Source organism: Paraburkholderia sediminicola (assembly GCF_902859805.1).
In the GTDB taxonomy this organism is placed as follows: Bacteria; Pseudomonadota; Gammaproteobacteria; order Burkholderiales; family Burkholderiaceae; genus Paraburkholderia; species Paraburkholderia sediminicola.
The window spans coordinates 865070-922740 of the sequence record NZ_CADIKC010000001.1; the positions used below are offsets into that span (position 1 = coordinate 865070).

The 57671-nt window shown below is 57.8% G+C and carries 49 protein-coding genes (2 of these 49 running past the window's edge); 31 read left to right on the forward strand and 18 right to left on the reverse strand.

Annotation, left to right across the window (positions count from 1 at the left end):
• Together dmpG and R8871_RS03805 are read left to right on the forward strand one after the other, a co-directional pair.
• Positions 1 to 768: the 3' portion of a 4-hydroxy-2-oxovalerate aldolase gene (gene dmpG / locus R8871_RS03800; protein WP_175049115.1), read on the forward strand. 267 nt of this gene lie to the left of the window's left edge; the window shows 768 of its 1035 coding nt (coding positions 268-1035); the start codon falls outside the window, past its left edge; its stop codon occupies positions 766 to 768.
• Complete coding sequence (locus R8871_RS03805; RefSeq protein ID WP_175049116.1) at positions 755 to 1711, forward strand: pseudouridine-5'-phosphate glycosidase; 957 nt, start codon at positions 755 to 757, stop codon at positions 1709 to 1711. The genes dmpG and R8871_RS03805 overlap by 14 nt, the downstream gene beginning before the upstream one ends.
• Positions 1712 to 1730: 19 nt before the next feature.
• Here the strand turns inward: R8871_RS03805 and R8871_RS03810 are convergent, their stop codons facing one another.
• From R8871_RS03810 to R8871_RS03825, 4 genes are all read right to left on the reverse strand, one after another.
• Positions 1731 to 3053 carry an MFS transporter gene (locus tag R8871_RS03810; RefSeq protein WP_175049117.1) on the reverse strand — a complete coding sequence of 441 codons (1323 nt, stop codon included), beginning with the start codon at positions 3051 to 3053 and terminating at the stop codon, positions 1731 to 1733.
• A 214-nt stretch (positions 3054 to 3267) separates the two neighbouring features.
• On the reverse strand, positions 3268 to 3504 hold the full coding sequence (locus R8871_RS03815; protein WP_175049118.1) for a DUF2783 domain-containing protein: 237 nt from the start codon (positions 3502 to 3504) through the stop codon (positions 3268 to 3270).
• Between the two features lie 63 nt (positions 3505 to 3567).
• Positions 3568 to 5277, reverse strand: coding sequence for an FAD-dependent oxidoreductase (locus R8871_RS03820; RefSeq protein WP_175049119.1), 1710 nt, complete (start codon positions 5275 to 5277; stop codon positions 3568 to 3570).
• Between the two features lie 63 nt (positions 5278 to 5340).
• Positions 5341 to 6300 carry an MBL fold metallo-hydrolase gene (locus R8871_RS03825; RefSeq protein WP_054035596.1) on the reverse strand — a complete coding sequence of 320 codons (960 nt, stop codon included), beginning with the start codon at positions 6298 to 6300 and terminating at the stop codon, positions 5341 to 5343.
• 284 nt (positions 6301 to 6584) lie between these two features.
• Between R8871_RS03825 and R8871_RS03830 the strand changes: the two genes are divergently transcribed.
• The 3 genes from R8871_RS03830 to R8871_RS03840 all read left to right on the forward strand — a co-directional run bounded on the left by R8871_RS03830 (position 6585) and on the right by R8871_RS03840 (position 9405).
• Positions 6585 to 7442, forward strand: coding sequence for an IclR family transcriptional regulator (locus tag R8871_RS03830; RefSeq protein WP_175049120.1), 858 nt, complete (start codon positions 6585 to 6587; stop codon positions 7440 to 7442).
• Positions 7439 to 8269, forward strand: a complete 831-nt coding sequence (locus R8871_RS03835; RefSeq protein ID WP_175049121.1) for an IclR family transcriptional regulator — start codon at positions 7439 to 7441, stop codon at positions 8267 to 8269. Before R8871_RS03830 ends, R8871_RS03835 begins: the two co-directional genes overlap by 4 nt.
• Before the next feature lie 98 nt (positions 8270 to 8367).
• A complete protein-coding gene (locus tag R8871_RS03840; RefSeq protein ID WP_175049122.1) occupies positions 8368 to 9405 on the forward strand; it encodes a MerR family transcriptional regulator in 1038 nt (345 codons plus the stop codon).
• 57 nt (positions 9406 to 9462) lie between these two features.
• Here R8871_RS03840 and R8871_RS03845 read toward each other — a convergent pair whose 3' ends face one another.
• The 3 genes from R8871_RS03845 to R8871_RS03855 form a co-directional block, all read right to left on the reverse strand.
• Positions 9463 to 10326 carry a MurR/RpiR family transcriptional regulator gene (locus tag R8871_RS03845; RefSeq protein WP_054035598.1) on the reverse strand — a complete coding sequence of 288 codons (864 nt, stop codon included), beginning with the start codon at positions 10324 to 10326 and terminating at the stop codon, positions 9463 to 9465.
• A gap of 93 nt (positions 10327 to 10419) precedes the next feature.
• On the reverse strand, positions 10420 to 11502 hold the full coding sequence (locus tag R8871_RS03850) for an ABC transporter ATP-binding protein (protein ID WP_175049123.1): 1083 nt from the start codon (positions 11500 to 11502) through the stop codon (positions 10420 to 10422).
• Positions 11503 to 11608: 106 nt separating this feature from the next.
• Positions 11609 to 12382, reverse strand: a complete 774-nt coding sequence (locus R8871_RS03855; protein ID WP_175049124.1) for an SDR family oxidoreductase — start codon at positions 12380 to 12382, stop codon at positions 11609 to 11611.
• 336 nt (positions 12383 to 12718) lie between these two features.
• Between R8871_RS03855 and R8871_RS03860 the strand changes: the two genes are divergently transcribed.
• The 3 genes from R8871_RS03860 to R8871_RS03870 all read left to right on the forward strand — a co-directional run bounded on the left by R8871_RS03860 (position 12719) and on the right by R8871_RS03870 (position 15854).
• Positions 12719 to 13951: an ABC transporter substrate-binding protein gene (locus R8871_RS03860; RefSeq protein ID WP_175049125.1), complete on the forward strand. Its 1233-nt coding sequence runs from the start codon at positions 12719 to 12721 to the stop codon at positions 13949 to 13951.
• A gap of 164 nt (positions 13952 to 14115) precedes the next feature.
• Positions 14116 to 15006 (forward strand): carbohydrate ABC transporter permease, encoded by an 891-nt coding sequence (locus tag R8871_RS03865; RefSeq protein ID WP_175049126.1) that lies wholly within the window; start codon positions 14116 to 14118, stop codon positions 15004 to 15006.
• Positions 15003 to 15854, forward strand: coding sequence for a carbohydrate ABC transporter permease (locus R8871_RS03870; RefSeq protein ID WP_175049127.1), 852 nt, complete (start codon positions 15003 to 15005; stop codon positions 15852 to 15854). The genes R8871_RS03865 and R8871_RS03870 overlap by 4 nt, the downstream gene beginning before the upstream one ends.
• Before the next feature lie 136 nt (positions 15855 to 15990).
• Here R8871_RS03870 and R8871_RS03875 read toward each other — a convergent pair whose 3' ends face one another.
• From R8871_RS03875 to R8871_RS03885, 3 genes are all read right to left on the reverse strand, one after another.
• Positions 15991 to 17088: a hypothetical protein gene (locus tag R8871_RS03875; protein WP_175049128.1), complete on the reverse strand. Its 1098-nt coding sequence runs from the start codon at positions 17086 to 17088 to the stop codon at positions 15991 to 15993.
• 50 nt (positions 17089 to 17138) lie between these two features.
• Positions 17139 to 21848: a DUF3320 domain-containing protein gene (locus tag R8871_RS03880; RefSeq protein ID WP_217468878.1), complete on the reverse strand. Its 4710-nt coding sequence runs from the start codon at positions 21846 to 21848 to the stop codon at positions 17139 to 17141.
• 439 nt (positions 21849 to 22287) lie between these two features.
• Complete coding sequence (locus tag R8871_RS03885; RefSeq protein WP_175049129.1) at positions 22288 to 24168, reverse strand: ATP-dependent nuclease; 1881 nt, start codon at positions 24166 to 24168, stop codon at positions 22288 to 22290.
• 1743 nt (positions 24169 to 25911) lie between these two features.
• Between R8871_RS03885 and R8871_RS03890 the strand changes: the two genes are divergently transcribed.
• From R8871_RS03890 to R8871_RS03935, 10 genes are all read left to right on the forward strand, one after another.
• Positions 25912 to 26385, forward strand: coding sequence for a hypothetical protein (locus tag R8871_RS03890; RefSeq protein WP_246287355.1), 474 nt, complete (start codon positions 25912 to 25914; stop codon positions 26383 to 26385).
• Between the two features lie 410 nt (positions 26386 to 26795).
• Complete coding sequence (locus tag R8871_RS03895) at positions 26796 to 28535, forward strand: hybrid sensor histidine kinase/response regulator (RefSeq protein ID WP_175049130.1); 1740 nt, start codon at positions 26796 to 26798, stop codon at positions 28533 to 28535.
• Between the two features lie 207 nt (positions 28536 to 28742).
• A complete protein-coding gene (locus R8871_RS03900; protein WP_175049131.1) occupies positions 28743 to 29495 on the forward strand; it encodes a response regulator in 753 nt (250 codons plus the stop codon).
• A gap of 587 nt (positions 29496 to 30082) precedes the next feature.
• Positions 30083 to 30352 carry a hypothetical protein gene (locus R8871_RS03905; RefSeq protein WP_175049132.1) on the forward strand — a complete coding sequence of 90 codons (270 nt, stop codon included), beginning with the start codon at positions 30083 to 30085 and terminating at the stop codon, positions 30350 to 30352.
• Positions 30353 to 30742: 390 nt separating this feature from the next.
• Positions 30743 to 31984, forward strand: a complete 1242-nt coding sequence (locus tag R8871_RS03910; RefSeq protein WP_175049133.1) for a PucR family transcriptional regulator — start codon at positions 30743 to 30745, stop codon at positions 31982 to 31984.
• 225 nt (positions 31985 to 32209) lie between these two features.
• Positions 32210 to 33013, forward strand: a complete 804-nt coding sequence (locus tag R8871_RS03915) for an enoyl-CoA hydratase/isomerase family protein (RefSeq protein ID WP_175049134.1) — start codon at positions 32210 to 32212, stop codon at positions 33011 to 33013.
• A gap of 100 nt (positions 33014 to 33113) precedes the next feature.
• Positions 33114 to 34343, forward strand: coding sequence for a CaiB/BaiF CoA transferase family protein (locus R8871_RS03920; RefSeq protein ID WP_175049135.1), 1230 nt, complete (start codon positions 33114 to 33116; stop codon positions 34341 to 34343).
• A gap of 86 nt (positions 34344 to 34429) precedes the next feature.
• Positions 34430 to 35185, forward strand: coding sequence for an acetoacetate decarboxylase (locus tag R8871_RS03925; protein ID WP_175049136.1), 756 nt, complete (start codon positions 34430 to 34432; stop codon positions 35183 to 35185).
• Positions 35186 to 35208: 23 nt separating this feature from the next.
• Positions 35209 to 36414, forward strand: a complete 1206-nt coding sequence (locus R8871_RS03930; RefSeq protein ID WP_175049137.1) for an acyl-CoA dehydrogenase family protein — start codon at positions 35209 to 35211, stop codon at positions 36412 to 36414.
• 28 nt (positions 36415 to 36442) lie between these two features.
• The gene (locus tag R8871_RS03935) at positions 36443 to 37378 is read left to right on the forward strand and encodes a 3-hydroxyacyl-CoA dehydrogenase NAD-binding domain-containing protein (protein WP_175049138.1); all 936 of its coding nucleotides are present in this window, start codon (positions 36443 to 36445) and stop codon (positions 37376 to 37378) included.
• Between the two features lie 119 nt (positions 37379 to 37497).
• On the opposite strand, the gene R8871_RS03940 is transcribed toward R8871_RS03935, so the two are convergent.
• Positions 37498 to 38985, reverse strand: coding sequence for a heavy metal sensor histidine kinase (locus R8871_RS03940; RefSeq protein ID WP_175049139.1), 1488 nt, complete (start codon positions 38983 to 38985; stop codon positions 37498 to 37500).
• A complete protein-coding gene (locus R8871_RS03945) occupies positions 38982 to 39659 on the reverse strand; it encodes a heavy metal response regulator transcription factor (protein WP_175049140.1) in 678 nt (225 codons plus the stop codon). The genes R8871_RS03940 and R8871_RS03945 overlap by 4 nt, the downstream gene beginning before the upstream one ends.
• Before the next feature lie 482 nt (positions 39660 to 40141).
• On the opposite strand from R8871_RS03945, the gene R8871_RS03950 reads away from it, so the two are divergent.
• Positions 40142 to 41869 (forward strand): alpha-keto acid decarboxylase family protein, encoded by a 1728-nt coding sequence (locus R8871_RS03950; protein ID WP_175049141.1) that lies wholly within the window; start codon positions 40142 to 40144, stop codon positions 41867 to 41869.
• Between the two features lie 57 nt (positions 41870 to 41926).
• Positions 41927 to 42355, forward strand: coding sequence for a VOC family protein (locus tag R8871_RS03955; protein ID WP_175049142.1), 429 nt, complete (start codon positions 41927 to 41929; stop codon positions 42353 to 42355).
• Positions 42356 to 42509: 154 nt separating this feature from the next.
• On the opposite strand, the gene R8871_RS03960 is transcribed toward R8871_RS03955, so the two are convergent.
• Together R8871_RS03960 and R8871_RS03965 are read right to left on the reverse strand one after the other, a co-directional pair.
• Complete coding sequence (locus R8871_RS03960) at positions 42510 to 43238, reverse strand: site-2 protease family protein (RefSeq protein ID WP_175049143.1); 729 nt, start codon at positions 43236 to 43238, stop codon at positions 42510 to 42512.
• A gap of 10 nt (positions 43239 to 43248) precedes the next feature.
• Positions 43249 to 44256, reverse strand: coding sequence for a DUF2167 domain-containing protein (locus R8871_RS03965; RefSeq protein ID WP_175049144.1), 1008 nt, complete (start codon positions 44254 to 44256; stop codon positions 43249 to 43251).
• A 324-nt stretch (positions 44257 to 44580) separates the two neighbouring features.
• Between R8871_RS03965 and R8871_RS03970 the strand changes: the two genes are divergently transcribed.
• The 4 genes from R8871_RS03970 to R8871_RS03985 all read left to right on the forward strand — a co-directional run bounded on the left by R8871_RS03970 (position 44581) and on the right by R8871_RS03985 (position 46857).
• Complete coding sequence (locus tag R8871_RS03970) at positions 44581 to 44955, forward strand: NlpC/P60 family protein (protein ID WP_175049145.1); 375 nt, start codon at positions 44581 to 44583, stop codon at positions 44953 to 44955.
• An 8-nt stretch (positions 44956 to 44963) separates the two neighbouring features.
• Positions 44964 to 45416 (forward strand): DUF3828 domain-containing protein, encoded by a 453-nt coding sequence (locus R8871_RS03975; RefSeq protein ID WP_175049146.1) that lies wholly within the window; start codon positions 44964 to 44966, stop codon positions 45414 to 45416.
• Positions 45417 to 45496: 80 nt separating this feature from the next.
• Positions 45497 to 45841, forward strand: a complete 345-nt coding sequence (locus R8871_RS03980) for a hypothetical protein (RefSeq protein ID WP_246287357.1) — start codon at positions 45497 to 45499, stop codon at positions 45839 to 45841.
• An 83-nt stretch (positions 45842 to 45924) separates the two neighbouring features.
• A complete protein-coding gene (locus R8871_RS03985; RefSeq protein WP_246287359.1) occupies positions 45925 to 46857 on the forward strand; it encodes a hypothetical protein in 933 nt (310 codons plus the stop codon).
• Positions 46858 to 46888: 31 nt separating this feature from the next.
• Here R8871_RS03985 and R8871_RS03990 read toward each other — a convergent pair whose 3' ends face one another.
• A complete protein-coding gene (locus R8871_RS03990) occupies positions 46889 to 47461 on the reverse strand; it encodes an AAA family ATPase (RefSeq protein WP_175049148.1) in 573 nt (190 codons plus the stop codon).
• Positions 47462 to 47933: 472 nt separating this feature from the next.
• On the opposite strand from R8871_RS03990, the gene R8871_RS03995 reads away from it, so the two are divergent.
• Positions 47934 to 48398, forward strand: a complete 465-nt coding sequence (locus R8871_RS03995; RefSeq protein ID WP_175049149.1) for a DUF2846 domain-containing protein — start codon at positions 47934 to 47936, stop codon at positions 48396 to 48398.
• Positions 48399 to 48682: 284 nt separating this feature from the next.
• On the forward strand, positions 48683 to 49195 hold the full coding sequence (locus R8871_RS04000) for a hypothetical protein (protein WP_175049150.1): 513 nt from the start codon (positions 48683 to 48685) through the stop codon (positions 49193 to 49195).
• Between the two features lie 306 nt (positions 49196 to 49501).
• Here the strand turns inward: R8871_RS04000 and R8871_RS04005 are convergent, their stop codons facing one another.
• On the reverse strand, positions 49502 to 49954 hold the full coding sequence (locus tag R8871_RS04005) for a cupin domain-containing protein (RefSeq protein WP_175049151.1): 453 nt from the start codon (positions 49952 to 49954) through the stop codon (positions 49502 to 49504).
• Positions 49955 to 50204: 250 nt separating this feature from the next.
• On the opposite strand from R8871_RS04005, the gene R8871_RS04010 reads away from it, so the two are divergent.
• Positions 50205 to 50711, forward strand: a complete 507-nt coding sequence (locus tag R8871_RS04010) for a GNAT family N-acetyltransferase (protein WP_175049152.1) — start codon at positions 50205 to 50207, stop codon at positions 50709 to 50711.
• Positions 50712 to 51125: 414 nt separating this feature from the next.
• Here the strand turns inward: R8871_RS04010 and R8871_RS04015 are convergent, their stop codons facing one another.
• Positions 51126 to 53612: a P-loop NTPase gene (locus R8871_RS04015; protein WP_175049153.1), complete on the reverse strand. Its 2487-nt coding sequence runs from the start codon at positions 53610 to 53612 to the stop codon at positions 51126 to 51128.
• Positions 53613 to 54109: 497 nt separating this feature from the next.
• Between R8871_RS04015 and R8871_RS04020 the strand changes: the two genes are divergently transcribed.
• Positions 54110 to 54841, forward strand: a complete 732-nt coding sequence (locus R8871_RS04020) for a transporter substrate-binding domain-containing protein (RefSeq protein WP_175049154.1) — start codon at positions 54110 to 54112, stop codon at positions 54839 to 54841.
• A gap of 145 nt (positions 54842 to 54986) precedes the next feature.
• The gene (locus R8871_RS04025) at positions 54987 to 55490 is read left to right on the forward strand and encodes a cupin domain-containing protein (RefSeq protein WP_175049155.1); all 504 of its coding nucleotides are present in this window, start codon (positions 54987 to 54989) and stop codon (positions 55488 to 55490) included.
• Between the two features lie 65 nt (positions 55491 to 55555).
• Here R8871_RS04025 and R8871_RS04030 read toward each other — a convergent pair whose 3' ends face one another.
• Positions 55556 to 56572 carry a patatin-like phospholipase family protein gene (locus tag R8871_RS04030; RefSeq protein ID WP_217468879.1) on the reverse strand — a complete coding sequence of 339 codons (1017 nt, stop codon included), beginning with the start codon at positions 56570 to 56572 and terminating at the stop codon, positions 55556 to 55558.
• A 133-nt stretch (positions 56573 to 56705) separates the two neighbouring features.
• Here R8871_RS04030 and R8871_RS04035 point away from each other — a divergent pair, with 133 nt between their 5' ends.
• Together R8871_RS04035 and R8871_RS04040 are read left to right on the forward strand one after the other, a co-directional pair.
• A complete protein-coding gene (locus R8871_RS04035; RefSeq protein WP_175049156.1) occupies positions 56706 to 57152 on the forward strand; it encodes a lipocalin-like domain-containing protein in 447 nt (148 codons plus the stop codon).
• 418 nt (positions 57153 to 57570) lie between these two features.
• A protein-coding gene (locus tag R8871_RS04040; RefSeq protein ID WP_246287361.1) for an SH3 domain-containing protein crosses the window boundary here: on the forward strand, positions 57571 to 57671 show its 5' end (the start). The gene runs 601 nt beyond the window's last position; only the first 101 of its 702 coding nucleotides appear in the window; it begins with the start codon at positions 57571 to 57573; its stop codon lies beyond the right edge, outside the window.

Sequence of the window (57671 nt, forward strand, 5' to 3'; positions counted from 1 at the left end):
CCGGGCATTGGCACGGTGGATCATCTGAAAATGGCGCATGCGCTTGGTGTGAACACGATCCGCGTGGCCACACACTGCACGGAAGCCGACGTCTCGGAACAGCACATCACGCTCGCGCGCAAGCTCGGCATGGACACCGTCGGCTTTCTGATGATGGCGCACATGAATACACCCGAGGGCCTCGTGAAGCAGGCGAAGCTAATGGAAAGCTATGGTGCGAACTGTGTCTATGTGACCGATTCCGCCGGTTATATGCTGCCCGAGGACGTCAGGGTCCGTCTTGCCGCTGTCCGGGCGGCGCTGAAACCGGAGACCGAACTCGGCTTTCACGGTCACCATAACCTCGCCATGGGGGTAGCGAACTCCATCGCTGCCATCGAGGTTGGTGCCACCCGAATCGATGCAGCCGCCGCGGGTTTGGGCGCAGGCGCCGGTAACACGCCCATGGAAGTGCTCGTCGCGGTATGCGATCGCATGGGCATTCAGACGGGCGTCGACGTCTGGAAGATTCAGGACGTGGCTGAGGACCTGGTCGTGCCTATCATGGACTTTCCGATACGCGTCGATCGCGATGCGCTCACGCTCGGTTATGCGGGTGTGTACGGTTCCTTCCTCCTTTTTGCAAAGCGCGCAGGACAAAAGTACGGCGTACCGGCTCGTGATATCCTGGTCGAACTGGGGCGCCGCGGCATGGTAGGCGGCCAGGAGGACATGATCGAGGACACTGCGCTCACCCTGGCCAGGGAGAGATGCGATGCGTTTAAGTGATTATCTGGATGTCCACCCGGAAGTCGCTGCAGCGTTAAGCGCAGGGCGACCGGTTGTGGCACTGGAGTCATCGATCATCTCGCATGGCGCCCCTTGGCCAAAGAACGCCGAAACGGCGCTTGTGCTCGAAGCCGAAGTCCGCGCCCACGGCGCGATACCTGCCACCTGCGCGATTCTGGACGGCCGTATCAAGGTCGGACTCACGCGTGAGGAGATTGAGCGCCTCGCTCGCGGCGGCCGCGATGTGGCCAAGGTCAGCCGACGCGATATTCCGATTCTGGTTGCCTGTGGCGCCGATGGCGCGACGACGATCTCGGCGACGATGATCATCGCCGACCTGGTGAAGATTCGTGTATTCGCCGCCGGCGGTCTCGGCGGCGTGCATCGGGGCGCGCAGGAGAGCTTCGACATCTCAGCTGATCTGCAGGCGCTCGCCCGCACGCCAGTGGCATTGGTGTGTGCCGGCATCAAATCGATCCTCGACATCCAACTCACCCTGGAATACCTGGAGACGCACGGCGTCCCGGTGATCGGCTACGGCACTGACAGCCTTCCCGGGTTCTTCACGCGCGATAGCGAGTTCGGTGTCGATGTGCGCCTCGACAATCCTCAACAGATAGCGCGTGTCATGAATGCCAACTGGGCGCTAGGCCTGAACAACGGCCTTGTGGTTGCCAATCCGATTCCCGAGCCATTCGCGTTGCCACGTGAGGACATCGATCTCGCGATTGAGCAGGCACTGGCGGAAGCAGATGCGGAAGGTATCACCGGCAAGGGCGTGACACCGTTCCTTATTTCCCGCGTGAATGCATTGACCAATGGGGCAAGCGCGGAATGCAGCGTTCAGATCGGTCTCAACAACGCCAGGCTGGCGGCTGCGATGGCGGTCGCTTATGCGGCGCTTTCGAGCGGTACCGATCCAGACATCGTCAACACGTGTTGATCAGCGGTCCGCACAAGTCTTAGATCCGCTTCGCTTCCTTCGGCACGCCAATCAGCAACGCCACGCCGCTGACGAACAGCAGCGCAGTCAACACATATAACGCGTTGTCCATGCTGCCCGTGTGCGTCTTGATCAGACCGATCACCCACGGGCTGACAATCCCGCTCGTAATGCCAATGCTACTGATCAACGCGATGCCAGCCGCCGCCGCAGTGCCCGATAGATAACCCGACGGCACCGTCCAGAAAATCGGCAACGCAGCGAAGATCAGCACGGCCGCCAGCGAGAGAATCGCGAGCATTGCCGGGAAGCTGCTCAAATGCATCGTCAGCAAAGACAGCGCGATGCCGCCGCCGATCGTGCAAACCGCAAAGTGCCGGCGCCGTTCGCCACGACGATCCGAGTTGCGCGCGATCAGAATCAGGCCCACTGCGCCGACCGCATTCGGAATCACGGTGTACAGGCTGATCGCCAGCACATCGTGAACGCCGAAGTCGCGAATCATCAGCGGCATCCAGAAGTTCAGCGTCAGCGACGCGCAGGTCAGCGAAAAATAGATGAACGCAAACAGATACACCCGCGGGTTACGCAGCGCCTGCATGACGGAACGCGATGAATGCGCGTCCGATGAAACGCGGCGGCCTTCATCGCGTTGTGCGATCAACTGTGCCTTCTCCGCGTCGTTGAGCCACGTTGCATGCTGCGGACCGTCAACCAGATAAAACGCGGCAAGCAGGCCGAGTACGATGGCAGGCGCACCTTCGATCACGAACATCCACTGCCAGCCGAACAGCCCCATCACGCCGCCCATATCGCGCATGATCCAGCCGGACACCAGGCCGCCGAGCACACCCGCCACTGCGACACCCGCGAAGAAAATCGACAGCACGGCTGCGCGCCGCCGCGCCGGATACCAGTAGGTCAGATACAGCACGATGCCGGGAAAGAACCCCGCTTCGAACACGCCGAGCATGAAACGCAGCACGTAAAAGTGCGTGGGTTTCGACACCAGCATCATGCCGACCGATGCGATGCCCCACAGCAGCATGATCCGCGTGAACGTGCGGCGCGCGCCGAAGCGCGCGAGCAGCATGTTGCTCGGCACTTCACACAACACGTAGCCGATATAGAAGACGGCCGCGCCTAAACCGTACATGGCGTCGCTGAAACCGAGGTCGTGCTTCATCTGCAATTGCGCGAAGCCGATATTAATGCGGTCGAGAAACGACACCACGTAACACAGGAACAGAAACGGAATGATCCGCATCGAAACCTTGCGATACAGCAGATCGTCGTGCGCAACGGCGGATGCGCCCAGCGCGGGGGCGAGGGATTGGCTCATCGGTTTTCTCCAAACGTGAGGGTCCAACGGACCCGCGGGGGTCCGGCGTCTTGTTGCGCCGCGTTTCGGTTTTCTACTGGAAAGACATGCGGCCGTATCGATGCGTCGCACGCCGTGATGAACTGCGCGTGGCTCGAACGGCCACGCACGTGCAGCGTTAATTCGTTACAACTCGTCGTTACAACTCGTCGTTACAGTTCGTCGTGCCGCGTATTCAGGCAGCCAGCGAATGGGTCTGCACACCTTGCCCCGAAGCATCGGTCACGCCTTCACGTGCGTGCCGCATCGCCTCGAGCAGCGTCTCGTGATCGCCGATATGGTTGGCGAGCAACAGAATCAGTTGCGCGTTAGCCGACTGACTCTGCGCATCGTCCAGATTGCGATGCATGTCGATCAACGCCTCGTAGAAATCGTCGGGGCGGGCGAGATTGGGTTGCGTGTTCAATGCCATCACTGTCTCCTGCTATTTTCTTTTGCCGATGTGCTGCGTTTGCCCTGCCTTCAGACCGTACCCTCAGGCCGTGCCCTCAACGCACAACGCCCGCTTCAACGCATCTTCCACAAAGCTCGCGTCGAGTTGCCGACGGCGCGCACATACATGCTGGTCCGGCCGGATCAAATAGAACGTGCCGGGTTTGCCGTCGTAACGAGCGGCTGCAAGACCGTCGATGTCGTGCACCACCTTCGCACCCAAAGCTGCAGCGACCTGCACATCGCCACTTGCCACCACAACGAGCTTCAGCGGAATCGGTCCACTTCGCAATGCATCCAACGCAGCTTGCGTCGCCTGATCGATACCTTCCGGGCCGCAGAACAGCACGCCCGTGAACTGCTGACCGAGTTGCTGTAACAGCCATGCCGATTGCCCGGCGGCATGAACCGGTGCATCGACGCACGATGCGCCCGGCACCATCAGGCCTTCAAAGCTGTCGCTGTCCGCCGTATTCAGCGGGGAATCACGCAACACCGCGGGCACCGACAAGCGACCGCTATTCGTCAACTGCCGTGCAAACGGGTGATGCCGCGCGAGCTTCAGCACAGCATCGCGGAACACGCGGCTAACCGGGCTTTTCGGCGTGATGAAATCGGTCGAACGGGTGGAGTTGCGGATGTTTTCGTCAGCGGCGAATTCGCGCTCGCTTGCATACGTATCGAGCAAAGCGTCGGCGGCTTTACCTTCGAGCACCATCGCGAGTTTCCATGCGAGGTTTTCCGCGTCCTGCACGCCGCTATTCGCGCCACGTGCGCCGAACGGCGACACGCCATGCGCGGAATCGCCCGCGAACAACACGTTGCCATGCCGGAAACGATCCATGCGCAGACACGAAAACGTATAGACGCTGACCCATTCCAGCTCGAACTTCGCATCCGGTCCAAGCAAGGCACGCACGCGCGGGATCACACGTTCCGGCGTTTTCTCCAGCACCGGATCGGCGTCCCAGCCCAACTGGAAATCGATCCGCCACACGTTATCCGGCTGACGATGCAACAGCACCGATTGATTCGGATGGAATGGTGGATCGAACCAGAACCAGCGCTCAGTCGGAAACTCCGCTTCCATCTTGACGTCGGCGATCAGAAAGCGATCTTTGAAGGTGACGCCGTGGCTGTCGAGTCCCATCAGATTGCGCATCGGACTGCGCGAGCCGTCGGCGGCCACCACATAGCGGCCGCGTAACGGGTACTGACCATTCGGTGTGTCGACCGTCAGCGTCACACTGGCTTCAGCAGTACCGGCCGTGCCGTTCTGCTGCACGCCGACCACTTTGCTCTTCCAGCGGATCTCGAGATTCGGCATCTCCTGCGCGCGTTCGAGCAGAAAGCCTTCGACGTAGTACTGCTGCAGGTTGATGAACGCGGGCCGGTTATGACCCGCTTCAGGTTGCAGATTGAACGTGTACACCAGTTCATCTTTCAGGAACACCTTGCCGACATTCCAGCTGATGCCCTTGTCTACCATGCGCTGCCCGCAGCCGAGCCGGTCGAAGATATCGAGCGAGCGCTTCGAGAAGCAGATCGCCCGCGAACCGGTGGACAACGAACAATCGTCGTCGACCAATACGACCGGCACGCCCTGTTGCGCGATATCGATCGCGGTAGCCAGGCCCACCGGCCCCGCGCCGACCACGATCACGGGATAGGCCACCTGTTCCGCATCGCCCTGCCCGGCCTGTTCCCGGCACGGTTTATAGTCGAACGACAGCGTCTGATAGTTGATGCTCATCTTGTGTCTCCGTCCTTCTCCGCTCTGCTCTGCTTGACGCTTTCCGGCGTTTCTATGCTGTTATCAGGCTTGCAGCGCGTCCCACATTTCCTTGTCGCGTTGCGCCGTCCAGATACGCGGATGCGTGATGCCGCTTGCTTCGTCGAAAGCACGCGAGACGTCGAACGGTAGACAGTGCTCGTAGATAAACACGTGACCGAACTTCGGGTCCATTGCCTTGCGCGTGTGCGCCATTGCGGCCTTCAGGTCGAGCTTCTGTTCGACAGCTTCGCGGCCTTGCTGCAGCAATGTGGTGACGAAGTCTTTCGTGTAATCGAGGCCCTTGTTGACGTCTTCCGGCGTGGTCAATGCAGGACCGCGACCCGGCACCAGCTTCTCGGCTTTCAGCGCGCGCAGCGCTTCGAGCGTGGCCGGCCATTGTTCGAGTTGAGCATCGCCGCAATAGCAGGCTGCGTCGTATTCGACCAGGTCGCCGGAGAACAACACCTTCTGCGACGGCAGCCAGACCACCGTATCGCCCTTTGTGTGGCCCGCGCCCAGATGTGCGATACGCACTTCGAGCTTGCCAAGGAACAGCGTCATTTCTTTTTCGAACACGAGCGTCGGCCATGTCAGACCCGGCACCGTTTCGACACCCGCGAAGAGACGCGGGAAACGTTCGATTTCCGACTTCATGTCCTGCTCGCCGCGCTCGACGATCATCTCGTACGTGCCGCGGCTCGCGATCACCTGTTGCGCGCCCTCTTCGAAATACGCCGACGCGCCGAGCACGCGCACCGCGTGGTAGTGCGACAGCACGACGTATTTGATCGGTTTATCGGTGACGCTGCGAATCTTCGCGATGAGGTCTTGCGCCATGGCCGGCGTGGCGGTGGTGTCGACGATCAGCACGCCGTCGTCACCGATGATCACGCCCGAATTCGGATCGCCTTCAGCGGTGTACGCGTAGGCGTTCTCGGATAGCTTGGTCCACGTGACTTTCTTGACTTCCAGGTCGGCCTGGGATGCGAATGCCTTTGCCATGCTTGTCTCCCTCAAAAGTTGGACGTGAGGCGAGACGGCCGGCTGCGCATTCAGATTTCAGAGGCGCGGGCTGACGGTATTGGGGGTTGTCTCGCCCCGTTTTGACTCTGTGACTGCACCGGTATGTCGGGGTGAATGCATCTTATGGCCGGGCCAGTTTATTTGTCAATAGCGAAATGTATCGCTATACGCAAATCTCAGAGCGCCTAAGATAAGAACAGGAAGGCGCGGCTTTCGCGCAGGGCTTCGGCTAACATGGACCCTTTTTACGGACGAGCGCGGGTGTGAGCAAAGCAGCGAAATCGGCCACCGGCAAAGGCGCGGGCGGCAGCGAGACAACGGATGGCGGCAAGACGCAGCGCGGGATTCAGAGCGTCGAAGTGGGCGGCCGCGTATTGCTGGCGCTTGCGCAGGCGCGCAGCCCGCTGGCTTTATCCGATCTCGCCACTGCCGCGCAGATCGCGCCGGGGCAGGCGCATGCTTATCTGGTGAGCCTGTGCCGCTTAGGTCTGATCAAACGCGACGAGCTGTCGGGCCGTTATGAACCCGGTCCGCTGTCGTTGCGGCTGGGTTTGATGCACCTGGAGAACCAGCCGGCGTTTCGCGCCGCCGTTCCGCGCGTCGAGGCTCTGGCCGAGGCGATCGGGTTCAGCGTCGCGGTCTGTATTGCCGGGCCGCAAGGGCCGACCATCGTCCGCTATGAGCATGCGGGCTTTCCGTTGCATGTGAATCTGCATGTGGGCACGGTGATGTCGCTGCCGGCGACGTCGACGGGTCGCGTGTTTTGCGCTTATCTGCCACGCGAGGCGTTGGCCGGGATGTGGGCGAACCAGTCGGGTGCTGCGAGTAGCGCGATGACGCCGCCTGATGAACGTGCCGCGTTCGAAGCGGCTTTAGATGCAATCCGTGAACGCAAGCTGGAGTGCAGCGTCGATGCGCCGAGTCCGGGCATCAGCAGTTTGAGCGCGCCGGTGCTCGATGCGGACGGTCGCTTGTGCCTCGCGCTGACCGTGATCGGCTCGACGGGCGTGATCGACGTTGCCGCCGATGGCCCAACGGCTCGCGCGCTGCTTGCCACGGCCCATGACATCAGCGCTGAACTTGCAGCAGCGCCCTCTTTGTTAGCTTCTTCAGCATCGTGACTGATTCTCTCGACCTTTCTTACGCTGCCTCGGGCGCTTCCGCCGCTTCTGCCGATGCGAAACCGCAGCGCGGTATCCAGTCGCTCGATAGCACCGGCGAGTTGCTTGGCGCACTGGTTACGGCCGCGCGGCCGTTGAGCTTGCGCGATCTTGCTGCCGCTGCGGGCATGCCGCCGGCTAAAGCGTTTCCGCATCTGGTGAGTCTGCTCAAGATCGGTTTGCTGAATCGCGATGCTGCGGGTTGTTTTGAAGCCGGACCTTTAGCGCTGGAACTTGGTTTGATCGGCTTGCAGCGTTTGTCGCCGACGCGGGAAGCTGAGCCGGAAGTGGTCGAACTGGCGGTATCGACTGGGATGAGCGTCGCGATGGCGGTGCTTGGGCCGCTCGGCCCGACCGTCGTGCGACTGGAGGAATCGGCGCGGCCGCTGCATGTGAGCTTGCGGGTCGGCACGGTGATGTCGCTGGTGAATACAGCGATTGGGCGGGTGTTTGCCGCTTATGTTGCGGATGATGTACGTCATGGGCTGCTGGCACAGGATCATTTGCGGTTGGCGGGGGCTGACGCGGGCGAGACGAAGGCCTATGCGCAGCGGCTCGCGCAAATCCGCACGGACGGTATCGATACCGCGTTGAGCCGGCCTGTGCCGGGTATCAATACCCTGGCCGCGCCGGTGCTGGACCATACGGGAAGCATCTGTCTGGTGCTCGCGGTGATGGGGCCGAGCGGCAGCTTCGATAGCGAGCTGACGGGCGGCCCGGCGCAGACTTTGCGCGCGGCGACGCTGAGGTTGTCGCGGCGGTTTGGGTGGATGGCGGCGGCGTCTTGAAGCTGCGATGAAAATGAGCCGCGCTGTAACTATCCGATTGACTCGGCCCCAAGGGCCAACTCCATGATGTGAGTGGTCAGCAAACGAAGAGGTGACTCATGCGTTGTTCCACTCCATTTTTAAGTGCTTCCGAAGCGGCGAGACAGCTCGGCGTCTCGACTAAGGCCCTGCGACTCTACGAGCAGCGAGGCCTGGTGACACCGGCACGCACAGTTTCCGGGTATCGCACCTATGGTCCCGATGAGATGAATCGTGCGGCAGAGATCGTGGCCCTGCGCGCGCTCGGTCTCAGCCTCGCCCAGGTGGCGCAAGTTTTGAAAGGTGACCCTCAGAGTCTGGAACCCGCGTTGGCAGCCCACGAAGCCACGCTTGAAGCGGAAATTCGCCAGCTCGTGGATACGATAGCCAAGGTCCGAGGGCTTCGGTCTGATCTTGCCCGAGGTCAGACTCCTGCCGATGGAGAACTGGCACGCCTGCTCAACCCTTCCTCAGAATTCACCACTGCCTTTGATCTTCCGTGGCCGTGGGGTGGCGAACGGTTCGAACTTCGCGACATCCGGCCGCTGAACTACATCATTGGGCCTTTGGGAAGCGGCAAGACACGGCTGGCGAAGTGCCTGGCTGAGAACATGCCGAATGCCGTTTTCCTGGGCCTCGAACGGATGCAAGATGGACATGCCGAGATCGTGGCCCGCCTTGAAGCGGATGCGGCGGTCAAATTGCGAGTGGATCAAACGCTGGCGTGGCTCATTGGAGAAGGCGCAGCGGAATCGGAAGCGTTAATCGCTCTGCTCGTCGAACTGGAATCTGAAGGCCCAAGTGCCTTCGTGGTCGACATGGTAGAGCAAGGGTTGGATCAGGCGACGCAGGAAGCGCTGATCGTCCATCTTCGCCAGCGCGCCAAAGTGGGTGGACGTCCGCTGTTTCTGATGACGCGCTCGACGGCGATTTTAGATTTGGCTGCAATCGGCCCTGATGAGTCAATCCTCTTTTGCCCGGCCAATCACAGTCCGCCCACCCTCGTTGCGCCTTATCCAGGCACACCAGGATACGAAGCCGTAGCGACCTGCTTAGCCTCGCCGGAGGTTCGTGCGCGGACGGCAGGCATGATCGCCTGGCGTCCTCAAGCAGCGTAACTGTTTACGTATTCGTCGCAGGGCTCTTGAAGCGAGAAAGCGGACCATCCTTCCTGCTCAATCCCCCGCCGCTTCCGGCTCATGCGACGACAACCGCGCCTTCGCGTGCCGCATCTTTTCAAGCGTTTTGGGCCGCGCCTTCAGCGCGACGCCGATCGCCAGCGCATCCATGATGCACAGATGCACGAGCCGGGACACGCCTGGCGTATTCGGATCAATCGGACTCGGCACGCGCAGCAGCAGCGGAATATCGACCAACCACGCTAACCGTGAGCCCACATTCGTCAGCGCAATCGTAGTAGCGCCACGCTCCTTGGCAATCTGAATACTTTCATTCACTTCAACGCTGCGGCCCGAATGCGAAATCGCAAACGCCACATCACCCGGTTCCATGAGGCCCGCGTAAAGCCGCTGCAAATGACCATCAGTAAACGCAGTAGCCGCAATATCCAGCCGCAAAAATCTCAAAGCCGCATCTTGCGCAACAAGTCCCGAACCCGAACCCACACCAAAGAAGAAAACCCGCCCCGCGCTCGACAAAGCCGCAATCGCACTCTCAACCACCGCCGGATCCAACGCAGCACACGCATGCGTGATCCCATCGACTGCTGCCTCGCCCACTTTGTCCATCAACGTCTGCACGTCATCGTCACGCGCAACCGCCGTCGACGCATACGGCACCCCGCCGGCCACGCTCTGCGCCAATTGCATCTTGAAGTCGCGCAGACCATGCGCGCCGATCGCGCGGCAAAAGCGCGTGACGGAAGGCTCGGACACGTCCGCACGCTGGGCGAGCTCGGTGATGCTCGCGCGCATCGCAAAGTCGACGTCGCTCAGCACCATCTCGGCAACCTTGCGCTCGGCGGGCCGCAGATTGGCCAGCGCGCCGCGGATGTGGGGAATCAAGTTCGGTGCGGACACCCGGTGTTCCTTAAGGGTTAAATGAATCCGCGTCGCGTCGCAGCTTCAATCAGCTTGTTCAGCTTGAATCAGCCTCAAGCGGCAACACGCGGTTCAGACCAGCCTGCGTCCACTCTCCGTATCGAACAGATGAATATGCTCGGCCGGCAGACGCAGCGTAACGAGCTGACCGGGCTCGACTTTCGAGCGCTGGCGAGTCGTCACGCACCACGTGTTGCCGCCTATTTTCCCGTACAAATGGGTCTCGGCGCCAGTCGGCTCGACCACTTCGACATCCATCGTGGTGTCCGGCTTGTCAGCCATCGTTTCAATATGTTCGGGACGCACGCCAAGCGTGATTTTTCCGCCGACCAATGCCGAGGCCGGCGTGCCTTCCAGCACGATCTCGCCACCGTCTGTGAGTTTTAACGCGAAACCTTGCCCGTCCGTGCGATTGACCAACACGCCTTCCGCGAAATTCATCGACGGTGAACCGAGGAAACTCGCGACGAACAGATTCGCCGGACGGTCGTACAGATCGAGCGGACGGCCGACCTGCTCGATCCGCCCTGCGTTCATCACGACGATGCGGTCGGCCATTGTCATCGCTTCGATCTGATCGTGCGTGACGTAGATCACCGTATTCTTCAGACGCTGATGCAGCGCCTTGATTTCCGTGCGCATCTGCACGCGCAATTTGGCGTCGAGATTGGACAGCGGTTCGTCGAACAGAAACAGCGACGGCTCGCGCACCACCGCGCGGCCCATCGCCACACGCTGACGTTGACCACCCGACAGCGCACGCGGCAAGCGATCCAGATAACTGCCGAGGTTCAGCATCTTCGCAGCGGCTTCAATCCGCGGCTTGAAACTCGCCGACGATTCCTTGCGAATCCGCGGCCCGAACGCGATGTTTTCGTAGACCGACAGATGCGGATAAAGCGCGTAACTCTGGAACACCATCGAAATATTGCGCTGCTGCGGCGCGAGCGTATTCGCGCGCGTGCCGCCAATCATCAGATCGCCGCCGCTGATTTCTTCGAGCCCCGCCACCATGCGCATCAGCGTGCTCTTGCCGCAACCCGACGGGCCGACCAGCACGACGAACTCGCCGTCGTCGATATGAAGATCGATGCCGTGCACCACTTGCGTGTCGCCATAGCGTTTGAAGATGCCGCTTAGTTGCACTGCTGCCATGCTGTCCTCATCGTCGTGCTGTCATGCGAACGTGTTGCCTTGCTTCATCAAGCAAAGAACGCGCCGCGCTATCGGGTCAAAGCAGTTCAAAGCGAATCCAATCCTTTCAGAGCGATTCGAGCGTCAGTTCTTCCGCCATCAAACGGTTGCCGGCCATCAGTCCACCGTCGACCGGCAACGCGACGCCGGTAATCACGCGCGCCATCGGCGATGAAAGGAACAGCACCGCATCGGCGATGTCGTCCGGCGTCGCAAAGTCGCGCAACGGGTACCACTTCTTCAGATCCTCGAAGACCTGCGGATTCTTGTCGACGCGCGCCTGCCACGCCTGCGTCTTCACCGTACCCGGACAGACGATGTTCGCGCGTATGCCATAGCGGCCGAGTTCGATCGCCAGCGCTTTCGTGTAGCTGATGAGACCCGCTTTCGCCGCGCTATACGCGGGATGCCCGAGCGCGGCCATGCCGTTCACGGAGCCGATCAGCACCAGCACGCCCTTCTGCCGTTCGATCATCGACGCGCGCACCGCTTCCACCGAGTGATACGTACCGTTCAGATTCAGATGGATGTCGCGTTGCCAGCTGGCGGCGTCCGTCGTGGCGAGCGTCAAACCTTTGGCGGCGCCCGCGTTAGCGACCAGCACGTCCACCGGACCGCGCGTATTCACCGCTTCGGCAACCGCTTGCTGCACTGCGGCAGCGTCACCCAGGTCGACCGCGATCGGCGTGACATGCGCGGCGCCGAGTTGCGCCACCAATCCGTGCAGCGCGACCGCGTCGACATCGAGCGCCAGCACCGTGTCGCCCTGCTCCACGAAACGCTTGCACAACACGCTGCCGATTCCGCCGCAAGCGCCCGTCACCAACACCACACGATTCATGTCTACCCTCGTCCTTCAACCTCGTTGCAGAGCCGGTTTAGCGTGTAAATTTCCTACAAAACCGGCCTCGAACAGTTGTCTAGCCATCCCGAAGATTGGGTATCCGTGACTTCGCGTTATGCAGAATACCCCTGCTTTACAGCATCTTATGCACAAAACTGGCCGAGAAAAAATATGGCAGACCCTACGTGACAAGCTATTTTGCGTCATGTAGGATTTTTTCAAACAATTTAACCCAAAGCGGCCGGCGACGGCAGCAGACCACCCCCACCATCATCGGATGGGACCGGAGCAAACGCTAAAGCGCTAACTCCGATCGACACAGGAGAGAGAAAAATGTCGTTGCATGCCCGTGCTTCCCTCGCGCTAGGCAAAGTTGCCGTGGCGCTCGCGTTTGCAGGTATCGCCGTCGCGGCTCACGCCGACACGGTTCGCGTGACGGTCGCGCATTACAGCGATGCGACCGCGCCGTACTTCGAAAAGATGGCCCGTAACTTCGAGAAGGCCAATCCCGGCACCACGATCAAGATCGAAGACGTGAACTGGGACACGCTGCAACAGAAACTGCAAACGGACATCTCCGGCGGCGCCAACGCCGACCTGGCGATTGTCGGTACGCGCTGGCTGCTCGACTTCGTGAAGGACGACGTCGCCGAGCCGCTCGACGGCTACATGGACGCCAGCTTCAAGGGCCGCTTCATCGGCCCGTTCCTCGCACCGGGCGAAATCAACGGCAAGGTGTACGGCCTGCCGATCGCCGCGTCCGCACGCGCGCTCTACTACAACAAGGATCTGCTCGCGAAGGTCGGTTATCCCGACGGCCCGAAAACGTGGAATGACGTGATCGACGCGTCGAAGAAACTGAAGGCGCAGGGCATTGCCGGCTTCGGTCTGCAAGGCAAGGAAATCGAAACGGACGTCTACTATTACTACGCCCTGTGGACCAACGGCGGCGACGTCGTCGGCAAGGACGGCAAGGCGGTGTTCAATTCGCCGGCCGGCATCAAGGCGGCCACGCTTTACAAGACGATGATTGACGACGGCCTGACGCAGCCTGGCGTAACCGGCTACAGCCGTGAAGACGTGCAGAACCTGTTCAAGCAAGGCCGCGTTGCGATGATGATCTCCGCACCGTTCCTCGCCAAGCAGATCAAGAAGGAAGCGCCGAACCTGAAGTACGGCATCGATCCGATCCCGATGGGCACGACGCACGCCACGTATGCCGTGACCGACTCGATCGTGATGTTCAAGAACTCCAAGGTGAAGAAGTCGGCCTGGAAGTTCCTGGACTATCTGTTCACGAAGGAACCACGCGTCGAGTTCACAACGACCGAAGGCTTCCTGCCGACCACCAAGGCTGAGGCGACCGATCCGGCGTTCAACGATCCGGATACCAAAGCTTTCGTCGCGCTGCTGCCGACGGCTCACTTCGCGCCGACAGTGACCGGTTGGGAAGACACCGCAAAGGCTGTGACCGATGCAATGCAATCGATCTACCTGGGCAAGGCGAAGCCAGCGGACGCGTTGAATGCCGCTGCGACGCAGGCGAACAAGTCGCTCGGTAAGTGACACGCGTAGTCTCGTAGTGATTTGCTGAAATTTGCTGAACACGGAACGCGCGCCGCCGTTGCGAAGGCGGCGCGCGTTTCGGTTGTCATGTCCGTAATGCACTATCCGGCCCATCCCGTCGCGCCTGCCTTTTTTATGTGGACGCGTCTTACGATCGAGCACGCATGAGCCGTTCCGCTTCTTCGCGCCTCCAGGCGCCCTGGTTGCTGATTGCGCCGAGTCTGGTGTTGGCGCTTTTCATCATCAGCTATCCGATTTTCAACATCGTGTGGCAATCGCTGCACGAGGTCTCGCGCTTCGGCGCGATCCGCGATTTCACCGGCCTGCAGAACTTCACTACGATTTTCACGGACCCCTCGTTTCTCGCTGCGGCCAAGCGGACGATTGTCTGGACCGTGTGCGTGGTAGGTGGCACGGTGCTGATTTCGGTGCCGGTTGCGCTGATACTGAATCAGGATTTCTATGGACGCGGCGTAGCGCGCACGATTGTGATGCTGCCGTGGTCCGTCTCGCTGACGATGACCGCCGTGGTGTGGCGCTGGGCCTTCAACGACGACTACGGCATGGTCAACGTCACGTTGCAGCGGCTTGGCTTGATCAACGGTCCGATACATTGGCTCGCGACGCCGGAGCTCGCGTTTCCGGTGGAGATCGCCGTCGGTATTCTGGTGTCGATTCCATTTACGGTGACGATTCTGCTGGGCGGGTTGTCGTCGGTGCCGGGCGACATTTATGAAGCGGCGCGAATGGATGGCGCCAGTGCGTGGCAGCAGTTTCGCAAGCTGACGATGCCGCTCCTGCGGCCGTTCATCAACATGACGATTCTGTTGAACGTGATCTACGTGTTCAATTCTTTCCCGATCATCTGGGTGATGACGCAAGGCGGGCCGGATAACGGCACGCATATTCTTGTCACGTATCTCTATGAGCTTGGGTTCCGGCTGGGACGTCCCGGCGAAGCCGCGGCGGTGTCGCTGATCATGCTCGTCATGCTGTTCGTTTTCTCGATCGCCTATCTGCGCCTGCAGCCCGCGAAAGAAGGAGAGACGTCATGAGTCTCAGCGTCAAGATGAAGCGCTCGCTGTGGTGCTGGTTGGCACTTTCGCCACTGATTGTGGCCGTGCTGTTTCCGTTTGCTGTGATGTTGTTTACTGCTTTGAAGCCGGCTACGGAGATCTTTGTTTATCCGGCGCGATGGTTGCCGGTGCATTGGCAGTGGAGCAATTTTTCGGATATGTGGGTTGCGGCTAACTTCGGCGTGGCGCTGAGGAATAGTTGTGTGATTAGCTTTTTGTCGACTGCGTTGGCGTTGGCGGTGAGCTTGCCGGCGGCTTATGCGTTGGCCAGGTTTCCGTTTCGTGGGAAGGGGTTGTATTCGCAGTTTCTGCTGGTGACGCAGATGTTGTCGCCGATCTTGCTGGTTGTTGGGTTGTTCCGGCTGGCCGCGATGATTCCTTATGGGGATGGGAACCTGGTTGACTCCAAGATTGGCGTCATCGTTTCTTATGCTGCGTTCAATATCGCGTTTGCGGTTTGGATGTTGTCTTCTTACTTTCAGACGGTGCCGAGGGATCTTGAGGAAGCGGCCTGGTTGGAGGGGTGTGGGAGGACGAGGGCTGTTTTTAAGGTTTTCTTGCCGTTGGCTGTGCCGGCGATTGTTGTTACGGCGATCTTTACGTTTATTAATGCGTGGAATGAGTTTGCGGTGGTTTATACGTTGATTCGGTCGCCGGAGAATAAGACTTTGACCGTGCAGGTTACCGATATGGTGGCTGGGAAGTATGTTGTTGAGTGGCATCTGGTGATGGCCGCTACTCTTTGTGCGACTTTGCCGGTTTCTGTTGTGTTTGCCTGGTTGCAGAGGTTTTTGGTTAAGGGGTTGGCGTTGGGGGCGGTGAAGTAGGGGTTACGCGGTGCGCGGCCGCTCCTATCCCGCCGCGCTTAGACTTCTTCGGAGGACCAAGTCCTGTCCAACGCAAGTCAGGCGTCATTGCGAGAACAAATGTCTTGGTTGATTTCAGTTTGGCTCAAATATTTCGCTAATTTTTGGCCTCAATTGTTGGGCTACGTCCAGCGACCAGAAGAGCAATACCTGCGGCGGCTATCGCGATCACCCAAGGGGCGGTGTGATTCCAATCGAAACTGATCGCCAACTTCGGAAAGAGTATTTGAACAGTCACTTGGGTTATCACGCATTGGTAGGCCAAGAAGCTGGCCAGTGCTATAAGCAAGAGTGCGGTCTCCCTGAGCATGCTTGCTCGATCTGCCTTTATTCCATAAGCGATAAAGATCAACCCGCCGAAAAGTGCCAAAAACGGCGCCGGTCCGTACCCGTGACTGACTGCGGAGTCTGTCGGCAACACGTGCGCAAAGAGCGAGGTAAGTATCACGTACGTGCCAAACACAGCGACCGCATGCAAGGCCACTACCTGGCGATCCTTTCTGTCGAAGCTCGATGCTTTAGCTTCTGTCGCGTTCAAGTAATGGTTAATCTTTCGGGTATATAAGGCCGCCAGCATTGCTATCGACAGCGTATCTGAAACGAGCCAGACCTTAAACGCCGCCGCGTCGCTGAAAGCAAGAGTCAACGCGCCCCCGAGGATGAAGATAAGTATCAGCGCAGGTCTCGCACGTTGGTCGCCACGCAGCAGCCCGTTTGATGCCCATAGATTAGCTAGCGCGAAGCCTCCCAAAGACAGCCATTGCGCAAATATTGGCAAGCTTGAGTGCGGATAAATGGCGACCGCTCCGAAATAGCCACCGACTTCAGCACGACAGGCCATCGTGAACATGCTCAGAACTCGAAAGAGAAGCACGTAGGCAATGATGGAAATTGCGGCTGGTCTTTTCATTTTGTGAGTGGTGGGTGTGCGTATCAACGATATGGCGTTAGCCGCATCGGCCGAAATTCGCACAATAGAAAACCCGTAACCGCATGCGTTTGTGCTAATAAGTGCGCCGGTCAAGACCGTATACATCCTGACATGGGATAACGGCCAGAAAAATAGAATCTTGAGCGATGACAACGGAGGCAATGCGCTCGGCATCTTATCAAACCGTCGAATTTTTAAAGCGCGGTCGCCGAATGACAGGAACTCCGAAACAAATTTGGTTTGTTTGTCGGAACGTATTGACATCCAAGGCGCAGGCTGGGGCGACGCAACTAATCGATATTCATCGTCAAATCCTAATCAATTTCAGACAGCCCGGCCGCGAGGCGCGTCTGCAAGTCAGAGCCCACGCGACGGAAACCGAGCAGCCTTGCTGCTGTACGAATCAGATCTGCGTCGGCGCCGCCTGCGTTGTCGTCCCGAGCAATCCTCAGTGCAGCCTTGATCTCGAGCATCGAGATATTGGTCGCCTTGAGGGTCGCTCCACTCTCGGTCGATCGGTCCCTGACCGGTGGTACAAGGGAGCGCTCCCGTGTAAACCAGAAATCTTCATCAGAGAGAAGATCTCGGTCGCTTAACTGAGCCTGAATCAACGCCGAACGTGTTGCCGTCAGAATGCGAGATCCCGCCTTCTCTTTACCGAAGCATGTCGCGACGCGTCGAGCAGCCTCCTCAATATTGATAGGCCCCTCGGCTGCCACAATGCGCTTGGCGAGATCGGCCAGCACCGAGACGGCGACCTCATGCGGCTCCTGTCGGAAGCTCACCGGAAAATGTGCCCGTTGATAAACGGGCATCTGCCTCGCCACAGGTTCGAGAACCTCAAACAAGGCAGCAGACGCGTCAACGGCCACGTTCGAAATCGGCCGTGCCCGGTTCGCGCCTTCAATGTTGACGCCAGCTTCGGCGGCTTCACGTGCAGCGTTAAGGGCAATTCTCAACCGCTCGATCTCCGCTCGACGATTGTAGAACCAGTCTGTACTCCAGATGCGATGGAAGCGCCACCCAAGATGCTCGAGTACGTCCTGCCGCAGGCGATCCCGCTCGCGGGCCCACAGCGCGCTGTGATAGGACGCTCCATCGCACTCGACTGCCAGAATGTACGTACCCGGACGATCCGGATGCCGAATACCCATATCGATCCGAAAGCCCGCTGATCCGACCTGCGGATCGGCCAGATAGCCGAAGCTGCGAATGACGTCAGCGACATCCTCCTCGAACGGCGAGTCGGCCGTCTCGCCGGTCAGCTTTGTGTCGTCTATGTTGCCGTTTTTTGCGAACTCCAAAAAGCGCTTCAGGATGCGCGCTCCTTCGCGGCTTACTCGGCTAGGGTCGATATCGCCTGGATCGAAGGAGGCGAACACTTCGCAGCGCACGCGCGCCCGAGTGAAGAGCACATTGAGACGACGCTCGCCCCCCTCCATGTTCACCGGTCCAAACGTCATGCTGGCAAGTCTGCCACCCGGGGTCGCCGGACCGTAGCAGACGCTAACCAAGATTACATCGCGCTCGTCACCCTGCACGTTTTCGATGTTTTTGACGAATAAATCCTCGGCTTGCCCTTCGCGAAGAAACGCATCGAGAGTCGCGTCGCCGCGGCGCGCGAGCTCCAAAAGCTCGGTAATCAGGTTCTTTTGAGTCGACGAGAACGTGACTATGCCAAGCGACAGCTCGGGATGCATGCGGGCATGCTCGGCCACGCGGCCAACGATTGCTTCCCCCTCTTTCCGGTTGTCGCGCTTGCCGCCTTTGTCGTAGACACCATCGACGCGAGTGAAGCAAAGGCCGAAGGCAGGATCATTCTGCAACGGTGATGGCGGCAGAATGAGGCCGTCATCGTAGAACTCCCTGTTCGACATCCGGATGAGCGAGGGATCTCGCGAACGATAGTGCCACCGAAGCATCCTCGAACCAAGGCCGCGAGCCTCGCAGAGGCTGAGGATGCTCTCCATCGAGCCGAGCTTGGCAGCGCCGCCCAGTAGATCCTCCTCCCCTTCCTCGTCTGCGTCGTCTATGGCCTCGTCGTCGAGAAGACGGTCGAAGAAGGACGACGGCGGCAATTGTTTCTGGTCGCCGACCACGACGATCTGGTTAGCGCGAGCAATGGCGCCCAGCGCATCCTCAGGGCGGACCTGTGACGCCTCGTCGATGACAAGCAGATCAAAGGTCAGTGCCCCAGGCGGAAGGTACTGGGCAACGGAGATCGGACTCATGAGCAGGACGGGCTTGATCCGCTGCACGGCTGTGCCGGCGTTCGAGAACAGCTTGCGCACTGCAATGTGCCCCCTCTTCTTACCTATCTCGCCGCGGATCACCTTCATTTCGCCCATGGCACCCTGCGGAACCTGTGCCAAGTGTCCGGCCAGGATGCTCGTCACATTTTCCGACAGGCGCTTCCGTTCCAGCAAAGCGAACGTCTCGACAAGCTCGTGACGCTTCTCAAGACCGATGTCACGAAGCACCGGAGACGAATCAAGCGCTACGCGCCAAAGGCGCTCGGCGCGCGCGAAGCGCAATTCGACCGTCGCTGCTGCTTCGTCAAATTCGCCAGCTCGCATTCTGTCCGCAAGATCTGCAACACCGGTGGACACTAACCGATCGTGCAGGCGCGTTAGATTCGTCCAAGCCGCGTAGCGGTCGGTAGACGATGCCATCGCTCCTAGGCGCGCCGCCACCGCGCCGAGGTCAGCCTTTTCAAGGCCGAATTCACCAAAGACGTTTGGATCAAGTTTCAGAACGCGCACGACCTCGTCCACGCCGCGGCGAGTCGTCGGTGCTGCTTCGCGCAGCACCCGTTGCATCTTTACAACCAGGTCCGGCTGCTGAGCAAGCGCCAACAGGGAGTCATGCGAACAATTCAGCTCAGCGCTGCCTACGCGCTCGCACCAGGCTGCAATCGCGAGGAGCCTCCCTAAATCAGTTGTCTCACCATGCCAGACGTCTCCCAGGACGCGAATACAATAATCTTTGTCGTCCTCCCAGCGCGCCTTACGGGATCCGACACCATCGAGGTGGTCCACCAGTTCGACTCGCCTGTCTGCCGTCTTTGGTAAAGCACCACGTAAGAGGCCCGCGAGTTCACGAGACGCAGCGCGATAGGCGCCACCCAACCTTGCGAAGAAGGAGCGCGTGCCAGCTACCAGCGGTCCACGCAACGCAGTCGTCGGCGTAGTGAATGCCGTCTCTACGAATGTTTGCTCGGCTGCGTCTTTGGCAGACCGCCACGCAGCGCCAGCCTCAATGGATTTCTTAAGTCTCGGTAAGTCGGACACAGAAAGAAACAACAGGGCTGTGTCGGCAGCTCCTCCCGGTAACCCGTCCAGACGGTTAAGGAGATCAGCAACGCCTGCCGCCGACTCGATCGAGATGGGGATGGTGGTGTTCAATGTCTCCGCAGAACTGCGCACTGCCTCTTCCAGCGCTATCACGGCAAAATGCGCAGTCTCAAGAAGCCCGGCCAGACGGGTCAGATCGAGCGGCTGGAGATCAAGGTTTTGGGTTCCCGCGAACGGATGCAGGTCTGCGTCACCTTCCTCCTGAAGCAACTTGCCGTAGCGAGTAATGGTTTCACGAAGTTGCCTTTCTTGTTCCCGTGTCATCTGCGCGAGACCGTCGCCAGTGATGGTAGGAGCCGGAGCGCTCGCCCCGATATAACGCACCTGCAGACCCAGCGCAGAAAAGGCGGTCTCCCCTGTGGTTCCAATCGGACGGTGCAGAACGTCGGCAAACATGTTCAGCTTGTCGCGAGCCTCCGTGAGGGCGATCGGCGCGTCTGGCAAAGCAGGAGTCGCCGCGGCAGCTCCAATGGTGCGGGCGAGTTCCGCGAGCACCGCCTTCTTGTTTGCGCTCCTAGAGTGGAGCTCTAGGCAGACGTCCCGAAGACCAACCTTCACGAGACGGTCATGCACAACGGAGAGAGCCGCCATCTTCTCTGCGATGAAGAGGACCCGCTTTCCCTCCTTGGCTGCAGCCGCAATGATGTTGGTGATAGTTTGCGACTTGCCCGTCCCCGGGGGGCCTTGGACGACTAAATTGCGGCCCGATCTTACTTCCTCGATAACGCGTGCTTGCGAGGCGTCAGCATCGACGACATGAAACAGCTTTTCGGGTGGAAGCACCTCGTCGAGCCTATCGTCCGGACCAAAAAGCGGATCCTCCGATTCGAAACCTTCGAACAGTAGCCCTCGTGTCAAATCGTGTTCGGCGATTGCCCCGTCAGGCCACGCGTCAATAGCGAGGTCGCGGTACATGAGGAGCTTGGAGAATGAAAAGAAACCGAGCTGCATGCCATCATGGTCGACCTTCCAGTTAATCCGGGCAGCAACGATCTCCACAATCTGCCTGAAGTAGGTCGAAGGTTTCCACTCGTCGTCGACCTCGATGTCGGGCAATTCGATACCGAAATCGTCTTTCAATCGCTGTTGAAGCGGCAAGTTAGTAAGGATGTCTTCGTCTCTGATCCGAAGGTCGTAAGTCGACGTACGGTGGTTGCGGATAAGTTCAACCGGCAGCAGCACCAAGGGCGCCTCGCGCGCCACCGCCGAAGATTTGTCCTCAAACCATGTTAGAAAGCCCAGCGCAAGATAGAGAATGTTAACGCCCGACTCCTCCTCGGCGGTTTGCGCTTCGCGCGCGACCTTGAGAAGTCTCTTCTGTAGGGCATCCGGGCCCATACGGGTCTCAAGTTGCGAATCCGTATAGCGATCGGGTTCGAAGTCCTCAGTGGCAGCATCAGCTAAATGAATCCCGTCGCTGGAATCGTCACGGTCATGTCCAATGGCCAAAAAGCGCATAGCCTTTCGCCCCGAAAGGATCGCATGAACATCGTCTGACCGCTCATTGACGATGTTCACGACGTTCCCCCGAGTGTTCGCACGGTTGACGTGTACGAGGCGATTGCGCGTGCCCGTTTCGACCAGCCGCTTACGCGTGTCGTTAAACAGGCGGATCAAAGCCATTCGATCTGATTTATCTGTTGACGGCTCATCGATTTCCACGTTTGCCACGTATCTGCCCCTTTCCGCCGGTTTCCCTGGCACTCGTTTTTGACGGTTTCGCAACTGTTGTCTTTGTATTTCCCCGCCGATTCGAGTGTTTTTCTTTGGCGGAAAATAGACATCAATTCGTTTTATGCGCGATAAATTTACCGGAAATTTTGAGGGCGCCTGCCCACGCAGTTTGATTTTTTTGACATACCACTGAACTATCGGATGATCGGGTCATTTTCTTTAGCCCCTCCCAAGAATACGTCGCTGGTTCCTCGTCGATCAAGCAATGAGTACCTTGACGGGCTTGCATCACCGACCGAAACCTCCGGCGATGGTTCACGAAGGACTGACCCTCGGCCCAAACTGTCGTTGACACGACCATGGACGAACGGCGGCTACCCGGCCTCGTCGATCTCAAATGCCCTCCCACAATACGGACAGATGATTCCATGCATGTCTACTTGCCCTCCACCTTGGCCAGAACCTTCATGAGCATCTCTGGCACCACGCCGTCGGCCTCAAGTGTTGCCGTCCGATAGGCAAGTTGATTTTTTGCGAGACTGATACCTGCGGCAGCCTCGGCGTTTTTGCAGGCCGCAATCCATTCGGCCCAGTTCGCCAACAGGAATGATTCGAGGTGGTCCCCAAAAATCGCTACCTCATCAGCAACGATCGCAGGGGGGAAATCCTCTTCAGTCCGCCCGAAATACTTCAGCACCGCGCGATTCCCTGCCACATGGGATTTCCGCTCCGCATCGATCTTATCCTGTGTCTTCCCATTGGCTCTCGCGCGCGCTTCAAACCCGCTATCTGCATCGAAGAGGGCGTACACCGGGATGCCAATTGACGTCAGGATCGCGTGTGCGAGTGGAATGGATGTCTTGCCGCCTACGGGGACTATGGAGACGCCAACGGCTTCAAGCGAGCCCAGAAAAGTTCTATCGGAAATACCGTAGAACACTGACGACTCTGTCGTGCCTTCCACGATGAAAGCGCGATGCGCGAAGAGTGCCACGGCAAGTTGATTCGTCACGAGGCCATCAAGCTGGCGGTCAACCGTCTCGGCGCTAAGTACACCGTTCAGCTTGATCTTCACGTCAGCAACCGTAGCGAGGTGGACCGTGACCACGGGAGTCTCGTCAGACGACCTCGTCAGCCGCCTGACCTGATCAAAATGTCGCGCCTCAAGAAAGTAAGGACTGTGCGTCGCATAGGTCACCTGGATGCGTTTACTGGTGTCCTCGGCAAGGGATCTGAGCACCTTTGCGAAGGTCTGGGCCTGGATCGGGTGCTGATAGAGCTCCGGCTCCTCAATCGCGAGGCAGATAACACCCTCTGCCGACGCAGCTCCTGACTGCGCCAGGAGCTGGAGCGCAGAGATCAGAAGCGTGCGCTGAAAGCCATGTCCCTGTCGCTCAACAGCAGTCTCGGTTTTGCCGTCAAGCACTGCCACCTCGAATATGGTTCGAGGCGCCTTGAGCTCAACCTCTGCGGGAGAAACCGTGACTGCCCGACCAGGCGAGTAAGACGTGACGACCTCGTTGAGCTGCGTCGTTATGGTCTCGAGCTGCGCCTTGAACTTCTCCTCGTAGACGCTCTGCTGCTTAGCGCGCGACTCCTCGACAATCTTTGTGATCGCCTCATCGGCGGCAGCACGATCGACTGAACGCTCAAGGATTCGGCCAATGATGCTCGATTTTCCGTCGACAGACTCCTCGCTCGCCCGAAGGTCGGCCGTGACTAAGACGAAGTCGAAAAGTCCGCTCATCTTGCCGCCGCTGTTGAAGCCGAAGAAGTTGGTCTGCAGCGCTTCAGGGGCGTCGACGAGCAGGTCAGTGTGGGAAGACTCCCAAGTCGTCATCGCCTGGTCAACGGCTGCACCTGTATTGGCTACTGGGAGGCCTAGATCCGCACGGCTGCTGCGGAGACTGGCGTACAGATCCTTCTTCGCCGCCGCACTGCCGGCTGCTTTGATCGCATTAAATTCCGGGAAGCCCTTTGCATTTGCCGAAAGCACCTCAGTGCCGTCGGCCGCCCAGCGCTTCCATGCCGTGAAGGTTTTGACTCCTGCCGGAGCGTACTTGCCAAGTGCTTCGTGATCCCTGGCGGTGAGGTCGGTGAAGGTCACCTGAACCTCGACGTTCTCGGTAGTCACCCCAAAGGAGCAGTCCTTCTCCGTCAGCGAACCGGGTTTGCCGTTAAAGTACCAGTCGAGCGCTCGAAGTACAGTTGACTTGCCCGCACCGTTCGGTCCGATAAATGTCGTGACCGCATCGAAAGGGATCGTCACGTCTTTCAATGTACGGAAGTTTTTTATGCGAACCGATTGAATCTTCATAGCGGATCCCAGCTTCTTGTGTTTTTTTTGCCGAAGGCAAAGTTACGGACGCCGGCTCACTACCCAGAGAAGCAGTCTATCGCCGGCTCGTTTCTGAGCGCGTCGCTACGTAGAGACCCGCGACAGTCCGGTTTTATAACGCAGCGGAAGCCGATAATGCGGCCCCCGAGGTCTAGTCAACGATGGCTACGCGCGAATCCCAAGAGCTATGCCTTCCGGACGGGATGGGACGGCGTCCGGGAAATGTTTGAGCGAGGATCGTAAGCTGGGACATCTGGTTGAGGTCGAAACGTCGCCAGTCGGGGAGTCCACCGTTGCTACTTTGTCCCCCCGTCTGATAGCCGAGAATTTGCCAAGCTCCATTTGTAACGCCATATACATGGGGTTCAACAATGCGCGGGAGACCGTGGTAATAAAACTCTATCAACTGTTTATTCGCGATAGCCTCTAGTATTAGTTCTTCCACCTGGCCCTCGTTTTTGTTTTTTCGGCAAGTCCGCATGACGTCGAGAAAACCAGTCGGCGTCGCAGAGGCAACACTTGCCACAAAATCAACCGTATGTTCAATGTAGGCGGTAAACGTTGCCGAATCCAGAGCGAATTGTGCCGATCGGGAGAGTAAAACGGTAATCCACTTATACGTTTCAACTCCGCCATTCGAGTCTTGCGGTTTCAAGGGCAGAAATGGGTTGCACTGAGCAGGTCCCGACTGGCGGGGTCCAGCTAGGAACCCTTTTTCATAGTCGGTTGGCGAACGTCTTCTGATGAGCGCAGCGTCGCCATTTGGCGAAGCAGCGACAACCGACGTTGTGTCGCCCGAGCCGGCTTCAACTTCAAGTGTCGCCGATATTTTTAATGACCGATTTTGGGTTAATCGGACCCGACCTTAAAGGCCACCAACTGATGTTTGCACAGATATCAGTGTCACTGCGGGATTGGAACGTTCTCCCGGCGCTCCACGGCGGCTTCGTGCGTTCCTTTCAATTCTTCTTTGATAGCGTACACATCAACCCGACGGAGGAAAATAGCACGACACATCCCCAGAAATGGTTGGTTTGGCGCCAGATAGCGTTCGCGGATATATGCGAGCGCGGTAATGACGTCAGACCTTAACTGACGAGAGGCCAAGTTAGTACGAAACTTGAATAGAGCGTTTTCAAGATCGATGATGGCTCGCAGGAAGTGTCTACTATGCGCCTTTCCACGTTCGACGAGGGCTAGGCGGAGCAGCCCATAATTAACGTTTGATGGACACTCGTCCCATGTCGCTGCGTCGGCCGCCGATCAACTTGGCCGAAATCGCTCAGCTCTCGTGAAACTCGAAATGTTCTCGCGAATCGTCCCGACATGGATCGAGCAGGTAACCGAGCGCCCTCTGCGGCCTCCGAAGTCGCAGCAACCCGCCAATCTCCGTCGAAGCCTTATCCAATCAGCCAAACGCAAACACTTAGCCTGCCTGGTTGAACGCTACGCCGCTGCCTTGATTTATAATCACCAAGCCATCGGGAAACACCCGGCGGCCAGGAATGGAAGCCTGTATGTAATGCCCGCACACTCGCCCAGGCGAGTGTGCGTCTACCTTTGCACGTCTGTTGTATTCAATGGGCGGGCTGTGGTGGGGGAGCCGCAAGGCTCGCCGGCTTGGCGTTACACCGGTCTTCCAAACCCGCCACGTGCCCGCTCACCCACTTCCCCAAGCAAGCGAGTGTCGGGCGATCCAAGAAGCACCAGGGAGGTCGCACCATGAGCAGCAAACCTACAAAAAAATCTCAACCCGCTTCACGCCCGCCTGTCGACGCGCTCCAGTACGAAAAGCTTGCGCTCTCCACCTTCGATCTATGCAACCGGCAGTTGAGCCAACTCAACACATTGATCACACTTGCGTCCTCAATATGTAGGAATCCTGCCATCACAAGTGACGAAAGACGACGTCAGCAGACCATGCTTGAATTGCTTGTCGACACCGCAGAGCAATATCAGCGAGAGCTCGAATGTGACCGTGAGCTATACCAGGTGATCGCGCTCGATGCGAAGGGCATCCCTCAAAGCCGCATCACCGCGAGCCGTGCAGCACGCCTTCTCGCAGAAGCATCACAAATCGCGGCAACGGAAACACCAGCAGCCACAAAGCCAGGTCCGAGCAAACAAACGTCAGCCAAACCCGCGACAAACGAAGAAGCAGACGCGACCCAGCAGCCGGCTCCCACCCAGCACTAACCATCGAGAACGTGAGCAACTTCAGTCGCTCAGATTTGTAGGATGCCTGCCCTCAATCACAAACATGGACATGCGCCACCAGCACACGTGGGCAGGCGTCGTACAAACCCAAACACTTCCAACCGTTCTCCATCGAACGAATCCCGAAAGATGTAGCCGCCCCTGATCCGCCAGCCGCATCCAAACCGCTACATTTGTGTGTATAACTTTGAACCGCGCCCTGCTATCCTGTTCGAATTCCACGCTGCCCCATCCGCAGGCGGCGAATTTCCTGATCGAGCGTCGTCATGAGATCGTCAGGCCTCAGGGTGCGCAGGTTCAGCTCGGCGGCTCAGGAGCGCGCGTTCCGGTGGGACTACGCGCGCCGCTTCTCCGGACAACGCAGACTCGCCATCGCAATCTTCACCGCATTGTGGATCGTATTTTCCATCCGCGACTTCCCCCGGTTAAACGTACTCGATCCCGCCCATCTGCACCACAACGAGCTCATTCTCCTGCGAGTCGCCGCAGCGATCGGAATGGCGATTCCCGTGCTGTTCTGGACCCCGCGCGCACTCGATGAACGTTGGGCCGTCGGGCTTCTCAGTGTCTGGACGATCAGTTGCTGGTTCGCCACCCTGAGAATGCTGCAGTTCTATCCGGGCGACCTTGGCTGGCGGGAAGTCTATCCGGTGCTGATGCTTTGTCTTTTCGTGATATTCATGGCCTTTCGGCTTCGGGTCATCACGGCGGCCTGGCTAATCGGGGTATGCGTCGTCAGCTATCTGATCATGCTTTATTTCAAACCCGTCGGCGGCAGCGTCGAACTGCGCATGGAGTCGGTGGCTGCGCACGCCACGATGGTGCCGTTGATGTCTGTCGTGGGCGTGCTGCTCAGCATCCCGCTGGAACGTGCCGCGAGGCGCGAATTCATGTACCGGCGCACCTTGCGCGCGGCCAAGGCTCGCGTCGAAGCGGCGTCGCGCGCGGTCAACGAGCAGAACAGACGCATGCAAGAACTCGTCAAGGAGAAAGAGAGATTCTTTTCATCGGCGTATCACGACATCCAGCAGCCTCTCGCCGCAATCAACCTTTTCATCCGAAGCGCCCGGACGAGGATCAGGGACGGATACGCCGTGGATCGCGAGCTCGATGTCATCGAGGAAACCGCGTCCGATATCCTCGACATGTTCAAGGACATTCAGGACTACAGTGAGCTGGGTTCATATGTTCCCCATGTCGTCTCGGTCGATACCCACGGCCTGTTGACCGAGGTCTTCGAGCAATACCGGGAAACGGCCCGATTGCGTGGCATCGATCTAAGAATCGCGGAGCGGCGAAGATACCCGCCGTCCATCGAAACCGACCGATCGCTCTTCAAGCGGTCCGTGTCGAATCTCGTATCGAACGCTATCAAGAACACGTCATCGGGTGGCGTTGTGCTTGGCTGGGTGCAACTGAATGAACGGCTGCGCGTCGATGTATGGGATACCGGCATCGGCATTGCGCCCGCCCATCGGGACGCGATCTTCTCCGAGTACTATCAGATCAACAATCCGGGGCGCGACCGTTCGAAAGGTCTGGGACTGGGGCTGTCGATTGTGCATCGTGCGATCCATATTCTGCCGGAGCACAGCATGAGTTTCGCCTCCGTGGAAGGGCGCGGATCGCGCTTTTCCCTTTACGCGACGGTTTCGGCCTCAACACCAGCCGTTGGAGCACGTGCTCAGAATGGCGACGTCTACACGCCCGATCTCACTGGCACGTTCATGCTCCTGTGCGACGATGAACCCACAGTCCTCGAAGGCCTGAGGCGTCTTTTCTCAAACGCGGGCGCGCTCGTGTATGCCGCCGAGTCGATGGCTGGATTCGAAGCCATCCTTGCCGATGACAGCCGCATTCCCGATCTCATCGTCGCCGATATCCGTCTGCGCGACGGAGCCACCGGCAAGGAGGTCGCTGATCAGATCAGGCGTCATTTCGCATGGGCAGGCGTTATTCCCGTCGCATTTATCACCGGCGAGCTGCTGTCCGATCACGTGCTTCGCGACTTCCCCAAACCGTTCGTGCTATTGCGCAAGTCCTCCGCCCCCAAAGACCTGCTGGCTGAGATCAGCCGGTATGTGACCGCTCAGCGGAAAATGAAATTCGATCTCGCGAACGATCAGTAACTGAAAGCGTCCCGAGCGCGGTGGTTCTTTGGGTACGCTTGATTCGTCTAATGATGGGTGAAAACCGCCACTTTTCAGGCGACGCCATATAGACCAGCCGCCACTGTGTACTATCAGACCAGAAGACATCGGACGATCACTACCCGTTTAGCCATCTTCCGATGTGTAATCGCAACTCGGCTCGAAGCAGTTCCAGGAGACGATGGAATGCGCGTACTGATCGTCGACGACCATGAGCTCTTCAGAGCCGGATTGGCGCTTCTACTAACGGAGCTCTTTCCGAACATCGAGTTGCTGCACGCGAGCACGTTGTCGCAGGGGATGAATCATGCGCTTGTCGAACTCCTGAACATCGTTTTTCTCGATCTTGACCTGCCCGATGGCAACGGTTGCAACGCGCTTGCCGAATTGAAGGAGTCGCGACCGTCGTTACCGGTGATCGTGATATCGGCCGATGAGCGGGTGGAGACCATCAGTCGATGCATCCAGCTTCGCGCCATGGGATACGTGCCCAAATCGTCGCCGCCCGAAGCGCTTCGCGCGGCGATAAGCGCGGTGCTTGCCGGAGGCGTGTTTCTGCCAGCCTCCAGCATCGCCCGCCTCAGTCGTGATATGGACACCACTGACAAGGTTCCGGCAAATCGACCCGACGATAGACAGGCGCGCGCTAAATCGGAAACGAGCAATGCATCCGAACTGGGACTCACACCGAGAGAATTCGAAACGTTAGCGTTGTTGGTGCGCGGACTTCCGTCCAAGGCGATTGCCCTGAGAATGGGGCTCGAGGACATTACGGTACGGAAATACATCAGTCACCTGCTTGCACATTTCAATCTGCGGCGCCGTACGGAACTCATCGTCATGCTGGCGGATAAAGGAATCAAGCTCGGCGTCCCGCCGGTCACCGATCCGGCGCTTGACCGAAACCTGCCGGCTGCTGGCGGGCACCCAACCGACTGACTTCAGGCAGCGTCGGGAGGCGAGCTTCCGACGCGTCACTGGAATCAGACGATCGCATTGCCTACATCTTTCGCCGACGTTTGCTGTCCACCACCTACGCATGTGCGTTGCGACGGCGCTTCCCCTGACCAAAAATGAATATGGCAGCAACGCTGAGGGTGCATTCGTCGAGTGCACCCGGGGCGGTTGGTCGTCGTGATGATCTGAACCGGCCTTGGCTCGTGCGAAACGCGAATAACGAATCGCATGAATGGAAAACTCAACGTGGATAAAGGAACCAACATGAAATCACCTCTTATAGTCGCATCCGCTGTCACGCTGTTTGTTGTGGCCGGTGTTGCGCATTCGCAAGGCACACCGCAAACCTCTCAACCCGCCCCGCAAGAAAACGCCGCAACACAGGCCTCTGACCCGAGCGCGGGGATGGAAGCATATGGCGGTACGCCCGACACGCGGGTACAAGGCGGTACAAAAAATGTCAGGCCGTGCCGGATGGATCCACAATGCAACGTTTTCTTCGGAGGGAGCTAACCGAGGTCTGACGGCGCGCGAGCCATGCAACCCGTCGATGACGAAAAGGTGAAGAAATGAAAGTGCAACCCTTGGCTATAGCCATCGCGCTATTCCTGCTCACCGCGGTCAGCGCTGCCGACGCTCAGGAGATGCAACCGTCAGACGTCGCTAGCCACTCATCCAGCCAGCAGCCAATAAATTCGCCGCAGCGCGCGATGCCGATCGACGGCGGCAGTACGTGGGACTATGGAGCTCAACCGGGCGGACGCAATGGTTACGGCAAAACCCGAGACGGTCAACCGTGCGTGGTGGGCCTGTCGTGCGATATTTATCAGGGTAGTTAGCGTGGTGGCTGTGTCGTGATAAGCCACATGGCGGTTCACCGCGCCTGACCACCGCCTCAAAAGATCCCGCCTTGGTGGGGCGGGAGTTTTTCAAAAACGCGCCGCGTTGAAACACGCGCTGACGCTTCTCGCTTCCCCGCGCCGTGCGCCGCCTTTCGACCTACCAATTCCAGCTTTATGTGATAGACGGCGCCCCACAAGCTTCCTATTATCAACATCAATCTCCGCGAATCGACCGTCTGAGGCCCAAAGGCCAGCAGTAACAGTGTCGTCCAGGCAGTCGCGCCTTGACCAGGATCGTTATGACGCCAGGAGCGATGCAATGCCGAAGCTGAAAATTTTGACCAGCGCTAGACTAGCGGCAACGCTAATCTCAGAGGAATGCACAGCATGACCAGGAACATCCCGGAGATATCACCGGCCTTGCGCGAGTGGACTGAGAAAGTAGCCCTTGATCATGGGAGAGTCGTCGATCGAATATATGCAGCGCTGATGAATATCAAGCTGTATGCCGATCTGGATTCCCCAACAAAGCTTGATATCCGCAATTCGATCGACTGGTCCGCAAAACTCTGGTTCGAAACCCTGTTGTCAGGCAGCGCTCCGTCAGCGGAAGGGCTTGAGGCCTTTCGGGAGTATGGGCGCCGGCGGGTCTATCAGGGCTTACCTCTCGACGCGTTGCTGCGCGCGTTCCGGTTGGGGTCCCGCGAGTTATGGTGCTCCTATATTGATCCAGATGAGAAACGCAACGATTTGCGGGATGAACTGTTATTCCGAATCTCGCCGTTCTTGATGGAATTCTTCGACGTCCTGGCGCAGATCATCTCTCAGACCTACCTGGAAGAACAATATAAGCAGGCTCGCTGGCGGGAGTCGCTGCGATATCAGTTACACAGCATTATTTTTTACTACCCCGACGATACTGAAGGATTCGCCAAAACCGCAGCCGCCCTCCGGCTCGATGGGACGATTCCCAGAATAGCGCTAGCCATCGACCTACACTCGATCGACAGCAGTTCGCCAACGTTCAAAAGCGAGCTCGACCGGATTGTTGTTGCAACCGCCGGGCGGCTCAAGTTGCCTGTCGATGCGCTCTTCGACATCTGGTACGGCGGGAAACTACTCTTGTGGATACCGGCCCGGCTCGGTGACCTGGTTGGCATGAGCGATCTTCAGATGGGCAAGCAGATCGCAGCGGTTGCAGAAGCGATACCGGAAATCAAATCGATCGGCGTTGGCCTGATGGGCGAAGGCGCGGCGGGCTGGGCCATGTCCGCGGAGGAAGCAAGCCGCGCTCTCAGTCTCGGCCGTGCTCAGGGAAGCGAAGAGCGCGTATGGTTGTACTCGAAAATCGTCCTCGAAGAAAGCGTACGTGGTACGAAGAACGCACTGCGTTACCTCGTCTCTCTGGTCGAACAGCTCGCAAGCGAACCGGAGTTACTCGAAACACTCAGGACCTACTTCGATCAGCTACAGCGAAGAAAGGTCACCGCGAGTGTTCTTGGCATTCATCCGAATACGCTTAACTATCGACTCGAACGAATTGAAAATATCCTCGGCGCACGCCTCGACGACGCAAGCTGGATATCGAAGCTCGATATTGCAATCAAGCTGCACGGCTCGGCGAGGTAAACCAGGCCCTGTCTGATCCAGACTACCGGCATTGGAAAAATAGCTAACTGCGTTGTGAGTTATCACATAGGCGAGCGGTCGGGAGAACTCTAAGATCCGATGTGCTCGCCGCCGTTGATTTGAACTTACGTACGAGGTACGAAGAAGTCAGGGCTTGCGCGAATGAATGAGCGCCGCCCGACCGGGCAGGCGCTGGACGCCCCTGAACCCGGAAGGTCCGCTTTAATGTCAAACACGTTGACTGCCCCCTCATTCGACACCCTTCTCTACGAAAAGAGAAATGCAACGGCCTACGTGACGTTGAACCGTCCCGAGGTAATGAATGCGCTGAACCACAAGGCGATTGCAGAACTCGGGGCAGCGTTTGCAGATGCCCAGGCGGACTCACAGATTCGCGGCGTCATCATCACCGGCGCAGGCAATCGGGCATTCATCGCCGGGGCCGACATCACCGAGCTAGCCACCGCGACGCCGATCGAGGCTGAACGCCAGACGCGGGCGGGGCAAGCGCTTCTCAATCTCATCGAAAATCTCGGCAAGCCAGTCATTGCCGCCGTGAACGGCCTGGCGCTTGGCGGTGGATGTGAGACCGCACTCGCCTGCACTTTCCGGCTAGCCAGTCCGAGCGCAATGTTCGGGCAGCCCGAGATCAAGCTGGGGCTTATCCCCGGCTTCGGCGGCACACAACGACTCCCTCGTCTCGTTGGCAAAAGCGTCGCGCTAAAACTCATCCTCACCGGCGAGATGGTCTCCGCGAACGAGGCGTATCGGATCGGTCTGGTCAATGAAATCGTGGAAGCCGGCAATCTGATCGCCCGGGCCGAAGCGATTCTGGCGCAGATCGCCGCCAACGCGCCACTTGCCGTCGCTTACGCAATGGATGCCGTCAACCTCGGGCTCAACGCTGCTTTGCCAGAAGGACTCGCCCTGGAAGGGAAACTCTTCGCGTTATGTGCCGCGACAGAGGACAAGAAAGAAGGGACGACCGCCTTTCTGGAGAAGCGCCCGCCGAAGTTCCAGGGGCGTTGAGACCTAACGGGTCTTCGTTACTCCCGCTCACGACTCACGGTCCAGATGAGCTTGCGTCTGCATAGACGTCAAACCCTAACCCCGAATCGGGAACACTTCCATGACTGATGGACAGCACGTGTTTTCAGGTCTCAAGGTGCTCGACCTTGCGAGCTATATTGCCGGCCCTGCGGCAACAACGATTCTGGCCGACTTCGGAGCAGACGTCATCAAGATCGAGCCGCCAGGCACGGGCGACGTCTACCGGTTCTTCTCGGCCATGCCGCCGAACCCCGTGGCCAACAGCAACTACGCCTGGCAATTGACGAACCGCAACAAGCGCAGCATTGCCCTAGACCTGAAGTCCAGCGAAGCGAAAGAAGTGCTGGTGCGCCTGGTTCAATGGGCAGACGTCGTGGTCGTCAATTTTCCGCCACGTGTGAAGGCCGCTTTGGGCGTGACCTACGCGGCATTGTCACCGCTCAACCCGAAGCTCATCTACGCGGACATTACCGGCTACGGTTCCGAGGGACCCGAGGCCGACACGCCGGGTTTCGATGTCACGGCCTATTGGGCACGCTCCGGCCTCATGGAAGTCACCCACGACGCCGGCAGCCCGCCGACACTTCCCATTCCCGGAATCGGCGATCACGCCACGGCCACGACACTGTACGCGGCGATCGTCACTGCACTCTATACGCGCGCCACAACCGGCAAAGGAAGTCATGTGTCGACTTCGCTGATCGCCAACGGTATCTGGGCGGCGGCAGCGTGGGTCGAGGGCGGTCTGAACGGCGGTCGATTCTTCGCCCAGCACGACCGGAAGAATCCACCCAACGCGCTGCTCAACCCTTACCAGACAGCCGACGGTCGCTGGATTCTGCTGGTCGCGGCGCAACGCAAGGACTGGCCCGCTTTCGCTCGCGCTATCGATATGCCGGAGCTTCTGGAAGACCCGCGGTTTGTCGATGACCAACGCATCAATAACGCAGCCGCACTGGTCGAGATTCTCGATCCGTTGTTCGCCAGCCAGCCGCTCGCCTTCTGGAAACAGGCACTCAACGCGGCGCGTGTAATTTTCGGTGTCGTGCAGATTGCCGAAGAGATCATTCACGATCCGCAACTGGAGGCCAACGGTATCGTCGTGCCGCTCGACGTTCCGGGCAAGCCAGCCATGCGCACGGTTAGCAATCCGATACAGATCATGGGGGAACAGAAGGTCAAGCCGCGCGCTGCGCCACAACTTGGCGAACACGGCGCGGAGATCCTGCAAGAGATGGGCTTCAGCAAAGAAGACATCGCGCGCCTTCACGACGCGGGCGCGGTCGCGCGCTTTAACGGCCCGGTCTGATCTCACCACGTTGCACGATTTGATCTAGCGCCTTCGGCTGCAACGCACGGGCAGGCCCCTGCCCTACCACTCACCTGGAGCTTCACATGACTGAAGACGAAATTCGCGCGCGTGCATACGCGATGCCGATCAGCAGCCCCGCCTATCCCAAGCCGCCTTTCCGGTTCGTCGATCGTGAATTCATCATCATTTCCTATCGCACTGATCCGCAAGCGCTGGCCAGCATCATCCCTGCTCCGCTGCTTCCAGCCGAACCGATCGTCAAGTACGAGTTCATCAACATGCCGGACTCAAGTGGTCTCGGCTCATACACCGAATCAGGCCAGGTCGTGCCGGTGTCGTTCAACGGGGTATCCGGCGGATTCACGCATGCCATGTACCTCGACAGCGAGGCCGGTATCGCCTCCGGTCGCGAGTTGCTCGGCTTTCCGAAAGTGCTCGCGCAGCCGAAGCTTGAAATCCGCAACGACGCGCTGGTGGGGACCCTCGACTACAACGGTGTGCGCGTTGCGACCGCAACCATGGCGTACAAGTACGAGCCGCTGGATCTCGCAGCCGTCAAGAAGACGCTCGCGGCACCTGGCTTTCTGCTGAAAATACTGCCTCACGTCGATGGGTCGGCCCGGATCTGCGAGCTGGTCAGGTATTACGTCACCGACGTCACGGTAAAAGGCGCCTGGAGCGGCCCAGCCTCGCTCGAACTGCATCCGCACTGTTTCGCGCCAGTCGCAAAACTGCCGGTGCTCGAGGTTCTATCCGCGATCCACATCCTGACCGATCTGACAATCGGCGGAGCGGAAGTCGTGCACGACTATCTGCGCCACCCCTCGAACGCATCCTGACCAACGCTCCAATGGAACTCTCCATGACTGCCAGTTCAAAGCCAAACCATCCGCTTCCGGCGCCCGATAGCGACTTCTATCTGCTTAACGAGATTCTGAGCGACACCGAAAGGGCTTTGCTAAAGCGGGTGCGTACCTTTATGGAGAGCCAGGTTGCGCCCGTGATCAATAAGTTCTGGGCGGAGGACGCGTTCCCATTCGAGCTCATCCCCGGCATCCGGGACCTGGGTATCGCCGGCGTCGGTTTCGAAGGATATGGCTGCCCTGGCGGCAGCACGCTCCTCGATGGATTTATCGCCATGGAGCTGGCACGCGTCGACTCTTCCATCGCAACCTTTTATGGCGTCCATAGCGGCCTGGCGATGGGATCGATCTATCTCGGCGGTTCGGAGGAGCAGAAGCAGAAATGGCTGCCGCCAATGGCCCGAATGGAGAAAATCGGTTGCTTCGGATTGACTGAACCGCTGGTTGGATCGGGCGCCGGCGGAGGCCTGCTGACCACCGCCAGACGCGAAGGCAATACGTGGGTTCTCAACGGTCAGAAACGATGGATCGGCAATGCGCCCTGGTGCGATCTCTCGATCATCTGGGCACGCGATGTCGACGACAACCAGGTCAAGGGCTTCATTGTCGAGAACAAAACGACCCCGGGCTTTTCGGTTGAAAAGATCGAGAACAAGATCGCGTTGCGAGTGGTGCAGAACGGCATGATCACGCTCGACCATTGCCGCGTGCCCGAAGAGAACCGCCTCCAGGGGGATCTGTCCTTTCGCGATACCGCGCGGGTCCTGCGACTGACCCGTCAATACGTCGCCTGGGAATCCGTTGGCTGCAGCATGGGTGCTTACGAACACGCGCTGCGCTACGCGCAAACCCGCGAGCAGTTGGGCAAACCCATCGGGTCATTCCAGATGGTGCAGGACCTCCTCGCCAAAATGCTTGGCAACATTACCGCATCGCAATGCATGGTCGTCAGGCTCGCCCAACTCCAGGATCAGGGCAAGCTGCTGGATCAGCACGCGTCGCTGGCGAAAGCATTCTGTACGACCCGCATGCGCGAGACGGTTGCGTGGGCTCGCGAACTATTCGGCGGCAACGGCATTGTGCTGGACTACAACGTCGCCCGTTTCTTTGCCGATGCCGAAGCGCTCTATTCATACGAAGGCACGCGCGAAATGAACTCCCTGATCGTCGGCAAGGCAGTAACCGGCTTCAGCGCTTTCGCCTGAACACTCCCCACTCGCAGGATGATTAGCCATGAGTAAAGACATCAACCGCATTGCCATTATCGGCACCGGCGTTATCGGTGCAAGCTGGGCCGCCTTGTTCCTTGCCAAGGGCCTGGATGTGATCGCCACGGACATTGCGCCGGATGCCAAAACGAAGCTTGAGGCATTCATTGACGCAGCATGGCCCGCATTGGAAAGATTGGGACTCGCGCCAGGCGCCTCGCGCAGCAGACTGGAGTTCACGGCGAATCTCGACGACGCGGTGGCCGGCAGCGACTTTGTCCAGGAGAATGGGCCCGAGCGTATCGATTTCAAACAGGACCTCTACAGGCATCTCGACAATATCCTCGCGCCCAGCACAATCATCGCATCGAGCTCTTCAGGCCTGACCATGAGCGAGATCCAGTCGGCGTGCAGGAATCATCCTGAGCGGTGCGTCATTGGACATCCGTTCAATCCGCCCCACCTGATACCGCTTGTTGAAATCGTCGGCGGCGCCAAAACATCGGAAGAGACCATCGAGCGCGTCACGGCTTTTTATAGCGGCCTCGGAAAGCGCACGGTTCGGCTCCATAAGGAAGTGCCGGGGCACGTCGCCAATCGGCTGCAAGCCGCGCTTTTCCGCGAAATGGTGTATCTGATATCGGAAGGCGTGGTCAGCGTAGCCGATGCCGATACGGCTGTTTCCTGGGGACCAGGTCTGCGCTGGGGAGGGATGGGACCGAGCCTGCTGTTTCATCTGGGCGGCGGCGACGGCGGTATCGAACATTTCTTCGAGCAGTTCACGGGACCGATGAGCGCGTGGTGGCGCGTGCTTGGCACGCCTGAGCTGACCCCTGAGGTTCGTGCAACCATCATCCGAGGGGTGCACGAAGAGACTCAATCCCGGTCCACGCACGAACTTGCCGCGCATCGCGATGAGCTCCTGCTAGGCCTCCTGAGCCTTCGTCGAGACGAACGCTGATGCTGTCATGAGTGCAGGTAACCGTAAATCCTCCAATCGGAAGATATATGGTTACCTGCACAATAACGGAGGAACTGAGAAGCTCCAGGAACATCCTGGCGACGTTTCGGGCGTCAGGGCTACCGGTCTTTCTGAGCAGCGTTAGCAAGGTGACCGTTGGACTCAGCTATCGAAGCACGCTGGCTCACGCTAGAAGAGCGGATATCCGCACCCGTCGGCTCAGGCCGGGGAAATACGAGCGTAAAGCGCGTCAGGCCGTTCTCGCTCGACGCATGGCACGTTCCGCCGTGGAGCGACATGATGCTACGCACGATCGAGAGTCCAAGTCCGCTCGACTCCGATGATCGATGTCGCGATGCATCCGCCCGATAGAACCGATCGAAGATCCGCTCGAGATGATGTGGCTCGATCGTCGGTCCGCGATTCTCGACATGGAGCGTTGTTCGATTGGGTTCCTGCTCTGCCACTGTCAAAATTGCCGTTCCCGGCTCCGCATACCTCAACGCATTCGCCAGCAGATTGCCCAACGCGCGGCGCAGCAGCAGCGGGTCCGCCGAAACACAGCCTTCGCCGCGCCACTCGAGCCTGACGTTGCGCTCGTCCGCTATGCCCTCGAAATACGCCTGAAGGAGTTCGAACTCGTCGGCAAGCAGCACGTCCTTGCGCTCGATGGCATTGTCGGCCTGTTCGGTGCGTGCCAGAAACAGCATGTTGTCGATCATCTTCGACATGCGTTGCAGCTCTTCGTAATTTGAGCCGAGAAGGCGCTGGTAGTACACGACGTCGCGCGTCTGGCTCAACCCGACTTCGGTCTGCCCTAACAGGTTGCCAATGGGTGTGCGCAGGTCATGGGCCATGTCGGCTGACACCTGCTTCAATTGCGTGAAGCCGCGTTCGAGACGATCGAGCATACCGTTGAATGCCGCGATCAGCGCGTCGAGCTCGGGCGGTGTCGCGCGTTGCTCGATGCGCGTCGAGAGGGTGCTGATGCCGATCGTCCCGGCCTTCGCGGCGAGCAGTCGCAACGGTTGCATGTTGTGACGCGCGAGAACGAAGGCAAGCAATGCGACAGCGACTGCTACCGTCGAGGACCACAGCAGTATCTGGTTCCGGTACTGCCGCAGCAACTGTGTGCGCCCGATCATCAAACGGCCCGAGATGATCTGCAAGTCGTGTGGCCCAGCTATGTCGTGTGCTGCAGCGACGACGTAGATGAACGCTGTGCCGTCGGCCATACGGGTATGCCGAACGGTGTCGAGCGTGAGCGGGGCATCCGCAGGCACGGGCGTCATGTTGGGTACCACCCGGTTGCCGGGGTTCACCGTAATGAGTGGTGCTTCACCCGGAAAGCGCACGATCAGCAGGGATTCCGTATTGCCGAGCATGTTGCCGAATAGACGAGGTTTGTCATGAATTAGCTTGCGCACGTCGACATCTTTCATCAGCGTACGAAGTTGATCGACCCGGGTTATGAGTGCGCCGTCGTCACGCACGCTCAGCTGCCGCTCCAGATCGCGATACAGGAGCGTGCCGACCAGCGCCATCGAGGTAAATACGATCAGGGCGTATAGCAATGCAAGGCGCGTGGTGAGCGAAAGGCGCTTCATGCTTCGTGCTCGAATCGGTAGCCCACGCCGTGAACCGTATGGATCAGGCGAACGGGGAAAGGGTCGTCGATTTTCTGCCGTAACCGGCGCACCGCGACATCGACAACGTTGCTGTCGCTATCGAAATTCATATCCCACACGCGAGAGGCGATCAAGGCACGGGAAAGCACCTGCCCTTGATGTTGTACGAAGAACTGCAGCAGGTTGAATTCCTTGTTGGTGAGCGTAATGCGCACGCCGGCTCGCTCGATTCGCCGCTTTGGCACATCGACACGCAGATCCCCAACTTCGAAAATCTCTTCCTCCTGCTTCTGAGGCTGACCGCGGCGCAAAATGATGCGGATGCGCGCCAGCAGTTCGGCGAACGAGAAAGGTTTGACAAGGTAGTCGTCAGCGCCAAGATCGAGTCCCTTCAGCCGGTCCTCGAGCGTGCCGCGCGCGCTCAGAAACAGGACCGGCGTCTGGGTTCGGCCACCGAGCTTCTGCATGACGGTCCAGCCATCCATCTCCGGCATCATCACGTCGAGCAGGATCAGGTCATAGCGCATTTCCTGCGCGAGGTGGAGCCCGTCGATGCCGTTCGCGGCCACGTCCACCACATATCCTGCTTCCGTCAATCCGTTCTGCAGGTACTCGCCCGTCTTGGTTTCGTCTTCGATGACCAGGATTCTCATATCGTCTAATCCATGCAATATCAGAGCCTCGGCTTCCTTCGGATGCGATTCGTCTACAGAATGGCTTGCGACTTCGATGTCGATCGAACAGGCAAGCGCGCAAGGACACGATGGAACCCTGCATGAATAATGCGCCTCGATGGGCATCAAGAAGAAGCGTTTGGCTACAACGGAATAGCAGTTTAGGAAGCGCGCTCGAACAGGGTCGTTACCCAATCATTACAAGTAAATGACGGACGCAGCGACGACCGATTGACTCCCATCCGCTCGACATTATTTTGTAATGACTGGGTCACTTCTTCGTGGGATCCGGGCGCCTAGACTTGCCATCATGCTGTACCGCAAATCGCCTTAAGCAGCGTCAATTATGAAGCCGCTGCGCAAAAAACCCTGCCCGGGTTGTAAGCCATCGAAAAGCCTACGGTTCCGCGGTGTTCGGTCTAGCACGTTACCTCGCATTCACATCAGATTAGGAGTCCATCATGGAAAGCAAGCAAACAACGGGCAGCCTTACCCAACGCATGACGATCGGCGACTTCCTGCTTCGACGTCTTGAGGAAGCCGGCATTCGGCACCTGTTCGGCGTTCCCGGCGACTACAACCTCGCGCTGTTGCAGCAACTCCAGGATGGCGGTGCGCTGGAATGGGTCGGCAATACCGGTGAGCTGACCTCCTCCTATGCGGCGGACGGTTATGCTCGGCTCAATGGCCTGGGCGCGCTGCTCGTCACGAACGGGGTTGGCGCCCTGAGCGCACTCAACGGTGTCGCCGGCTCCTACGCCGAGCATGTCCCGACCATCTGCATCTGCGGTTCGATCCCACTCAGGTCCATCGATCGCGGCTTGGGGATGCATCACACAATGGCCGACGGAAACTTCGACCACTTCCTTCGCGCCTACGCGCCGGTGACCGCCGCGCAGGTCCGGATCACCCCGCGCAACGCGGCAGTGGAAATCGACCGCCTGATCCTCACTGCCTGGCGCGAGAAGCTCCCGGTGTACATGGAGCTGCCGTCCGATATCGCCTATCTCGAGATCGAAGTGCCCGCGGCACCGCTCGTCCTCGCGCAGCAGCCGAGCGATCCGGAGCGACTGAGCTCGTGCATCGCCGCGGTCGCGCAACGGCTGGCTGCCGCCACTTCGCCGGCGATCCTCGTGGATGCGGATGCGGACCGGTTTGACGTCGCCCCCGATCTCATGGAGTTGGCCCAGAAGCTACAGGCGCCGGTGGCCGTGATCAACGCAGCCAAGGGCGTGATCGACGAGTCGTTCCCGTATTACGCTGGCATCTACGCCGGCAAGGGCAGCGAGCCGGGTGTCCGTGAGACGATTGAGAGCAGCGACTGCGTGCTCGCCGTCGGCTACCGGCCCATCGAGGTAACCACGGGCGATTTCACGGCATCGCTGCCCGCCGGCACGATCCACGCCCGCGGACACGCGGTGGACGTCGGCGAAGACAACTATCAGGCGGTGACGCTCAAGGAAGTGCTGCGCGGCGTCATCGATGCGGTCCCGCAAGTGACGAACCGCGCTCCGCAACCCGTGGCCGCAGTAATGCCTGGCGCGCAGGCCGACAGTTCCGCCAAGCTAACTCAGGCAGCTTACTGGCAGGCCATCCAGGGCTACCTGCGGCCCGGTGACGTCGTGTACGTCGACAATGGCACGTCATTTTCCATTCTCGGCCTGAAGCTCCCGCCGAACTGCACCTTCATCGGGTCGATCAACTGGGGATCGATCGGCTATTCGGTCGGCGCCCTCCTTGGCGCCCTGACTGCGGCGCCAGAGCGTCGTCACATTTTGCTCGTGGGCGATGGCTCCTTCCAGGTCACGGCACAGGAGCTTTCAACCATCCTGCGTCACGATTACAAGCCGGTGATCCTGCTGATCAACAACGGCGGATACACCATCGAACGCGGCTACATCGGCAAGACGGAGCCCTACAACGACGTCGCCAACTGGGCCTACGCCGATCTGCCGAAAGCGCTCCATCCCGGCACCACGGCGCAATCATTCGTGGTCAGGACCTGCGGGGATCTGCAAGATGCACTCGAAACGCCGAACGACAATCTGGTTTTCGTCGAGTCGATCATGGACCCCTGCGACGCGCCAGCTGCGATCACGAGAAGCAGCAACCTGGGCGCCGAACTCGACTACGGCCCTCGCGGCCCGCAGCACCGCGAGGGCCTGCAGCTCCGGTCCAGCACAATGTAGTCAGCTGTCAAATATAGTTATGAACAAACAATCCCCATCCACATCGAAGGCGTCCAAATGATCGACCACGTTTACATCTCAGTCACCGACATCGACAAGTCACTGGCCTTCTATTCCGAAGCCTTGAAGCCACTCGGCTGGAGCATTTTCGGTAACTACGACTCCGCTTCTGGCCCCGACAGCGTCCCCGATCTTTACGGCATCGGTGACGACACGTACGGTAAGAGAAAGGCGGTTGGATCAAGCATCTGGCTACGCCAACGCAAGCCCGGCGAGACCGGGCTGTACCTCGGGATCGTCTGCGACACCAATGAACTGGTCGACGCCGCCTACGCCGCTGCAATCAAAGCCGGCGGTATCGACGAGGGAAAGCCTGCAGATCGTACCTACTTCGCCCCCGGCTACTACGCCGCCAACGTCGCCGACTTCGACGGCAACCGTCTTGAGTTCGTACACAAAGCGTGGAACCCCAAGCGACACCAATAGCAATCCCATTGATACAACGGTGTTGTCGCCATTCGTTCGCCGGTGGCTCTAGACGAGCGACCGGTGAGCGGCAGTAAACCGGCATGTCAGGTTCGACGCACGACCCGACCGTCGGCTTCGCCCGATAAACCGCTCTACAAAGCCAAAACGCCACTCACCGCATGCCGCCACGCAACGGTCCAAGCATGTCGTGAATACCAAACGTCATCATCGCGAGAAACGCCAACAGCGCCAGATAGTAGAACGCATAGGTGAGTTTCACCGACGGCGCAATGCCATAGTATCGAACGTTCTCCGGACTAGCCGGATCGTAATGCCATGCGCGCTTGAGTTGCGGCATCGCCAGGATAGCCATGACAATCAGAAGCGGACTAGGATGCCACGCGAACAATCCGACGAGCACAGGAACCCCCGCGAACCAGATTCGCGGCGAGAGTACGGCAGTGATACGGCCGCCGTCGAATGGTGACAGCGGAATCATATTGAACAGGTTCAGAAAGAAACCTGCATAAGATAACGCCAGTAGCCAGGCGCTATCGAAGTGGCGCGCGAGAAAGTAGCACGCGAGAGCACCCAACGTTCCAGTGAATGGTCCAGCGAGGCCGACGTACGCTTCCGTTTCCGCATCGTGAGGCATCTCCTTCAACTGAATCCACGCACCCACAAACGGTACAAAGGTCGGCACTCCCACATCCAGCCCCCGCTGCCGCGCGGCCACGTAATGTCCGCCCTCATGCACGAATAGCAACAGCACGAATCCCACAGCGAATCGCCAACCGTAAAACATCGCATAGACGGCAATCGACAGCAGCATCGTGCCTGTCGTGGTCAGAATTTTGCCGAGCTTGAGTCCGCCCAGCAGCAAAATCAGTAGCTTTGTCACGATGGGTCGATCACCGGCGTTCGTCCGCTCCCGCGGACGACGAAATTACGTCGTCCGTCCGCGTGGAGACATCAGTCGACGGTTCGCTGACAGGTTCGGGAACCGGCGAGCTGACCGCAACCGGCTGGACAGTTTTCGGCTTGCGTTTGAAAAACTGCCTGATCGACGCGCCGAACGCGAGGAACGCCACCAACCCGACTTTGAAGAACTTCGCCGCGAATGCGGCAATGATCGCGAGCAAGCCGAGTTTCTTCACAGCGACGCCGGCTACCAGCGCAGCAAGCCCGTATTCCGCGACATGGTCGGTCGTAGCGTTGAAATCCGCATAGCGCTTGCCGTCCATATAGTCGATGTCGCCAAGCAGTGCGTTCGCCGTCGGCTTGGTCGTGGCCAGCATCGAAAGTTGCGTCACCATCGTCAGCGAAAGGTAGCCATCGCGCCCGAGGGCAAGCGTTCGATAGTTGACTCCGGTTGGCAAACTTTCATTCTGTCCTTTGGACCGTACGATAGCTGACCAAACGAGGTGATGTGTCTTTGCATCGTATGCCGGCGGCTCTGCCCAGCCGGTCACTTCCAATTCCGGCAGCCCGCGGCTCTTGCGTCCTGCATTGGATTGCTCGGTCCCGTCACGAAGATTCTTCAAAATATCGTCGGCATGCCAGTCCCGTGCGTCGTCGTCGCGAACATAGCCAGCTTTCTCAAATGTAAGAACAGCAAGCCAGTCGGTATGGGCAGTCAGCGGCACGATCAAACCAACGAGAGATTTCTCATTTACGGTGTTTCCAAGCGCGCGCAAGTAGCGGATGGCCGCGGCGGCCGGTACGAATCCGCTGTTTGCCGGCAGCGCAAAGCTAGCTTGATCGAGGATTGCGATCTTACTGGGGCCGTGAATCAACGCTGCGTTGGCCTCCTTCACAGCTGCGCTCAATTCGGCCTGAGTCGCATCCGTTTGAGCGAAGCCAGTCGTCGCCATTGCAATGCAACAAAGACAAAAGAGGAGTTTGGTCAGCACTTTCATAGTTATTGTCTGTTCCGTGTCGGGGGACTTTTCTGCCAGACTGCTATTTTTTAGGCTAGTTATCTCTGTGTAACGGCAACCCGAAACAACTCTTGAGGAATCCGCCCGCAAAGGTTGTCGGCCTCCTGCCAGAGATCGTCGAAACACTGCGGTGTCGGAACGGGATAATGGACACGCTCCGTGAAGCCAACCATTAACATAATGATCGGGGCGCAATGCAACCGGCATAACATCACCGTTCCAGACCGAATTTCACAGTGACGACGAATCCCATGTGTTAGCGTTCCAGCGCGAGCGCCAACTCAATCTTTAAGGGAGATAAAAATGCCGTTCGATAAATCCTCAGCAGTGAGCTACGCAGACGACCATGCGCAATCGCACAGCACGGGTAACTGCGCAAAATATGTGCGCAAGGCAATCGAATCGGGTGGAATCTCACTGCACCACGCACACTACGCCAAAGACTACGGCCCACTGCTTGAAGCCGTCGGCTTTCGCCAGGCGACCGGCGAACCGCAAACGGGCGACGTGATCGTGATACAGCCAGCCCCAGGAAATCCTTCGGGGCACATGGCAATCTATGACGGCTCCGTATGGGTGTCCGATTTCAAGCAAACGCAACATGGCTCACAAGGCTTCTATCCGGGGCCGTCCTATAGACAATCGCAGCCCGCATACAAAATTTATCGATACAACTGAGACGAAAGATGAAGAAGCTATTGACCCTCGCTGTATCGGTATTGCTGCTGGTTAGCGGGTTGCTTTTCCAGCAAGGGGCGTTCGCGGATAGCGCGACTCCTGACGCAAGCACGAAAGCGTTTTACGCCTGGTATATCAAGCTGGAATCCAAAGAGACCTATCCTTTGCTGGACAAGGGCATCTATGCCTACGTGACCAAAGCAACGGTCGACAAACTCCGAAGCGCTTACCGCCATAACAGACTGCCTGGCGACGCCGACTATTTCACGAAGGTTCAGGACTACGACGAACAGGACTGGTCGAACAACATCGCAACACACCAGGCGATCATGCTCGAAGACGTCGCGGTTGTTCCAGTTACTTTCGGCTCGAAAGACAAAATCAGCGTGTTGGTGTTTCTGCGCAAGCAGGGCAAAGACTGGAAGATCACCAAAGTCGATGACACGCTCGATTATCAATAGTCGAATCTAATGTCGACGGTTACGGCGTCGAGCCGCTGACACAGGTTCAAAGCGTGGCCGCGCTAGAGATCAGAATAACCATGCGCACTCTGAAGAAAGTTGTGATTGTCTTGGCAAGCCTTGTTGCTTTGTTGGTAGTCGGCTGGCTGGGGATAACCACGAGCGTCCCGGGTGCTCCCAAATCCAGACCTTGCAGTGAGGCATGGGTCAACGACGTGGCAGAGCGCTACTTCGACATTTCGGATGGAGAGGGTCACGGCCCCGACCCGGGTAGCGGGGAATGGCTGGGTTCGGTAGAGAGACAGGCAAAGTTGCCCGTCCGTGCGGATCTTGCTGACGTTCAGCGATGCGGACTGATCCAGCAGCAACTCGAACGCCACACCTTTATCATTAACCAGCCGCTTGGAATCACAATCTCATTCTGATGGTGCAGTGAAGGCAGAATGTTCTTTCGTCCAAGCGGCCGCTTGCATTCAGTCAGACCCATACTCAACCTTAGCCGATGAAAATGCGCCTCGCCATCTTCGCTCTCTGCTCTTCAGTTTTTGCGCTGCACGCGGCAGTCGCTACCGCAGACACAACCGTGAAATCACTTGATGGCGTCAGGGGCGCTATGAAGACACAAGATGCACGGAAAATGTTCGACAGTGAGATGAGCGGCACAAAACGGCCCGGGGTCTTCGGTACGAAGTTACCCGCGGGCTTCACCAGCGCGTATCTGGTGCAGCAGTTGGCACCGGGTCAAGATCCAAAGCGTGTGGTGCTGTCCAGCGCCGAACCTTGGCCGCTAAGACAGAATTCTTTCGTGGCCATGGTATGTCTCGCCGCGTCGCCAGAAGAAGCGGCTCGATCGATGCAATACGATAGCGGCAGTTGCAGTAGTTTGACCGGCGGTGATTCGGATAAAAAAGACGTATGGTTCGGGGTGTTCGAAGTCACTGGCGGCGGCCCGCCAAAACTCATCGCGCGCACCGATACGCCTGTTACCACCCCGACTAACTGGAGCGACACGGATATAGACCTGCCGGTGGATCTTGACGCGAGGGACGCAAAAGACGATGCCCTGTCCATGCCTGCAAGTTGGACACGATTTGATCTTGCGCCCTATCAGATCAAATCCGGCGAGTACGCGTTTGGTGTCCGTGCGGGCTGGAGTGAAGGCTACGCGGGCGGTGGCGCAAATTTCGAAGCGTTGTATCTGTTCCGTATTGAAGGAAAATCTCTGCGCGTCGTTTTCGCGCAGCCAATGACGTTCGACAAGATGATCGCAGGTGACTGGCACAAAGACGGCACGCGCAGTCACGACGTATCTGATGCGAGTAACTCGCTGCTGATTCTGCCCAGCGAGACCGACGGCTTTCACGACATTCAATTGCGGCAACAGGCGGGAAAGTGGCGCCGTACGTTCAAGTGGTCGGCTGACACGCGGAGTTACGAATGATGGCGGGCAGTTGCAGCCAATAGGATCGCTGCTATTCCGACAATCCAATGTCGTTCGCGCTCCGGCTACGGACATTCCCTGTCTCGTCGTACACCACGATGTCGAACCCTTCGCTTGGCGCGGGCAGGACGAAATGACGGGTGATTAGCTCATACTGCGCTTCGGATGTCTGGAACGGATGCTCGCCTGATGCGTTCCTCGCCTTTAGACGAGCTTTGCAAATTTCATCGCCCACATCCAGATAGTGAAGCCGATGTTCGCACCCGACAGTCCGAAAAAGAAATTGCCCCCATGCACGGGTGTCGGTTGTGTTAAACGGGAAGTCCAGAACCACCGACGCTCCTGCTGCAAGGAGCGATTGAATGTGATCGGTGAGAACCGCCTTGATGCGTCCTGCGCAGCGCACATAGTCCGCTAGCGTATGGATTTCATCCGGATAAAGATGTGCCATCCATGCATCTTCGCTGATCAGGACCGACCGCTGATCCTTTACCAGGCGGGCAGTCAGCGTGGACTTGCCCGAGGCGATTTTGCCGCAGACCATATGGAGAACGGCTGCGTTATTAAAACCAGCACCCTCAACTAACCTGCTCTCACTCGTCATTTCCAGGCACTCCGATTAGGGCCCAGAAAGCAAAAACCCGCCTTCTGGGCGGGTTGTGATTGCATATGGTCAACCCAATAGCTATCCCGCCGAGACTGTCGCGGCGCTAATAATCGAGTTGATCTGGGATTGATTCATGTGCAAAAGCATACGGCAGTGGGCGAATCCAGACAAGCAAGAGTTGCGCTGAATAATCCAATCAACTAGGAATGATCAAAACAAAGTGAACATCGTGCCTAAAGTCAGCCATAGAAAAGCCGATATCAAGTAGTGGCAGCAAGCAGACGGTTGACGCGCGCGCGAAAAAAGCTCGATTTGATGCTTATTGCTTAACGCGAAACGTATCCGGGCGATACGACGGCCTGCTGGGTGCATGAAGCATTGACCCAAACTCCACGCCGACTGGCCTTGATGTTTAAGCGTTAGCCCGCTAAAGACTCATATTCCGAAACAGAAAAAGGAGAAAAAAGAAATGCAGTTGAAGAAATTGATTCCACTCGTTGTCTCGTTGCTGGTTATGGCAGGTTGCGCATCCGTACCGATGGGCGATCCGCAGAAGGACGCGGCACTGAAGACCTTCAACGCCCCACAAAACAAAGCGGCGATCTACGTGTATCGGAACGAGAGCATGGGCGCTGCAGTGAAGATGCCGGTGACGATTGATGGCCAGGTTCTCGGCGAGACGTTATCCAAGACGTATCTGTATACCGAAGTCGAACCGGGTTCGCATGAACTGGTGTCTAAAGCGGAGAACGATTCAACGCTTAAAGTTGACACGGAAGCCGGCAAGAACTACTACGTCTGGCAAGAGGTCAAGATGGGTATCCTGTATGCGCGCAACAAGCTGCAACTGGTCGACGATAAAACCGGTCAGGATGGTGTGAAGGAATCGAAACTGACAGTTGCGCCGACGGCAGAAACCAGCGCGGCCAAGTGATGCTGATTTGCTGAATATCGCAGCGGATTCCGATTAGCAACGCCCGCATAAAGCGGGCGTTGCTGTGTCGAAGTGAATGGTTATGGTGAGAGCGGGAATCGTGCAACCGGCGATCGAAGAACTACGACGACATTTACGTCAGCTGGTCCGGTCGAGGTGGCTCAATGCGCCACGTTAGAAAAGGCTAATCTGAGCGAACCTCCCACAGCACTTTCAATAACAGCACCGGGGCGCAAGAGGACATCCAGGATGACCGCGCTACCGACAACCACTAGATAATCATCATGCGCCTTCGTCACATCGCAGCGGTTTGTGCGGCATTTCCTTTGTTCGGTTGCGTGACTTTCCACGATTCCCGTCCCGTTGAACAACAGCAATCCGATCTGCGCGCAGCAACAGACGCATTAGTCGGTACTTACGAGGTGGTTGACAGCCGGATGAACAACCGTCACTTCACGAGCGTAGTGGTTGGGAAATCCACTGGTGCATACGGTCCGGACGTGACAATGATGGACGCGGCCTCTCAGGCTGCCGTCATGCGAGGCAGCAAAAAATGCCGTGGCTATGTTGTGCAAGCTCGATCATATGCATCCGTAATGTGCGACGCACCGGCTTATGGAGTCAATTTCTACAGCTTCGGCTCCGTAACGGATTTGGACCAGACAGTCAAAGATGGTGGTGTCATCAAATTGTTTCCGGACATGAAGGTCCCGCCTGGCGATTTCCTTCTGGAATACGCCGAAGACATGAACGGTCGGATGCATTACCTCGTCTTGGCGAAGAAAACGACGCCCTAATCGAAGTTCGACATCGTTTTTCTTGGTTGGACGAGTTTCCTTGGAAAGCTGAGATCTGTCGAAGGATCAATGTTTCCGAGCTGCATCGGTTCATTGACTATGTGATTGCCAACAATCGCTCCGTGTCCGGTTCTCCGGGGCGGATTGGACGCTCGTCTCCGGCTGTCAGAGGTCCGCTTTGGAGCCGAACTGGCCGCATGCCTTCAAACTGCATGCGCAGCTTCCAATGCTCGCATGTCCTGTCCAGCCACGACATGGTGAGGCGTCATGGCGCAACAGCCCCCTTGCACTCAACTCAATCAGAGATCAGAGCAGTGAAGGCAAAACGCGCGACCAGTCAGGTAAAGCATCAAGATCCGGCCGCATCGTGACGCTCTCCTGTTCGTTGGGATCGGTTCGGGCGATTACCGCGACGCAAGGCTCATCGGCGCTCGCGTTGTACGGAACATGCGGCATGCCTGCAGGGATGTAGAAGAAATCTCCGGCCCGAACCACCGCATGGCTCTCCAATCGTTCACCATACCAGCACCCCGAAACGCCGCTCAGCTGATAGATGGCCGTCTCATGCTCCGCATGGAGATGCGCTTTGGCCCGGGCAGCCGGCGGAATTGTTGCTAGCTGAAGATGCACATGCTTCGATCCGACACTTTCAGCTGAGATACCTACCGCATAGGTCAGCCCTTGCTTCCCCTCGAACTGTGGGCCGGCTTGTACCAGTTGACAGGTTGGAGTGGCAGGCTTGTGTGCGCTGATGTTCATCGCTTCTCCAAACAATGAGCGCCGACGTCGGCGAAATGGCGTGCATACGACCGCAGAATACACCCGCCCACTGTTTGAAAACGGTCATCTTTTATCGGCAGGTGTCGGCAATGAGCGGACCCTCGTTGTCCTCGCCTAGATCGTCGACAACCTGACTTATGTGGATGGGCTAAACACCTGGCCGTCAACACTTGCGCGGCGTTGTTGATATCCAGTACGGTAACCGTTCTTTTGTCATCCCTTATAGCGCATGGTCACTGTCCGCCTACTAGATCCACATGACGCAGAGCAATTCAAAGCGTTGCGTCTTCTCGCCGTCGACAACGCCCCCACCGCCATATGGCCTACCCGTCAGGAGGAAATGGCACGCTCGACTGAGGAGATCGCCAACCGCGTCCGTTCAACGCCAACACAGGCCGTCTTCGGTGCGTTTGATGGTGAGGTACTGGTCGGCATCACGGGCGTGCGTCGTGAACCGCTGCGTCAGGTGCATCACAAGGCCACGATTTGGGGCGTGTTTGTCAACCCTTCATACCGCGGACGAGGAATCGCACAAACGCTTTTGTCGGCAGCGACAGTTCACGCGTCCGAGCAGTGGGACACCATCCAGTTGATGCTTTGCGTCAATGCGGAAAATCTGCCTGCAAAGAGGCTTTACGCGTCGCATGGCTTTCAGACGTTCGGCCTGGAGCCACGCGCGATGAAGGTTGGAGATCGTTTTTATGACGAAGAGCATATGTGCAAACAACTGGACTAGAGCGCCGCATCGCGTTAGACCTGGTGCGGCCAGTTGCGGACGGCTGCACACGCTTTCAACTGGCCGTTCGAACGTCCAGTCTGCCCAGAAAAACGGACCTTGGTGTGCGCCTCACGGCACTCACGGCATCGACATTTGCAGGCAGCCGTCAACTGTTTGAGGTAGTGGGCGATGCCACTCATCGCAGCATCGCTTCGACCGAAGATATGGGTCAAGTAGGTGCCGTTACTTGACTGTCTCATCTTGCGCCGGGCGCAATCCGCAACTTGGAGGCGCACCAGACTTGGCGAGCGTGCCCGCAGCAATCGCGACCTGGAATACCGTCACGGCGGACGGCTCCCCCACCAAATTCCGTGACCTCTCCGGGCTCTGCAACACGTCGTATAAGACGTAAGAACAGGCGCGGCGTCGTTTTCAATTTTCGGAGTTTGCCGAATTTTCGACCCATTTACCCGACGACGCAAAACTAGTCAGGCGCTGTCGCATTGTGTTCATGTATTGGTCACCATCCGTTTGACGCAAACGTGCGCGGAGCTCCTTGGCATATTCGGCCGCCTTCATGCGGGCTTCGCCGTCACCGTGGAATCGATGCACCACCCTCACTTCGCCCTCGGCCAATGTACAAATAGGAAAAATATCATCGCTATCGATTGAACTATCTAATCGCAGCAAGATAGCCCGCGCTTCACTTAGATACTCAAATGCAATGATCTCGTCGTCCAATTTTGGCGCAATTATAAGTAGCTGTTGCGCGAAGGCATGTTCTGTGTGTGGCATTCGATATGCTTCGCACGCGACCCGCAACTTTTCAAGGGCTGCATCGTCCTCCCCAAAATCACGGTAGCAAAGGCCGTACTGGAGCCAAAACATTCCGTCTCGCTCAAATTTCTTTTCAAGAGATTGATAAAGACCCAAGATCACCTTCTTTTTCCCGTGGAGTACGTTTCGAAGGAAATTATGATTAATAATGCCTTTGTAAATCCGAGCCTCTTTTTTGCTGATGTGCTGAATCACAGGCGCGGGGTAGATCGAGAACGCGCCCAGCAGAGCTTTTACCGCACGCTCAGTAAGTATTGGATCTACAATCTTGTCCATCAAATAGCGAGCATAAATCGGATGCCGAACCGAGTACTTTCCGTTTTCGGCACGTACAATTCCGGCAAGATTTTCTAAGAGCGAAGGCGCCTGTCTTAGCAGTCCCAGTTGTATGAGCGTGCGATTAAGCAATTCAGCAGGCACGAAAGCTCTATTAACCGTCGCGAGTCCGATTATTAACATAAATATTCGATCATTATCGGTCTGCAAGGATCTGTAGTCTTTCTGGATTATTTTTTCATATCCTATTCCAGCAGTCGCTTCCCACAAAGCGATGAGTAGTTGTTTCCGCGAACGAATCATCAATTCGTCAATTCGAGCCTCCGGCGTCAGTTTGCCAAGTCTTGTCCAAGATCCATACTCTTGAATTTTTTCTAGCAGCTTGATTGCATCCGCATGAGAAAATTCGCTGATTACAACTTCCTTGGCCCCAAACCGACGAAGCTTACTTTTGGTCTTTCTTGCCCAAACATTCTCTCGCTCTGCACCAATAAAGTAGATACGCGAGACCTGCCGGTGTGAAAGAGCAACGACCAAATCATCGGAGAACGCATCGAGATTGTCGATCGCGACATAAATTCTCTTGATGTTATCAGTGCACGCTTCTTCGATCGCCTTTAGTGTTCCAAGAAGGTCATCTACAGGTTCAGCTATATGATAGACGGCTTGATCGGGCCTAACGGATAAGCGGAGGGCGACTTGCATCAAAGCGGTAGACTTTCCTGACCCAGCCGGTCCTATTATCGGAAGGATGCAGGCATTTTGGGTCAAATTATCGAGTGCAGACAGGATAGCTTGCAGGACGTCCAATTCCGCTGGAATTTGATTCAAAATATCATCCCACGTGGGATAAAATCCTTTGTAAAAGTCACGGATTTGCCCGTCTGAAACATTAGTCGTTTCGCGCGGCAAGAAATCAGGTCTAACCAGTGTGACATTTTCAAACAAGGCGGCATATCCAGGCGCCTTCGCAGCGTCACTCTTGAGTACAGCGAGCTGTGGGATGCTCTCCGTAGCGAGATCCCAGGCTGAGATTGGTTTTTTGAAGTTGGAGTTTAGCCAATTTGTAAAATCCAGTAGAGTTCCACTGATATGAAAAATATTATAAGAGGCTAAATCTATTCTTTGAATCTCTGACGCATTCGGCGTCATGACAAAACTTACTCCATTTTTCTTTCCGTTTATTTCTTTATATCTCTCAATGTGGAACTTGAGTAACGGTTCATCAAGTTTTGTTCCCACGAACAGAAAAGTATTTTCCACAAAATCTGATGCGGTCTGCTCATACCACGGCAATGCCTTGCCTGTAGCTTTAGCGTATTCCGCCGAGGAAAATATTATTCCATCACTCAGCCTGTCAATCGATCCATTTAGTTTAATATAATCCAATCGTTCAAAAACTTGATCCTGATTCTTGATGCTATCGCCTGCAATGAACGTCTCAACGTTCTGCTTTGAGCGCTGCGCCAATGCTTTGTCCAAAGCATCGTCAATGTTCAGCGTGTAGATGCGTCGCCAAGCGAACTCAGCAAGAGCCAGATACTCTGGGGAAGGACGGGCGTGCCGAAATTTGCTCTCCAAAAAATTATCTAGCCGCGACTGCAATTTTGATCTAGCTGCAGAATAAACGACTGACAAACTTTCTTGTTCGTATGGCAAGGCGGCCTCAGTGGCCAGAGCCTCCGCAAGTTGTCCGCCATCTAAGAGAGGGACGCCAGTCCGGGATTTGCAACTCTTGGAAGCACCTGCCCCAAGGAACAGTGTGAGTCGGCCTGTTGTCAGCGCAGCCTTTATGTCTTCGTTCATTTTGCTGTTCTTTGGCAGGGCGTTCGCGCATTCCGGGAGCTACGGCCCTAGCGTAATTATTGGAGTGTTCTATGATTTTGTTGCAACGTGAGAACGATGCTTCTGAGATCGTAGCATGGCAATGCTAGGGCTATGCCGAGGGCGAAGTTCTGACGCTGTAAATGCCACCAATTCTCCTGCCCGGCCGCGTATAGCAATTCTTAAGTTGGGAGAGTCCGTGCATGTCGGAGCTGAGGCGACGCGTAAGATGGTCCGTACATGTCTGCGTGATGGTTTGCAGGCGGAGCAAGCACCAACGCCTGCGATTGCTCAAATATCCGTTAGGTATCGAAAGCTGCCGTTCATCTCGTGAGTCTCTAACGGCAGAAGTGGGTCGTCCAGAGACGGTCGCCGTCCGTCGCAGTGCGGCCAACAAGCGACATCCACGCATGCAAGTAGAATCGTCAACAATCGCCTCCAGCAACTCGATGGCCGTTCCCATTTGATCAGACACGATTATGAAGTTAGCGATTGCGTATATCGAAGAACCGCCGTTCGGGTGGACGGAGGCGGATCGTATTGCCACTGGTGCCGACATTGAACTGGCCGACACGGTTCTTCGGGCCATCGGCGCCAGCCAGATCGAACATCGCCTTACGACGTTCAGTGAACTGCTGCCGGGCGTCGAAGCCGGCCATTGGGATATGAACGTTCCGCTGTTCGTTACGCCCGAACGCACGAATCTGGTGGCGTTCAGCGTGCCCGTATGGGCCATGGGGGACGGGTTTCTGGTTCGGGCCGGGAATCCGAAGTTGCTCAACAGCTATGCATCACTCGCCAAACGACACGATGCGCGCCTTGGAATCATTGCCGGGCAGGTGCAGCATGAATCTGCGAGAGCGTCAGGCGTAAGTGAGGACCAGATAGCCATCTTCGAACACCAGACGGATGCTATAGAAGCAGTTCGCTCGGGGGAGATCGATGCGTATGCAAGCACCGCCTTGGGCAATCGCATCTTGGCAGATAGTATCGGCCGTTCGGTGCTAGAGGCTGTGGAGCACAAGCCGGGAACAGATGGCCAGCAACAAAAGCTCCCGTTCGGAGCGTTCTCGTTTAACAGAAGAAACAGCGATCTGCTCAATGCGGTAAACGCGCAGCTTCGTTCATATTTGGGCTCACCTGACCATCGCGCTCGCATGGCGAAATTCGGCATCACACGCAACGAAATCGACCCTGTACTCGCCCGTTAAGTGTGGGGCGAGCTTCGGCCAACTTCGGTCCTTGGACATCGGCTCTTGCATCGTCGACAATCGGTATCTTGACGGAGATACCAGCCGGAACTCATTCTTGATGCTGTATTCGAACCAGGACGATCAATGTTGTTATGGAGAGTGCATGAACGCGAAGGTCGATGAACTTGCCAGGAAGCTCGTACGAAATTTTAACGACATTGAGAAGACGGCGGAAGTTCGTTTGCCTCTATATGAGACGCTCACCGCGAGGCTCGGAACGGATACCGCAGCGAAACACCTCGGCGCATCAGTTGATATTGTCGCTGCTGGAAAACGCTCGTGTCCGTATCACTTTCACCACGCACAAGAGGAAATGTTCGTTATCCTCGAAGGGGATGGAACGCTGCGCGTTGCGGACGAACTGATTCCGATCAAAGCCGGTGACGTCATTTTTATTCCTCCGGGTCCGGAATATCCGCATCAGATCATCAATTCATCGAAAGCGCCGCTTAAATATCTCTCGATTGGCACACGACACGACCCGGAAGTCGTCGAATACCCGGACTCAGGGAAGTACCAGGCGATTGCTCGCGGCAATGCGGATGTACCCCTCAGCGTTGTTCAGCGAAAAGGTAACTCCCTTGACTACTGGGACGATGAGCCGTAAGTCCCTGAGCGACCGCTTTGGAGACGTTCGTTTGACCGTTGTGGGTCGAAAGCAGATATCACGCGTCACCGCCAGAATTCGGCGAGCTGATTAACAAGCACCCTCCCTTGCTTGTAACCCGCTTGAGCGGCGGCCGGACGCGTCGACAGATCCATCATGTTGACACCGAACGCGCTGAGCGAGTCGCCGTCCGGGAAGATCGTCTCAACTCTGCTGTTGCCCGCGCGGAGTTGGTCGACCTGTGCGGCAAGGTGCATGCTCCACTCCAGCGGATGCCGTGATCTGCCACCGAAGGGTGACAGCACCAGCACCCGTGCGTATCCGGCTGCCAGATCGGCATTCTCGTTGCGTCGGTAGCCGCCGTCGATGTATCGGTTGTCGCCGATGCGGTAGGGAGGGACACCGAAGCCGTTCGAAGTGCTAGCGGCGACGGCGTCCACGAGGTCGACTCCGCTGTGGCGGTCGAACACGACCGGTTCGCCGGTATGGGCATCGACCGCAGTGATGAGCAACGGCCGTTCCGGCCAACGCTGACTGGGCAGCCGAGCGGCGACGACAGCACACCACCGCGTTTGCCCGGAGCCGTCCGACGCCGCGTCCATTTCGAGCGCCGCCGCACCCATTCTGCGGCGCATGTCGGCCGCGTTCTCAGCGGCCGCGATGATTCGGCTCGTTATTTCCATATGGTTCGCCGCAGGCCCAATGGGGACGCGTCCAGCCTCGGGCCCGCCTGGACCAGTCCGTTGCTGGGGCGCAGCGGAAAGGATAGCCGCCAGCAGTTCGGTCGGGATCGCGCTGGTGATCTGGGCTGCGGCCGTCGATCCAGCCGACGTCCCGATGATCAAGTCGGCCTCGGTCACATCCAACCCGGCATCGAACAGGCCGGCGACGACGCCGATCTCCCAGGCATTGCCGGCCGATCCACCACCATGGAGGACCAACGCTCGCTCACGTCTGATTACCATGCCATCCCCTGTATGGATTGATCCGATCATCTCGATGATTTTTGCATGCTGGTCAAGAATATCCGCGTTCACTGCTCCTGATCCGATGATTTCGGTCGTGCGAGATTGATTGATCACGCTATCGATTGCGAGTAGCGTCGAGAGGTTCGGAGATCGGAACGCCGGACCCGGAATACCAGGGTGAGCGTCACCTTCGAGATCGGCTCAATTGCAGGCCACACGGCGTATTTTTACTTGCAGGGTGGAACGTATGCCACAAGAGCGACAGAACTGCACCGGTCCGCAGCTAGGAACGTGGAAGCTGGAGTCCTTCACGACTGAAGACGTAGCCACCGGCCAGAAGACCGATTTGTTTGGCGCCCACCCAAGCGGCTATCTCAACTATGGTCCCGACGGCCGAATGTACGCGATTCTGATCAAGGATGAGCGAAAGGCGCCAGCCGATCTGGTTCCAACCGACACCGAGAGCGTCGATCTCTACAGCGGGCTTTGCTCATACGCTGGGACCTACAGCATAGAAGACGATCGGGTTAGTCATCATATTGATGCTTCGTGGAATGAGTCCTGGACCGGGACGACCCAGGTGCGTCAGTTCAAGATCGACGGCAAGTACCTATACATCAAGACCCTGCCCTCCAGGAACCCAGTAACCGGCAGAGAAAGCACTTCGATGTTGGTCTGGACTAAAGTCGAGTAGCGTGGCCGAAGCTGTGCGTTCTTAACCGACACTGGACAAAGAGGGAGCAACGGCGTCTGCCAAATACGCGCCAGATAGTGCCATCGGTAATCAAGCAAGATGCCTGTGTTGAGCACTGTAATGCTCGCCATAGCTCGAGGATTGGCAGCGGCCAACTTTAGCGCCCGGATTACCGTGCACGAAAACGACTGCCTCGACCGCGTCGGGCGGTCCTGCCTCTACGACGCACGACCAGCAAAGCATGAAAGTTGCTGAACGGTAAGAACGCTGACAAACCGTAATTGCGCAGACACTCAGGTGCAATTCGAACGCCCCCAGGTTTGTCCAAGCAATGTGACCCTGCTATCGAGGCCGTTATGGCCGGAACGAAACGAATAGCGCACCTCACGCATGGGCCGCTCTTTCCGAGGGAGGAATCGTGCAAAAGAAAATCGTCATTCGAGCCATCGCGGGAGGCGTTTGCCTGATGGCGCTGTCCAGCGCTGCGTTCGCTCAATCGCTGGCGTATACGAATCAGCC

Bases quoted from the DNA above. Each gene is read 5' to 3' on its own strand.
- R8871_RS03810 (WP_175049117.1), bottom strand. From the start codon at position 3,053: ATGAGCCAATCCCTCGCCCCCGCGCTGGGCGCATCCGCCGTTGCGCAC.
- R8871_RS03860 (WP_175049125.1), top strand. From the start codon at position 12,719: ATGTCGTTGCATGCCCGTGCTTCCCTCGCGCTAGGCAAAGTTGCCGTG.
- R8871_RS04025 (WP_175049155.1), top strand. From the start codon at position 54,987: ATGAACGCGAAGGTCGATGAACTTGCCAGGAAGCTCGTACGAAATTTT.
- R8871_RS03950 (WP_175049141.1), top strand. From the start codon at position 40,142: ATGGAAAGCAAGCAAACAACGGGCAGCCTTACCCAACGCATGACGATC.
- R8871_RS03870 (WP_175049127.1), top strand. From the start codon at position 15,003: ATGAGTCTCAGCGTCAAGATGAAGCGCTCGCTGTGGTGCTGGTTGGCA.
- R8871_RS03990 (WP_175049148.1), bottom strand. From the start codon at position 47,461: ATGACGAGTGAGAGCAGGTTAGTTGAGGGTGCTGGTTTTAATAACGCA.
- R8871_RS03805 (WP_175049116.1), top strand. From the start codon at position 755: ATGCGTTTAAGTGATTATCTGGATGTCCACCCGGAAGTCGCTGCAGCG.
- R8871_RS03875 (WP_175049128.1), bottom strand. From the start codon at position 17,088: ATGTCAATACGTTCCGACAAACAAACCAAATTTGTTTCGGAGTTCCTG.
- R8871_RS03910 (WP_175049133.1), top strand. From the start codon at position 30,743: ATGACCAGGAACATCCCGGAGATATCACCGGCCTTGCGCGAGTGGACT.
- R8871_RS03995 (WP_175049149.1), top strand. From the start codon at position 47,934: ATGCAGTTGAAGAAATTGATTCCACTCGTTGTCTCGTTGCTGGTTATG.
- R8871_RS03815 (WP_175049118.1), bottom strand. From the start codon at position 3,504: ATGGCATTGAACACGCAACCCAATCTCGCCCGCCCCGACGATTTCTAC.
- R8871_RS04035 (WP_175049156.1), top strand. From the start codon at position 56,706: ATGCCACAAGAGCGACAGAACTGCACCGGTCCGCAGCTAGGAACGTGG.
- R8871_RS03915 (WP_175049134.1), top strand. From the start codon at position 32,210: ATGTCAAACACGTTGACTGCCCCCTCATTCGACACCCTTCTCTACGAA.
- R8871_RS03945 (WP_175049140.1), bottom strand. From the start codon at position 39,659: ATGAGAATCCTGGTCATCGAAGACGAAACCAAGACGGGCGAGTACCTG.
- R8871_RS03940 (WP_175049139.1), bottom strand. From the start codon at position 38,985: ATGAAGCGCCTTTCGCTCACCACGCGCCTTGCATTGCTATACGCCCTG.
- R8871_RS03850 (WP_175049123.1), bottom strand. From the start codon at position 11,502: ATGGCAGCAGTGCAACTAAGCGGCATCTTCAAACGCTATGGCGACACG.
- R8871_RS04005 (WP_175049151.1), bottom strand. From the start codon at position 49,954: ATGAACATCAGCGCACACAAGCCTGCCACTCCAACCTGTCAACTGGTA.
- R8871_RS03935 (WP_175049138.1), top strand. From the start codon at position 36,443: ATGAGTAAAGACATCAACCGCATTGCCATTATCGGCACCGGCGTTATC.
- R8871_RS03930 (WP_175049137.1), top strand. From the start codon at position 35,209: ATGACTGCCAGTTCAAAGCCAAACCATCCGCTTCCGGCGCCCGATAGC.
- R8871_RS03975 (WP_175049146.1), top strand. From the start codon at position 44,964: ATGAAGAAGCTATTGACCCTCGCTGTATCGGTATTGCTGCTGGTTAGC.
- R8871_RS03955 (WP_175049142.1), top strand. From the start codon at position 41,927: ATGATCGACCACGTTTACATCTCAGTCACCGACATCGACAAGTCACTG.
- R8871_RS04020 (WP_175049154.1), top strand. From the start codon at position 54,110: ATGAAGTTAGCGATTGCGTATATCGAAGAACCGCCGTTCGGGTGGACG.
- R8871_RS03985 (WP_246287359.1), top strand. From the start codon at position 45,925: ATGCGCCTCGCCATCTTCGCTCTCTGCTCTTCAGTTTTTGCGCTGCAC.
- R8871_RS03820 (WP_175049119.1), bottom strand. From the start codon at position 5,277: ATGAGCATCAACTATCAGACGCTGTCGTTCGACTATAAACCGTGCCGG.
- R8871_RS03905 (WP_175049132.1), top strand. From the start codon at position 30,083: ATGAAAGTGCAACCCTTGGCTATAGCCATCGCGCTATTCCTGCTCACC.
- R8871_RS03855 (WP_175049124.1), bottom strand. From the start codon at position 12,382: ATGAATCGTGTGGTGTTGGTGACGGGCGCTTGCGGCGGAATCGGCAGC.
- R8871_RS03840 (WP_175049122.1), top strand. From the start codon at position 8,368: ATGCGTTGTTCCACTCCATTTTTAAGTGCTTCCGAAGCGGCGAGACAG.
- R8871_RS03970 (WP_175049145.1), top strand. From the start codon at position 44,581: ATGCCGTTCGATAAATCCTCAGCAGTGAGCTACGCAGACGACCATGCG.
- R8871_RS03885 (WP_175049129.1), bottom strand. From the start codon at position 24,168: ATGAAGATTCAATCGGTTCGCATAAAAAACTTCCGTACATTGAAAGAC.
- R8871_RS03865 (WP_175049126.1), top strand. From the start codon at position 14,116: ATGAGCCGTTCCGCTTCTTCGCGCCTCCAGGCGCCCTGGTTGCTGATT.
- R8871_RS03965 (WP_175049144.1), bottom strand. From the start codon at position 44,256: ATGAAAGTGCTGACCAAACTCCTCTTTTGTCTTTGTTGCATTGCAATG.
- R8871_RS03980 (WP_246287357.1), top strand. From the start codon at position 45,497: ATGCGCACTCTGAAGAAAGTTGTGATTGTCTTGGCAAGCCTTGTTGCT.
- R8871_RS04015 (WP_175049153.1), bottom strand. From the start codon at position 53,612: ATGAACGAAGACATAAAGGCTGCGCTGACAACAGGCCGACTCACACTG.
- R8871_RS03890 (WP_246287355.1), top strand. From the start codon at position 25,912: ATGAGCAGCAAACCTACAAAAAAATCTCAACCCGCTTCACGCCCGCCT.
- R8871_RS04000 (WP_175049150.1), top strand. From the start codon at position 48,683: ATGCGCCTTCGTCACATCGCAGCGGTTTGTGCGGCATTTCCTTTGTTC.
- R8871_RS04010 (WP_175049152.1), top strand. From the start codon at position 50,205: ATGGTCACTGTCCGCCTACTAGATCCACATGACGCAGAGCAATTCAAA.
- R8871_RS03920 (WP_175049135.1), top strand. From the start codon at position 33,114: ATGACTGATGGACAGCACGTGTTTTCAGGTCTCAAGGTGCTCGACCTT.
- R8871_RS03900 (WP_175049131.1), top strand. From the start codon at position 28,743: ATGCGCGTACTGATCGTCGACGACCATGAGCTCTTCAGAGCCGGATTG.
- R8871_RS03825 (WP_054035596.1), bottom strand. From the start codon at position 6,300: ATGGCAAAGGCATTCGCATCCCAGGCCGACCTGGAAGTCAAGAAAGTC.
- R8871_RS03925 (WP_175049136.1), top strand. From the start codon at position 34,430: ATGACTGAAGACGAAATTCGCGCGCGTGCATACGCGATGCCGATCAGC.